Source organism: Paenibacillus nuruki (assembly GCF_001721045.1).
GTDB lineage: Bacteria > Bacillota > Bacilli > Paenibacillales > Paenibacillaceae > Saccharibacillus > Saccharibacillus nuruki.
In genome coordinates this window covers 1-57,671 of the sequence record NZ_MDER01000032.1, presented here as the reverse complement: position 1 = coordinate 57,671, position 57,671 = coordinate 1, and the positions used below count along the sequence as shown (strand labels likewise).

49 protein-coding genes, 1 pseudogene and 2 riboswitches (1 of these 52 running past the window's edge) are annotated in these 57,671 nt (G+C 39.7%); of the genes and pseudogenes, 12 read left to right on the top strand and 38 right to left on the bottom strand.

All coding sequences use genetic code 11. From position 1 onward, the window contains the following. The 3 genes in view from PTI45_RS07420 to PTI45_RS07410 are tightly spaced (at most 3 nt apart) and all read right to left on the bottom strand, a layout consistent with a single transcriptional unit that may run on beyond the window. On the bottom strand, positions 1-1,587 hold the 5' portion of the coding sequence (locus PTI45_RS07420; protein WP_069326927.1) for a response regulator. Its footprint begins 18 nt before the window's first position; the window shows 1,587 of its 1,605 coding nt (coding positions 1-1,587); it begins with the start codon at positions 1,585-1,587; its stop codon lies off the left edge, out of view. Continuing rightward, entirely contained in the window at positions 1,580-3,406 is a 1,827-nt protein-coding gene (locus PTI45_RS07415) for a cache domain-containing sensor histidine kinase (RefSeq protein WP_069326926.1), read from the bottom strand. The genes PTI45_RS07420 and PTI45_RS07415 overlap by 8 nt, the downstream gene beginning before the upstream one ends. Positions 3,407-3,409: 3 nt before the next feature. After that, the gene (locus PTI45_RS07410; protein ID WP_245703449.1) at positions 3,410-4,690 is read right to left on the bottom strand and encodes an extracellular solute-binding protein; all 1,281 of its coding nucleotides are present in this window, start codon (positions 4,688-4,690) and stop codon (positions 3,410-3,412) included. A gap of 327 nt (positions 4,691-5,017) precedes the next feature. Here PTI45_RS07410 and PTI45_RS07405 point away from each other — a divergent pair, with 327 nt between their 5' ends. Then, positions 5,018-6,424, top strand: coding sequence for a family 43 glycosylhydrolase (locus tag PTI45_RS07405; RefSeq protein WP_069326925.1), 1,407 nt, complete (start codon positions 5,018-5,020; stop codon positions 6,422-6,424). 187 nt (positions 6,425-6,611) lie between these two features. On the opposite strand, the gene PTI45_RS07400 is transcribed toward PTI45_RS07405, so the two are convergent. Then, the gene (locus PTI45_RS07400; RefSeq protein WP_069326924.1) at positions 6,612-7,592 is read right to left on the bottom strand and encodes a DMT family transporter; all 981 of its coding nucleotides are present in this window, start codon (positions 7,590-7,592) and stop codon (positions 6,612-6,614) included. Between the two features lie 136 nt (positions 7,593-7,728). After that, a riboswitch (FMN riboswitch) is annotated at positions 7,729-7,887 on the bottom strand. Positions 7,888-8,274: 387 nt separating this feature from the next. Between PTI45_RS07400 and PTI45_RS07395 the strand changes: the two genes are divergently transcribed. Next, entirely contained in the window at positions 8,275-8,571 is a 297-nt protein-coding gene (locus PTI45_RS07395; protein WP_217492691.1) for a hypothetical protein, read from the top strand. A gap of 65 nt (positions 8,572-8,636) precedes the next feature. On the opposite strand, the gene PTI45_RS07390 is transcribed toward PTI45_RS07395, so the two are convergent. Beyond that, on the bottom strand, positions 8,637-9,509 hold the full coding sequence (locus PTI45_RS07390; protein ID WP_069326923.1) for a hypothetical protein: 873 nt from the start codon (positions 9,507-9,509) through the stop codon (positions 8,637-8,639). A gap of 159 nt (positions 9,510-9,668) precedes the next feature. Further along, positions 9,669-10,544, bottom strand: a complete 876-nt coding sequence (locus PTI45_RS07385) for a LysR family transcriptional regulator (protein ID WP_069326922.1) — start codon at positions 10,542-10,544, stop codon at positions 9,669-9,671. 215 nt (positions 10,545-10,759) lie between these two features. On the opposite strand from PTI45_RS07385, the gene PTI45_RS07380 reads away from it, so the two are divergent. The 4 genes from PTI45_RS07380 to PTI45_RS07365 are packed head-to-tail and all read left to right on the top strand — an operon-like array spanning position 10,760 to position 15,842. Next, positions 10,760-11,743 carry an ABC transporter ATP-binding protein gene (locus PTI45_RS07380; RefSeq protein WP_069326921.1) on the top strand — a complete coding sequence of 328 codons (984 nt, stop codon included), beginning with the start codon at positions 10,760-10,762 and terminating at the stop codon, positions 11,741-11,743. A gap of 45 nt (positions 11,744-11,788) precedes the next feature. Then, complete coding sequence (locus tag PTI45_RS07375) at positions 11,789-12,823, top strand: ABC transporter substrate-binding protein (protein ID WP_069326920.1); 1,035 nt, start codon at positions 11,789-11,791, stop codon at positions 12,821-12,823. 14 nt (positions 12,824-12,837) lie between these two features. Further along, a complete protein-coding gene (locus PTI45_RS07370) occupies positions 12,838-14,523 on the top strand; it encodes an ABC transporter permease (protein ID WP_069327096.1) in 1,686 nt (561 codons plus the stop codon). Next, positions 14,520-15,842 carry an MBL fold metallo-hydrolase gene (locus PTI45_RS07365; protein WP_069326919.1) on the top strand — a complete coding sequence of 441 codons (1,323 nt, stop codon included), beginning with the start codon at positions 14,520-14,522 and terminating at the stop codon, positions 15,840-15,842. Before PTI45_RS07370 ends, PTI45_RS07365 begins: the two co-directional genes overlap by 4 nt. 201 nt (positions 15,843-16,043) lie before the next feature. Here the strand turns inward: PTI45_RS07365 and PTI45_RS07360 are convergent, their stop codons facing one another. Together PTI45_RS07360 and PTI45_RS07355 are read right to left on the bottom strand one after the other, a co-directional pair. Next, positions 16,044-16,292, bottom strand: coding sequence for a type B 50S ribosomal protein L31 (locus tag PTI45_RS07360; protein WP_069326918.1), 249 nt, complete (start codon positions 16,290-16,292; stop codon positions 16,044-16,046). Between the two features lie 107 nt (positions 16,293-16,399). After that, positions 16,400-17,461, bottom strand: coding sequence for a globin-coupled sensor protein (locus PTI45_RS07355; protein WP_069326917.1), 1,062 nt, complete (start codon positions 17,459-17,461; stop codon positions 16,400-16,402). A 272-nt stretch (positions 17,462-17,733) separates the two neighbouring features. Here PTI45_RS07355 and PTI45_RS07350 point away from each other — a divergent pair, with 272 nt between their 5' ends. Continuing rightward, positions 17,734-18,447 carry a DUF2161 domain-containing phosphodiesterase gene (locus tag PTI45_RS07350; protein WP_069326916.1) on the top strand — a complete coding sequence of 238 codons (714 nt, stop codon included), beginning with the start codon at positions 17,734-17,736 and terminating at the stop codon, positions 18,445-18,447. Here the strand turns inward: PTI45_RS07350 and PTI45_RS07345 are convergent. Both PTI45_RS07345 and PTI45_RS07340 read right to left on the bottom strand, forming a co-directional pair. Then, positions 18,438-19,667, bottom strand: coding sequence for an aminotransferase-like domain-containing protein (locus PTI45_RS07345; RefSeq protein ID WP_069326915.1), 1,230 nt, complete (start codon positions 19,665-19,667; stop codon positions 18,438-18,440). The genes PTI45_RS07350 and PTI45_RS07345 overlap by 10 nt on opposite strands. Positions 19,668-19,715: 48 nt before the next feature. Then, complete coding sequence (locus PTI45_RS07340; protein ID WP_069326914.1) at positions 19,716-20,435, bottom strand: response regulator transcription factor; 720 nt, start codon at positions 20,433-20,435, stop codon at positions 19,716-19,718. Between the two features lie 249 nt (positions 20,436-20,684). On the opposite strand from PTI45_RS07340, the gene PTI45_RS07335 reads away from it, so the two are divergent. Further along, positions 20,685-21,092, top strand: coding sequence for a hypothetical protein (locus tag PTI45_RS07335; protein ID WP_069326913.1), 408 nt, complete (start codon positions 20,685-20,687; stop codon positions 21,090-21,092). Next, positions 21,089-22,156 (top strand): phosphodiester glycosidase family protein, encoded by a 1,068-nt coding sequence (locus PTI45_RS07330; protein ID WP_069326912.1) that lies wholly within the window; start codon positions 21,089-21,091, stop codon positions 22,154-22,156. Before PTI45_RS07335 ends, PTI45_RS07330 begins: the two co-directional genes overlap by 4 nt. A 156-nt stretch (positions 22,157-22,312) precedes the next feature. Here PTI45_RS07330 and PTI45_RS07325 read toward each other — a convergent pair whose 3' ends face one another. The 15 genes from PTI45_RS07325 to PTI45_RS07255 all read right to left on the bottom strand — a co-directional run bounded on the left by PTI45_RS07325 (position 22,313) and on the right by PTI45_RS07255 (position 40,247). After that, positions 22,313-22,567, bottom strand: coding sequence for an AbrB/MazE/SpoVT family DNA-binding domain-containing protein (locus tag PTI45_RS07325; protein ID WP_069326911.1), 255 nt, complete (start codon positions 22,565-22,567; stop codon positions 22,313-22,315). Between the two features lie 195 nt (positions 22,568-22,762). Beyond that, complete coding sequence (gene trmL / locus PTI45_RS07320; RefSeq protein WP_069326910.1) at positions 22,763-23,227, bottom strand: tRNA (uridine(34)/cytosine(34)/5-carboxymethylaminomethyluridine(34)-2'-O)-methyltransferase TrmL; 465 nt, start codon at positions 23,225-23,227, stop codon at positions 22,763-22,765. A gap of 139 nt (positions 23,228-23,366) precedes the next feature. Then, positions 23,367-24,455: a 3-phosphoserine/phosphohydroxythreonine transaminase gene (serC, locus tag PTI45_RS07315; protein WP_069326909.1), complete on the bottom strand. Its 1,089-nt coding sequence runs from the start codon at positions 24,453-24,455 to the stop codon at positions 23,367-23,369. Between the two features lie 353 nt (positions 24,456-24,808). Continuing rightward, the gene (glnA, locus tag PTI45_RS07310) at positions 24,809-26,233 is read right to left on the bottom strand and encodes a type I glutamate--ammonia ligase (RefSeq protein WP_069326908.1); all 1,425 of its coding nucleotides are present in this window, start codon (positions 26,231-26,233) and stop codon (positions 24,809-24,811) included. A 385-nt stretch (positions 26,234-26,618) separates the two neighbouring features. Next, entirely contained in the window at positions 26,619-27,683 is a 1,065-nt protein-coding gene (gene aroF, locus PTI45_RS07305; RefSeq protein WP_069326907.1) for a 3-deoxy-7-phosphoheptulonate synthase, read from the bottom strand. Positions 27,684-27,973: 290 nt separating this feature from the next. Next, complete coding sequence (locus PTI45_RS07300) at positions 27,974-28,948, bottom strand: 4-hydroxy-3-methylbut-2-enyl diphosphate reductase (protein ID WP_069326906.1); 975 nt, start codon at positions 28,946-28,948, stop codon at positions 27,974-27,976. Between the two features lie 142 nt (positions 28,949-29,090). Then, the gene (locus PTI45_RS07295; RefSeq protein ID WP_175425143.1) at positions 29,091-30,602 is read right to left on the bottom strand and encodes a sensor histidine kinase; all 1,512 of its coding nucleotides are present in this window, start codon (positions 30,600-30,602) and stop codon (positions 29,091-29,093) included. 20 nt (positions 30,603-30,622) lie between these two features. Next, positions 30,623-31,312 carry a response regulator transcription factor gene (locus tag PTI45_RS07290; protein WP_069326905.1) on the bottom strand — a complete coding sequence of 230 codons (690 nt, stop codon included), beginning with the start codon at positions 31,310-31,312 and terminating at the stop codon, positions 30,623-30,625. A 204-nt stretch (positions 31,313-31,516) separates the two neighbouring features. Beyond that, positions 31,517-33,193, bottom strand: a complete 1,677-nt coding sequence (locus PTI45_RS07285) for a S1C family serine protease (protein ID WP_069326904.1) — start codon at positions 33,191-33,193, stop codon at positions 31,517-31,519. A gap of 185 nt (positions 33,194-33,378) precedes the next feature. Beyond that, positions 33,379-34,038, bottom strand: coding sequence for a response regulator (locus PTI45_RS07280; protein ID WP_069326903.1), 660 nt, complete (start codon positions 34,036-34,038; stop codon positions 33,379-33,381). Beyond that, on the bottom strand, positions 34,007-35,077 hold the full coding sequence (locus PTI45_RS07275; protein WP_069326902.1) for a sensor histidine kinase: 1,071 nt from the start codon (positions 35,075-35,077) through the stop codon (positions 34,007-34,009). Before PTI45_RS07275 ends, PTI45_RS07280 begins: the two co-directional genes overlap by 32 nt. 3 nt (positions 35,078-35,080) lie before the next feature. Continuing rightward, positions 35,081-36,160, bottom strand: coding sequence for a cell wall-active antibiotics response protein LiaF (liaF, locus tag PTI45_RS07270; RefSeq protein ID WP_175425142.1), 1,080 nt, complete (start codon positions 36,158-36,160; stop codon positions 35,081-35,083). 188 nt (positions 36,161-36,348) lie between these two features. Then, the gene (gene thrS / locus PTI45_RS07265; protein WP_069326900.1) at positions 36,349-38,289 is read right to left on the bottom strand and encodes a threonine--tRNA ligase; all 1,941 of its coding nucleotides are present in this window, start codon (positions 38,287-38,289) and stop codon (positions 36,349-36,351) included. Positions 38,290-38,723: 434 nt separating this feature from the next. Continuing rightward, positions 38,724-39,269: a phosphodiesterase gene (gene yfcE, locus PTI45_RS07260; protein WP_069326899.1), complete on the bottom strand. Its 546-nt coding sequence runs from the start codon at positions 39,267-39,269 to the stop codon at positions 38,724-38,726. Between the two features lie 93 nt (positions 39,270-39,362). Next, positions 39,363-40,247 (bottom strand): LysR family transcriptional regulator, encoded by an 885-nt coding sequence (locus PTI45_RS07255; RefSeq protein WP_069326898.1) that lies wholly within the window; start codon positions 40,245-40,247, stop codon positions 39,363-39,365. Positions 40,248-40,364: 117 nt separating this feature from the next. On the opposite strand from PTI45_RS07255, the gene PTI45_RS07250 reads away from it, so the two are divergent. Together PTI45_RS07250 and PTI45_RS07245 are read left to right on the top strand one after the other, a co-directional pair. Then, positions 40,365-40,706 carry an antibiotic biosynthesis monooxygenase family protein gene (locus tag PTI45_RS07250; RefSeq protein ID WP_069326897.1) on the top strand — a complete coding sequence of 114 codons (342 nt, stop codon included), beginning with the start codon at positions 40,365-40,367 and terminating at the stop codon, positions 40,704-40,706. A gap of 265 nt (positions 40,707-40,971) precedes the next feature. After that, on the top strand, positions 40,972-41,943 hold the full coding sequence (locus tag PTI45_RS07245; protein WP_069326896.1) for an NAD(P)H-dependent flavin oxidoreductase: 972 nt from the start codon (positions 40,972-40,974) through the stop codon (positions 41,941-41,943). A gap of 109 nt (positions 41,944-42,052) precedes the next feature. On the opposite strand, the gene mqnC is transcribed toward PTI45_RS07245, so the two are convergent. The 4 genes from mqnC to metA form a co-directional block, all read right to left on the bottom strand. Next, entirely contained in the window at positions 42,053-43,189 is a 1,137-nt protein-coding gene (mqnC, locus tag PTI45_RS07240; protein WP_069326895.1) for a cyclic dehypoxanthinyl futalosine synthase, read from the bottom strand. Positions 43,190-43,691: 502 nt separating this feature from the next. Then, a complete protein-coding gene (locus PTI45_RS07235) occupies positions 43,692-44,858 on the bottom strand; it encodes a trans-sulfuration enzyme family protein (RefSeq protein ID WP_069326894.1) in 1,167 nt (388 codons plus the stop codon). Between the two features lie 6 nt (positions 44,859-44,864). After that, positions 44,865-46,055 carry an aminotransferase class I/II-fold pyridoxal phosphate-dependent enzyme gene (locus PTI45_RS07230; protein ID WP_069326893.1) on the bottom strand — a complete coding sequence of 397 codons (1,191 nt, stop codon included), beginning with the start codon at positions 46,053-46,055 and terminating at the stop codon, positions 44,865-44,867. A 48-nt stretch (positions 46,056-46,103) separates the two neighbouring features. Next, complete coding sequence (gene metA / locus PTI45_RS07225; RefSeq protein WP_069326892.1) at positions 46,104-47,045, bottom strand: homoserine O-acetyltransferase MetA; 942 nt, start codon at positions 47,043-47,045, stop codon at positions 46,104-46,106. Between the two features lie 136 nt (positions 47,046-47,181). After that, a riboswitch (SAM riboswitch) is annotated at positions 47,182-47,317 on the bottom strand. A 466-nt stretch (positions 47,318-47,783) separates the two neighbouring features. On the opposite strand from metA, the gene corA reads away from it, so the two are divergent. Further along, positions 47,784-48,719, top strand: coding sequence for a magnesium/cobalt transporter CorA (gene corA / locus PTI45_RS07220; RefSeq protein WP_069326891.1), 936 nt, complete (start codon positions 47,784-47,786; stop codon positions 48,717-48,719). Positions 48,720-48,959: 240 nt separating this feature from the next. On the opposite strand, the gene PTI45_RS07215 is transcribed toward corA, so the two are convergent. From PTI45_RS07215 to PTI45_RS24095, 9 genes and pseudogenes are all read right to left on the bottom strand, one after another. Next, a complete protein-coding gene (locus tag PTI45_RS07215; RefSeq protein ID WP_069326890.1) occupies positions 48,960-51,743 on the bottom strand; it encodes an HAD-IA family hydrolase in 2,784 nt (927 codons plus the stop codon). Positions 51,744-51,923: 180 nt separating this feature from the next. Beyond that, positions 51,924-52,388 (bottom strand): disulfide oxidoreductase, encoded by a 465-nt coding sequence (locus PTI45_RS07210; protein WP_069326889.1) that lies wholly within the window; start codon positions 52,386-52,388, stop codon positions 51,924-51,926. A 4-nt stretch (positions 52,389-52,392) separates the two neighbouring features. Then, positions 52,393-53,136, bottom strand: a complete 744-nt coding sequence (locus PTI45_RS07205; protein WP_069326888.1) for a DsbA family protein — start codon at positions 53,134-53,136, stop codon at positions 52,393-52,395. Further along, positions 53,126-54,028, bottom strand: coding sequence for an ROK family protein (locus tag PTI45_RS07200; protein WP_069326887.1), 903 nt, complete (start codon positions 54,026-54,028; stop codon positions 53,126-53,128). Before PTI45_RS07200 ends, PTI45_RS07205 begins: the two co-directional genes overlap by 11 nt. A gap of 122 nt (positions 54,029-54,150) precedes the next feature. Beyond that, positions 54,151-55,236: a phosphodiester glycosidase family protein gene (locus PTI45_RS07195; protein ID WP_069326886.1), complete on the bottom strand. Its 1,086-nt coding sequence runs from the start codon at positions 55,234-55,236 to the stop codon at positions 54,151-54,153. Beyond that, positions 55,237-56,115: a 5'-3' exonuclease gene (locus PTI45_RS07190; protein ID WP_069326885.1), complete on the bottom strand. Its 879-nt coding sequence runs from the start codon at positions 56,113-56,115 to the stop codon at positions 55,237-55,239. It abuts the gene before it with no gap. Between the two features lie 148 nt (positions 56,116-56,263). Continuing rightward, positions 56,264-56,707: a GNAT family N-acetyltransferase gene (locus tag PTI45_RS07185; protein ID WP_069326884.1), complete on the bottom strand. Its 444-nt coding sequence runs from the start codon at positions 56,705-56,707 to the stop codon at positions 56,264-56,266. Between the two features lie 252 nt (positions 56,708-56,959). Next, entirely contained in the window at positions 56,960-57,322 is a 363-nt protein-coding gene (locus tag PTI45_RS07180) for an arsenate reductase family protein (protein WP_069326883.1), read from the bottom strand. 56 nt (positions 57,323-57,378) lie between these two features. Further along, positions 57,379-57,671: pseudogene (locus PTI45_RS24095) on the bottom strand (hypothetical protein); the annotation flags it as partial.

Sequence of the window (57,671 nt, the reverse complement as noted above, 5' to 3'; positions counted from 1 at the left end):
ATGACGACGACTGTCCCGATACTGTTTGGGTGTAGTACCTGTTTCTGTTTTGAATACTCTATTGAAATGCCGAATATTTACAAACCCTGTATCATAAGCAATCGTCGCAATCTTCTCATCACTATGGATTAATCGCTTGATCGCTTCTCGAATTCGAATATCAGTCAATACTTCGACAAATGAATGCCCTAATCTATTTTTGAACAGACTGCTGAGATAAGAAGCATTTAAATAGACTTTTTCTGCCATTAGACTGAGGGTGATCGGTTCAGCATAATGTTCTTCCAGATAACGTACTACCTGATCTACAGCGTGGATCACATGCCCTTCTTTACGCTGAATCAGCTCATAGAGCGAATACAATAAATCTCCACAATAACGGGCAAGTTGCTGGCGTTCATTGATCAGTAGTACATTTTGTAATATCCCACCCATATCCTGCTTATTTAGCCATTCATTGAGTACGTTATAATCCAAAGCAATCTCATAACACTCTAATAATATTTTGCAGATCTGTTGTTGGATCACTTCAGGATTACTAATCTGACGGCATAATCGTTCGATAAAAGCTTGGACTTGCTTTGTTAATTCTTGTCCATTTTCTTCTGCTAATAATTGTTCCAAAAAATGTCGGTCTGCTGCTTCTAATCTTGATAATGGCATTGTATTTGTTGTGGAAGATTCATAGACAAGTACTTGATCTCCACCCGAAATCAAACGATAGAGCAGAGCTGTCTCTGCTTCACGATAGGATTGGGGTACCGATTCGAGATCAGCCACACCACCACCGATACCTATCGTCACCGTCATCTGGGATATACGTTTAATGCTACGAATTAATTGTCCTGACAATGATCTAATCTGCCGGGCTGTCTGTTCACTGTGATCACTATTAATGAGTGCAACCACTTGATGATGATCGATAAATGTGTACCCTTGCAAAGGCTCCAATATGATCTCACGGACAAATTGTTGAATATACAAAAAGAACAGTTCAGGATCATTCTGTTGATACCGTTGTTCTGTGACAGAATCTCGATCCAATTGAACAATCAGACAATATATACCGGTATGGGGAAAAGAAATATTCGCTTGATCCAATAATTCGCCTTCATCATAAGCACTATTGCCATGAATCAGACTGCTTAATATTTGTTGTCGGATCACTTGCTGACTAGGAATATGCTCTGCTAACGATTGCGATTCATTTTCTTTGGTTAACTCTGCTTCTACTTTGCCCAAAGCGGTGTACAGTTCTTGTTTATTAACAGGCTTAAGTAAATAATCTCTGGCTCCACTGCGAATCGAATGACGTGCATATTCAAAATCATTATGTCCACTGAGCACAATACAGCGAATAGATGGATACTGTTCTGCTACTGTGGCTTGAAGCTGGATACCATCCATACGAGGCATCCGTATATCGGTGATTACTAAATGAGGGCGTTGATCCTGAATCATTTCCAGTGCTTCCAGTCCATCACGCGCTTCACCGATCACTGTCCATTCTAGATTAGATTCATGAATCAAATGGGTGATTCCTTTACGAAAAATCATTTCATCATCAACGACTAATACGTTATACATGATCAGTATCTCCTTTCTTCAACTCCTCTATATGCTCAACCTCAACGATAGGCATAGTCACGATCACTTGTAACCCTCCTTTATCCCGATTGTGCAACGTAATGCCATACTCATTACCATATTTGAGTGCGATTCTGCGATGAACATTAACCAATCCATGACCTCCCGGCCCTTCTGGCAATATCCCTGCTTCCATATGGTGATGTTGTTCTTCAATCCATTCGTTTTCCATACCTGGTCCATTGTCGATCACATCAATCTGAATCTGTTTATTCTGTCTATGCACTTCTATATGAATATAAATATCTCCACGACCTCGTTCTAAGCCGTGAATAATTGCATTTTCTACAAGCGGTTGTAACGTTAAACGAATTATCGGATGTTGTAGCAATAATGGTTCTGCATGAATGGTATACGATAATCGCTCATCATATCGGATACGCTGAATCGACAGATATCCTCGTACATGCTCTAGCTCCTGTTCAATCGTAACTTCACTATGATCGCTTCCGATACTATACCGAAGCAGAGCACTCAGATGATTGGTCATCTGCACCACTTCACGATTGCCTTCGAGTTCAGCGTACATACTGATAGAACCCAGTGTATTGTAGAGAAAATGAGGATTGATCTGACTTTGCAGTGAAGCAATCTGTGCATTTTTTTCTCGAATCTCTGTTTCGTATAACCGATAGGTTAATGACCCTAGACGAGACACCATAATATTAAACGTTCGACTTAAATGTCCGATCTCATCGGTCTGATGTACTGGCAAAGCAATATCGAATTCTCCCCGTTCTACAAGTTTCATTGAATCGCGTAATACACTAAGCGGTCTTGTGATTCGCATCGCATGAAAAATCGACACAATTACCGATATAATGAGACAGATACCGCCTAACCAGATCATTTGCCGATTTACCTGCCGGGCATCCTGTACCAAGACAGCGACAGGCACTGCTTGAAGAACCGTCCAATGCGTGACAGGCGATGTCTGATATGTAAGCAACACGGATTGTCGCCCACTATCTATCGTTAATGTGCCTTCTCCTCCATACTGTTGCAAAGTAGCATCTTCTACAGGAAAAGACGGGCTTTTATAAATCAATTTCTTATGCTGATCCATCATGGCAAATAATGAGGTCGGAGAACCGGCAAGATGAGTAATTCGATCTGTGAGTGCTTCAGCAGGAACATCGATCACCAGTGTACCTAATTCTTGACCATCATCCAGACTACGAATCTTACGCGCAATTGAAAACACTTGATATACAGTTCCATTATCAGACAATACCGCATGAGGAGCGACAAAATATCCTTTACCGGATAATGCTGTATTTACAGGTAATAATCGTTCTCGATCTCCTGACTCTGCAAATCGACCGGGACTATCAGGCAATTCTACATAAGACGAATGCGTATGATTGGTAAACAAAGCCACCCCTGCAATATCTACACGTCCATTGACCCGAATCCGTCGTACAAAACGTTCTAATAGTAGACGATCTTCATATCGATCGATCACTTGATCTTGCTTATCATGCTCAAGATACTCCATCATTTCTGGAGATTGATACGGCAAAATAGATAATAAAACCAACTCATTCATATAAGCATCTAGATTCGATGTAAATTCACGCACTACATCCGCTTGATATTGCCCGGCATTGTTTTGAATAGAATCGGAATAGCCAATACTCGATATCCATGAAGAGATGACTAACGGAATCGAAATCAGTGTGATATTCATAATAATCAGCCTTGTGACCAACCGCATATTTTTCCAGCGACGAATCCAATGTTTTATAGGTATCTGCATCCCTTACTCCTTCAAAATCTGGTTAATTAACGGCTCTAAATGATTTAACATTTGATCAACACTTTGCTTGCCGTACCAGATTTTCTCCAATTCATTAATCAGCGCATCACTCATCATAATTTGCTTCGGATGACTGGGGAAATATTCGACATGATTGGCTTCTGCAACATACTCTTTACGAAATGGAAGCGACAAATATGCAGGTGATAAAGCTTCGGCTTGAACAGCAGGTACATGCCCTGCTTCTCCCCATATGGCTCCATTCCGGGCTAACCAGTTGGCAAATTTAATCGCCGCAAGTACTTTTTGAGGATCTTGTTCATGATGGGTTGGAAAAGCAAGTGTATGCGCATCACCCCATGATCCAGCATGATCATAGATTTGTGGAAAAGGCATGACCCCAAAATCCAAATCAGGTACTTTTTCAAACGAACCGATAGACCATACGCCTAGAAAAAGTAAAGCTGCTTTCCCCTGTGCAAATTCATTAGAAGCATCATTGATATTCGGCGGAATCAATTGTTGATCATACAGTGAAGTGACTAATTCTAGCGATTTCTTAGCGGCAGGCATATTTACAGAAGCACGTGTGCCATCCGAAGTATATAATTGTCCTCCTCCATCGATCTGAGCATACAATGACCACCATAACCACAACGAATCAATACGTACATTGGGTACAGCTAGAGGAGCAACATCTTGTGGGATATGCTGTTGTAATTTCTGCAAAAAGTCTACAAATCCTTGTTCTCCGGGTTGCATCTGTACTTTACCATCTTGATATAAGCCTGCTTTGGCTAACCACTTTTTGTTGTAATACAATATGCTAAAATGAGTATCCAGTGGAATTGCATAATGTTGTTCATTGACCATCGTTCTTGCAAGAATTGATGGATTAAAGTCTGTAAAATGTACTTGCGCTTTTGCAGCGAATTTATCTATATTTTGTATAAATCCTGCGGGGATATACTGAGCGAACATAGATGCATGTACAATCGCTACATCTGGCGCTTCTTCGGTCACGATCGCTGTCGATAATTTGGTATAGTAATCATCTGATTTATTATTTTTCATCGTAACTACAATATGATCAGTATTCTCTCGATTGTACCGTTGTACCAATTCATTCATAAATGAAATATCGCCCCCACTAAAAGGAGTCCAAAATGATATTGAAATAGACTCGGGAGCAGATGAATCCGTAGAGGATATTGTACTCTGTCCATCACCCCATAACGATGATAATCCTCCACGATAAACTCCATAACTTATCAGTCCAATCATCAATATCATAAGGCTTAGCAACACACTATATAATCTAAGCTTTGTCATCGAAAATAAAGATTGTTTGATCCATTTCATCATCTAATTCAACCTCGCTTTGTAGATGTGCTTCATCCTTAAGTAAAACCAAACGTACGAATTATGCCTAATGTACCTGTTTGATCTCAAAGTGTAAACGGTTAAACTCTTCATTCAGACCCTCTCTTGAATATCTCCAATAGAATGTCTATCCATCCAAAATATCGTCCTGTTCCACAACTCTATTCTGCGTTACAGTTCCTATTGTAAGCGTTCTCTATTTTAAGAATATGCAAAGGGGTTGAATCAATGAACAGTCGTCGATTGATGATCAAAGGAGGATTTTTATTTTTGCTATTCACTTTGCTTATGAGTACCAGTATCAGTATGGCTTCAGCAGCATCTGTACAAAAACAGTTTTATAATGTCATTATGCAAGATGGTGCAGATCCGTGGATGTATAAGCATACCGATGGATTCTATTATTTCACAAAAACGACAGGGAACAATGTCACGATCTGGAAATCTTCAACATTAACCGGGATTGATGCTGCTGAAAAACGTGAAATTACCACAGGTGGACAAAATGTCTGGGCGCCTGAAATTCATTTTCTTAATGGAGCCTGGTATATTTACTATGCCAAAGACGATGGAGATAATGCTAATCATCGTATGTATGTGATGCAGAATACGAGCAGTAATCCCATGCAAGGCACTTGGGTAGATAAAGGTCAAATTACCGATACAACGAACCGCTGGGCGATCGATGGCACTCCACTATCAGTTAACGGACAATTGTACTTTATCTGGTCAGGTTGGGAAGGAACCGATAATGTTAGACAAAATCTTTATATTGCCCATATGAGTAATCCGTGGACGATTGATTCTGCACGTGTTGAAATTGCTCGTCCTACGTATGCATGGGAAACGAATCATCAACCTAACGTCAATGAAGGCCCTCAAGTGGTGATCAAAAACAACAACATTAATCTAATCTATTCTGCCAGTGGAAGTTGGACGAATGATTATGCGTTAGGCTTAATTACAGCACAGACGAACAGCAATTTATTAAGCCCTTCGGCTTGGAGCAAACGTGCTCAACCTGTATTCTCTTCTGCTAATGGAGTCTATGGCCCGGGTCATGCTTCATTTACCACTTCTCCTGATGGCAAAGAAGATTGGATTGTATATCATGCTGCCAAATTTAACAATTCAGGCTGGAACCGAGAAATTCGCACTCAGAAATTCAGCTGGAATACAGACAATACACCTCAATTTGGTCAACCACTGAATCCGAATGTACAGATAGCTATTCCATCAGGTGAACCAGAGCGCAACCGTTATGAAGGCGAGCAAGGCACTTTTGGCGGAGCAGCTTATGCTTCTTCAAGCCCTAATGGTTCAGGATCGTCCAAAGCAGGTCATATTGATACAACAGGCAGTTATGTACAATATTCTGTGAATGTTCCTACAACAGGAACCTATATGCTAGCTGCACGTACGGGTAATGGCACCGATGGACTGGATTGGTCTACTCTGCGCCTTTCTGTCGATAGCAATAATGCAACAGACTTTTTTATTACGAATAAAGGTTGGGAAAATTGGGGATTATCAACGCAACGTCTATCGTTGACAGCAGGTAATCATACGATTCGTTTTAGTAAAGGAAATGGTTATGGAGAGTTAGACTTCTTCGATCTAGTACGTATTCAATAAATATAGAATGCTTTCAGGCTTGAGATGACAAGCTACTGAATATTCGATATCTTATGACATCGCTGTCTTATACAAACTAAAAAAATCCTGTCTACTATAGCGGAATTTCGCTAGGTAGACAGGATTTTTGATATTAAAATTACTATATTATAGATAGATGAACATATTCTTTTTGATACAACAGAGCTTATGACGCAGAAGGTACTGCTGTTTTGGCATCAGATGGTTGTTGACGTCTGGAAATAAAGAATAATGCTACCCAGATTAACAAGAATCCGACCAATTGAGCCCATGTTAATAATTGTCCAAATACGATCCAGTTAATAATGACACCGACTAATGGAAAGCTCAATTCTGCTAATGTTGCTACCGAAGCTTTGGTAGTCGACAATCCTTTATAATACATCAATAGACTGAGCAAGCCCGGCAATAAGGCTTGACCTAGCAAATTTAATGATACCGCTGCGATACCACCAGAATCAGCAGATAGGCTCCAAGCTGCACCTTCATGCCACGTTAATACAAGCAATAATGGTAGTGCCATAATAAAGCGCAATGATGTGACGGTCTCATATTTCATCTGTCCCACCATTAAGCGTCCCATAACTGTAGATCCACCCCATAATGCAGCTGCACCTAGAGCAAATAAACTACCGACCTGTACAAATTCACTCATATGACCAATCGGAATCGCGAATCCGAAAGTTAAAATATACGTACCGACTAATGCTAAAGCAAATAACCAGCCAAATCCACGCGGTAATACTTCTTTCAAAATAATACGGGCTAATACGATGGCAAAGATGGGTTGTAATTTCTGTAATAATAAGACGGCATTGAGGTTACCATGAGCCAATCCCATCGTAAATAGAATCGTAGCAATTGCTGATCCACCCCATGATAAGAACAATAACGCTCCAATATGGCGCATTTTTAATCCTTTTAATTCAGCACGGTTCACCCATAATACCGGAGCCGCCGCTAGAAAAACAATCAAATGCTCCAACAATACCAACTGAGTTGAAGTCATTGTTTTCAGCAAAATAATTCGGAACAGTGGATCTACGCCCCATAAAGCGGCGCCTACAAAAACAAGCCAAAATCCACTTTTAATATGACGCTGTCTAGCTGATGATGCTGTTTTGATGTTATAACTTGCATTTTCCATGATTCAAACTCCCTACGTGATTAGAATTTGAATATGAGATCTCATACGGAAAGCCCCCGTTATCAACGTACAATAAACGGGGGCTTGATCAAATAAACCTGCAACTGTATTTTACAATACACTGGCATGCTTATCGGTTGATCTTCTCCCATCCGGACTTTACCGTCGGCTCTGGATTCTCACCAGATCAGTCATTCCTCTATAAAACGAAAAATGAGTCGCGGGCTACCATTTTTTCACTTGTAAAAAAATGTTCACCGCCGGTCGGGAATTGCACCCTACCCCGAAGATCTCTATTCGATTTTGGTTTGTTAGTATAATTTAGCTACTCTCATGTTTAACCATGAAAACAAGATTTGAAAACTTTCTTGCATCAAACATTCAATATATCTCATTATAAAGATACTTTTAGTAACTTGCAATAGTTTTGTACAAATAAATAGCTAACAATAGATTAAAACATTTAATCCCGATCAATTAACTATACTATACAACAAATATAATTTCTGTCTAGTCATGATCGAATGTTTCTATACATTTATAGATTTGTCGATAAAAATGGAAAATATAACTATTTTCTTTTGCATTACTCTATTGTCACATATCTGTAACAGTTGTATAATCATAGATGCTTTACATGTTTCCACAATATTCAGTACATAATTGAGAGGGGTAGAAAAATTTGGATTATAATTCGCAAAACAATGGTTACCCGCCTGCGCAACCGGATGCACCTGCTTCTATTATCAGTGTGAAAGAATGGATGCTTACACTTTTATTGTTAGCTATTCCAATTGTCAATCTAGTGATGTTATTTGTATGGGCTTTTGGTGGCGGTACTCATCCTACCAAAGCTAACTATGCTAAAGCAGGACTGTTATGGGCAGCAATCGTTATTGTTATTTACCTTGTTATCTTTCTTGTTTTCGGTGCAGCATTATTCGCAGGTATGGGCAATATGGAACGCAGCGGATACTAATAGAACAACCAAAAGAAGCACCTCGCAGGGTGCTTCTTTTTTTGTCTATTTTTAAATAGATGTTCTTAGTAACGATCTAATACCAATTGTGTTTTGAGTGAATCTTGTGGTACTAACCAACCTTCTTGATTCAAATAATTCATTAATTGTTGACGATCTGCTGCTGCTGTATTGTAATCATCGGTTTTGAACGAAATCTCTATCACTGGCTCTGTACCTGTTCCTGAAGCATTGCGAATTGGCCAAATTTCAACATCCACATCGATTCCGTTCCATGTTCCTTCATATTTACTAGCTACTACAGGTCCATAAGCACGAGACACTTTTAACTGCTTTTCACCCCAGCTTGATCCATCTTTCCACTTTTTCAATTTCCCTGGAAGATTATCTACAAGTAGAGACAATGCTTTGCTATCTGCTGGCAATGTGGCTCCTGATGTGGTTGCTTTAGACTTTTTATCATTAGAAAGACTTAACGTCTGCTTACCATAACCCCAATCGACTTCAGCTTCATAATTCGTATCTGATGCATCAAATCCTTGTTGATTCGCTAGAGTTAACGCCGCATCAATATTTCCGTTAGCAATGTTATAACGCTTTTTATACGTCATTTCAAAATTATCTTTATCTGCTTTTTTGCGAAAACGTACATTCCAACCTTCACTATCTAACTGCTTATCACTAGTATCGAAATACTCTACCGCAATTTTCTGCGCTGTTGCAGGTAGATCAAAAGCATCTTTCACTTCAGACTGAATCGTTAGGTCGCTGTTCAGAATATCATCATCCAGCATAAATTTAACCTCATACGTTGGTGTGAGATTGGCGGCTTTGGCATCGACAACAGATGTAGATTGTGGAATATACAATCCTGCGAACAACACACTGCTTAGCAATACCAATGGAGCTTTTTTACTGAGCTTCAATCCTAAATTCATTTGCAAATTCTCCCCTGTCTGTGGAATATCATTTGACTACTACTCCAATGTAACAGTGAAGAATGATAGCGGAATCAACAGATATAGATCATTTCGTAAAAGATATCTATAGTTTCTATATGCTATTCATCACTTTTTCGATGCTACTGATATCTGCACTTAACTAAAATATTTCACAAACTGATGAATAAGCCCTGAATAATGACGTTGACTGTTATACACATAATAAATGTAACGATGAAAAGGCGTATTCGGTAATGGTCGCATGTGGAGTAATCCTTGATGCACCTCTTCTTCGACAGCCATTTTGGATAAAAAAGAAACATACTCTCCCAGCATGACCGACTTCTTAATCGCTTCAGGTGAATCGAGCTCCATATATTGCTCGGATACCACACCTACACTACTCATCCAGCGATTGCTCAATTGACGTGTACTTGATTCGCTACCATGAAGAACAAATCGGCTTTGACGTAGCGTGTCCATATGCAACTCTTCATAGTCTGCCAGCTTGTGATCCGGCGCGAAAATAGCCACCATTTCATCTTCATCGACTAATCCTTTGACTAACGAAGGATGTTCGAATGGTTCAGTCAGCATAATACCTAGATCAATCTCATGATTAATCAACATTTCTCTGATCACAGGCGAAGGCTTTACAGCAATCGAAATACTCACTCCCGGATAAGCACGACTGAATGTATCTATAATAGAAGGTAATAAATAGGTCGCTGGTACATAACTTGCTCCTATTCGTAAATTTCCTCGTTCCAATGCTCCAAATTCTTGTACCACTCTTCTCGATTCTGCGGCTAATGCGTTGATCTTAACTGCATAATGAAGTAGCGCTTTACCCGGTTCTTTGAGCATTACTTTGCCACCTCTGGATTCGAACAACGCAACACCCATTTCTTTTTCCAAGCTTTTCATATGAAAAGTAACTGTCGGTTGCTTGAGCCCTAACTCATCTGCGACAGCGGTAATTTTGTGATGTCGGTCTAATAATTCTACTATTTGAAATTTGATCAAATTCATCGTATAACCCCCATCATTGCTTTTCTTCCACCGTACCATAGAAACATTCGATGATTGTCAAAAGGAACACACTATAAACTTAATGTTGCGTTTACATTCCCCACATACCCCGTGCAAATTGAGCAGATATACTACATATAGAAAGTAGTTCAGGGCAGTATTCGCACACAGTAATCATGCCGATGAACAAGCGTCAAAGATAGGTGGAATACAAAATGACAGCATTAACGATTCAAGGGATCAGCAAGTCTTTTGATGGTGTACAAGCATTACAAGCGACTGATCTAGTGATCGCTTCTGGCAAATTCACAACATTACTCGGACCTTCTGGTTGTGGCAAAACTACATTATTACGTATGATCGCTGGACTTGAAACGCCCGATCAAGGAGAGCTACGAATCGAGAATGATATTCTGTACTCTTCCAAGCAACGTAAAAATGTCCCTCCACACCGCCGTGGATTCGGCATGGTATTCCAAGAATTTGCCTTATGGCCTCATCTCACTGTTTTTGAAAATGTCGCTTTCAGTCTACGTGCTTCCGGTCAGAAAAAAGATATTCAAGCACGCGTCATGACTGCACTGGCACAAGTACGTCTGCAAGGAATGGAACAACGTTATCCACATCAACTATCAGGTGGACAACAACAACGGGTCGCTTTTGCAAGAGCGATTGTGATGCAACCACGTCTAATTCTATTTGATGAACCACTAAGTGCATTAGATGCCATTTTACGTGATGAAATGCGAACAGAGTTAATGAATTTGGTACAACAGTTAGGTGTAACAGCTCTCTATGTTACCCATGATCAGACTGAAGCCATGGCGATGTCTGATGAGATTATTGTGATGCAGTCTGGATCGATTTTACAACGTGGAACACCTGAACAAATTTATCGACAACCGACTCATTCATTTGTGGCTCGCTTTATTGGACATTCCAATTGGATTGATAATGGACATCAGATGGTTCGTCCCGAGCATATCCGCTGGCAGAGCAATCATTCGCCTGATGAACATATACATAATGGAATGATACGACAGGTCAGCTATATGGGTGATCGCTATGAAATTCTATTGGATATGGGTGAAGAACGACTCTGGACAGCTTATCAAGATGAACGAATGACTGTCGGTGAACAGGTCCATATTTATATTTCTGCACAACATGTTCATACGATCGATGCTGTCTCTGTGTAATCGGCTATTTAAATATGGATTTAACCACTCTAGGAGGAATAAATAATGAAATGGAATCAATTGTGGCAAAAAGGAAGTCTGCTTGCTTTAACAGCGATCTTGGGAACAACACTTGCAGGTTGTAGCACTTCGACAGGTGCATCAAGCGCGGGTTCCTCTACAGCAAAAGATGCAGGTACACTGGTTGTCTATAGCGCAGGACCTGAAGGATTAGCCAAAAAAATTCAAGCAGGTTTTGAAGCCAAAACAGGGATTAAAGTTGAAATGTTCCAGGGAACAACAGGTAAAATCCTTTCCCGTATGGAAGCTGAAAAAGCCAACCCTGTAGTCGATGTGGTTGTTCTCGCTTCTCTTCCATCTATGCAAGCATTAGCAAAAGAAGATATGACACTCGCTTATCCAGAAGCAGCTAATCACGATAAATTAGTCAAAGATTGGTCAGATACAGAAGGTAAATATGTGAGTTATAGCGCTTCTGCTCTTGGCATTGTCTACAATACCAAAGAAGTGACGACTCCACCTACATCATGGGCAGATCTTGCGAAGCCTGAATGGAAAGACAAAGTGAATATTCCTGATCCTTCGTTGTCTGGATCTGCGCTTGATTTTATTACAGGTTATTTAAGTGCTGAAGGTGATAAAGGTTGGTCATTATTTGAACAATACCAACAAAATGGAGTTGCTATTGCAGGTGCGAATCAAGAAGCACTTGATCCTGTCATTACTGGAGCCAAATCAGCTGTAGCTGCTGGTGTCGATTACATGGCATACAAAGCCAAAGCTGATGGTGAACCTGTCGATATCGTATATCCAAAAGAAGGTACAGTCATTAGCCCACGTCCTGCGGCGATTATCAAAACAAGTCAACATGCTGATCAAGCCAAGCAATTTATCGACTACCTATTGTCAGATGAAGCACAACAAATGGTAACCAGTGCTTATCTATTACCAGGAAGAACCGATATCACTGCTGACAATCGTGCCAACTTAAGTGAAATTCCAACATATCCTGTGAAATGGGATTGGATGGGCGAACACAGCGAAGAAACAACAACCAAATTTACGAACCTATATAAATAAGTGGTGATCCTATGATGAAAACAAATACTAATCGAACTCTATTCACTTATCAAAAAATCAGTACGGCTGCGGCATTTTTGCTGCTCGCCGTACTAATTGTATTTCCACTCCTGATGATTTTCCGAACAGCTATTGACCAGAATGGTGTAATTGATCTAATGGCTCCTTTGCGTCTGCTCGGTCAAAGTGATCTTACTTCGGTGATGTTCAGTACATTATGGCTGGGATGTTGTGTGATTGTCACGACGACAGTGCTGGCGCTACCTTTAGCGTGGATGATGGCGAAAACAGCGATTGGTAGACAACGTTGGTTAGATGTTGTTTTTCTGATCCCTTTTATGACACCCCCTTATATTGGTTCTATGGGTTGGATGTTATTTATGCAAAAGAACGGCTATATGGAGCAGATTCTTCCCGCTTCAGCCAAAATCACACCTGCTTTTTTCAGCTTTGGTGGCATGGTCATGATTATGAGCCTACATCTATTTCCTTTTCTTTATCTAATTCTGCGCAATACGTTAGAACAGATCGGCGGAAGTACAGAAGAAGCCGCTTCTGTTCACGGTGCTTCCTTTGGCTATCGTTTCCGTCGCATTATTTTACCGTTATTATTGTCTAGCTATGCGATGGGTGCTCTATTAATCTTTGTCAAAACGATTGCTGAATTTGGTACGCCGGCTACCTTTGGTCGCAAAATCGGATTTTATGTTATGACGTCTGAGATTCATAAATATATTTCCAGTTGGCCGATTGATTTTGGCAAAGCGACTTCACTTGCTTCTTTACTTTTAACAGCATGTCTATTGATGTGGTATATCCAAAGTATATTAAGTAGTCGTTACTCTTACCGCTTAACAGGAGGTAAAGGATCACGTAGTAAAAAGTATTCTCTGCGTGGTTGGAGTGGAATTGTCTGCTGGTTGTATATCAGTATATTACTGATTACCTCTATTGGTATTCCTTACTTTTCTGTGATTACTGCTTCATTATTGCGCTTGCGCGGAACAGGGCTAGCTGTCGGTAACTTTACGTTAGAGCATTATAAAGACTTATTAAGCTTTGGTTCTGAGAGTATGGAAGCACTCATCAATAGCTTTACCCTTTCCCTTATAGCTGCAACGATTGCTGTATTAATCGGTACATTTCTAGCACTCAAAGTTGGACAGGGCAAACGATGGTCACAAAAAGGAATCGACCTATTCAGTCTAATGCCGAATACCGTTCCCGGAATCGTGATTGTTGTAGGATTGATCTTATTCTGGAATTCACCGTGGATGCCTATTCCTCTTTACAATTCATATGGCATGGTGGTCTTAACGTATATTATTTTGTTCTTGCCGTATACGTTACAGTATGTCAAAGCGAACAATGGACAGATTGATCCTATTTTATTACAAGCCGGTGCAATCTCTGGCGGGCACCCTTTATATGTATTCCGTCGTATTTTACTGCCTCTACTGCTTCCCGGTATGATCGCAGGTTGGACAATGACGTTTACGATTGCTAATCGTGAATTGGTGGCTTCCCTGTTAATTTTGCCACCATCCATGCAGACTTCTGCAACGTATATTTTTGCTCAATTTGAACAAGGAGCTGTATCGATGGGAATGGCGATGGCTGTCGTTTCAGTAGGGATTACTACAATCTTACTGCTGATTTTACAAACGTTACCTGCTTATCGGAAGCAGCAAGTATCATGATGGAACTCACTATACTTGGCGGTGCAGGTGAACATGGTCGATCCAGTTATCTACTCCAACAGGGGGAGCAGAGTCTGTTACTTGATTATGGTGTCAAAAAAGAAGGCGATGGACAATATCCGATCACTCCTGATATGGATGAAATGGTCGCTAGTCTACAGACTGTCTTTTTATCGCATGCTCATGAGGATCATTGTATTGCATTACCTTTGTTATATAAGCATGGTTACACAGGCGATGTCTGGACAACTAGAGCTACGGTAGGTCAATTACCTGCTTATTTTGAAGCTTGGAAAAAGTATACCGATCATCGCTCAGCAACACGCCCTTACGATGATGAAGATCAACAGCGTATCCAATTTCGTTATTTGGAAGATATCGCCCCACCGGGGAGCTGGAGCCCTTTATTGCCTCATCTGAGTGTGTGCTGGGGTCGAGCAGGACATTTACCCGGTTCGATCTGGTTAGCGTTATGCTGGCATGATAAATATATTTTCTTTTCTGGAGATTATACATCAGAATCCCAGTTGTTAGCCGCCGACCGTCCACTGCACCAGACACGATTAATCTCAAAAACGCAAACGATTCCGGGTATTCTCCCTGATCTGGATATGGCAATTATTGATGCTGCGTATGGTGTTGACCCTGATCATCAAGATAATAAGTTAACCCAGTTGAAGCGACATATCGATGAGACTCTTCGGCAGCAGGGATCGGTGATGCTTCCTGTACCGGTCTATGGTCGGGGACAAGAACTCATGTTATGGGCAAGTGAAGAATATCCGAACACGCCTCTGCTTGTCGAAGCAGGGCTACTTAATAACTTGCGTTCATTTACAGCCGATACGTACTGGCTTCATTCACAAGCATGTGCACGGATTGAACGTTTGCTTCAGCACCCATTGCTGTATGTCATGGATGATGAACTATCTCGCACCACTTTGCCTGCACAATATCAGCAATTTATTTTATTTACCGATGATGGTATGATGCAATCGGTCAAAGCACAACAACATTATGAACGTATAGCAAACAATGAACATAATGCGGTGATTTTTACAGGGCATCTGGCGCATGGTTGCTTCGGACGTAGACTGTTGCTCGATACAGAACGTGAAGGTTGTAAAGTCTATTATGTCCGTTACAAAGTCCATCAAGGGCTTCCTGATGTACGGCGAATGTTACTGGATCTCAAAAGTCCACCTGCACTACTTGTTCATGCGACCAAATCACGTACCGATGGACTGGCGCTACGATTAGAACAAGAAGGGTTCCATCGTATTCATTCATTGCTTCCAGAAGACAAAATACAATTTTGAGTCCCTATAATTTTGAGTCACAACGATGATCATGGGAATGACGATACATGAACATGATCATCCCATATCATTCTTTACCTTTTATATAAAAAGGCAACAAAAAAAGCGTACCATATTCATATCCTAGGATACGAACAGGTACGCTTTTTATGACGGTTCAAAACAGTCGAAAACGTTTTGAAATGGTGTTCAACGTACGTCTTAGTTTTTCAAGCCGTATTTTTTGTTGAACTTGTCTACGCGGCCACCGATGTCTGCGTTTCTTTGTTTACCAGTGTAAAACGGGTGAGAAGCAGAACTAGTATCAACGCGAATCACTTGATAAGTGTTGCCATCTTCCCATTCCATAGTTTCGCCGGAAGTTTTAGTTGTTCCACTCAGGAACTTATATCCGCAACTTGGATCAAGAAAAATAGCTTGTTGGAATTTAGGATGTCCTTCTTTTTTCATGAGTATCACCTTCGTTCATAAAATTAATCGCACTTTTCTTATTATACACCGTTATATCCAAATGTCAAAGAACTTATGTTTTTAATTGCAATTAATTTTGAAATTTTTTAGGAAAGCTTGGGATTCATCTCTGTTCCTACAGTAACTGCCGAATCTGCTGACTCTGTATGTTGCAATTGTTCTAATTCAGAAGCTACTTGTTGAATCATATCTGCAAAAGCCGCTAGTTCTTGTGAACGTCCTGCTTGATGACGTGACCACTCTACATTTTTGCCAAATTCAGATTGTACTTGATCCAGCTTACTCATAATCACTTTTAGCGTCAGACTAATATCTTGTAACGCATTTTGTGATGATCCGGCTAGCTTGCGTACTTCTTGCGCTACAATACTGAATCCTCTACCATATTCACCAGCATGAGCCGCTTCTATTGAAGCATTAAGACCTAACAGATGCGTCTGTTCCGATATTTCACGCATCACTGTTCCTACTTTACTAATCTCTTTGACTTCATGCCCTAGCTCGTCCATCTGTTGCAATGAACTTTCTTGTGAATGTGCCATTTGATCTGCTGATTCTGAGATCACACGTGCATTATCATTTAATTTGACAATCATCTCACTGATCCGATTAACAGCTTCTGTGACAGCCGTCAGCATATGTTCTTTTTGATTGACCATATTTTGAATACGGTGTTGCTCTCGTTCACCATATGCTTCTAGCACCAATTGGGAATCCAGATTAAACATCTTAGTCAACGCATGCAGTACTTTGATCCATTGATCAGGAATTTCACGTTCTAATACAACCGTTGCAATATCGGTATACGTCATATACGTACCTAGATAATAATCCGAATTTAGTCCGATTCGTGAGTGAATACGACCAATCTTAAGTCTTTGCTCGATAAATTCTTCATCTACCGTGCCTGCCGCTAGTGAAATCCAGTAATCTCGTTGTGTCTGCTTCAGTCGATCAATCGTAGAACCTGCTTGCTTAATAATCTCATGCAAGGCTGGATATTGCTCAATATGATTATAAAAGTGATCAACAACCTCATCAACGACTTTGACAAATAAATCATAATGATGATGCAGTAATTGCAAATCAGCTTCTGTTAAGCCAATATATTGAAGTTGTTGTTGACGCTGCTTGGATACTTGGATCATGTGTAATACCTCCTTTTTGATTGATTATCAATCTCTATGATTTTATTCGTATCTTACCTTTTATTGTAAAATATAGCTAATACCTAACATAAAATTTCATTCAAAATAGAGTACGCAATCACTAACTATTTTTATAACCTATTTCATTCTTTTGTATTGTTTTTGTAGCGCTTCTATCTTGTGATCATCCTATGCTATACTGTCGAACATAAGACTCAACATCGTGCTATTTTATGGATAAAAGATGTACGTATTTAAAAGGAGAGAACATCGTGGCTGTACAACGAGAAACCGAACTTTATCTTCCAATCAAACAGTTCTTTACAGCTCAAGGATATGATATCAAAAGCGAAGTAAGGCATTGCGATCTGGTAGGTATACGAGAACAAGATCAAGAACCCCTGATTATCGAGATCAAAAAAACATTCAATATCGCTTTACTTCTACAAGGGATCGAACGACTTAAGCTCAGCTCCAATGTCTATCTGGCTGTTGAAAAAAATCGTGCCAAAAAAGGAGCACACAATCAGCGCTGGAGTGAAATCGCTGAATTGTGTCACCGATTGGGCTTAGGATTAATTGTCGTGACTTTGTACAAAACAAAAGCTCCCTTTGTCGAGATATTATGTAGTCCAGCGATATCTTCTAAGCCTGTTCGACCTGCTCGCCGTGGAAGTCGCAAACAAAGGTTGTTACAAGAAATTGCTGAACGAAGCGGAGATTACAATCTAGGTGGAAGTACAGGCACACCTCTGATAACCGCTTATCGTGAAAAAGCGCTGCGAATCGCTTCTGCTTTTGGTACCGACCTTTATCTATCACCACGGATATTGCGTGAGCGAAGCGGTGTCGGTACTACAGCAACGATAATGCAGCGCAATCATTATGGATGGTTTGAGCGGGTTGCTCGTGGTAGTTATCAATTAACTCTAGCCGGTAAGCTTGCTTTGGAACAATATGCGCATGTTGTCGAGAATCAGAAGTGACTTTGAGTTCTCATTTCAGCAATGCATTCAGAGATCAGATTCATGCCAAGTAATAACTCATCTCGTCCGGGATGGGTAAAGTTAAGACGAATCGCACTTTTACCTTCATCACTAGCATAACAACGGGCACCTGGTAAAAATGAAACGCCTTTGGTCATCGCTCTTGTTAACAGTTCTTCGCCATCTAACTGATCTGGCAATGCTGCCCACAAAAACATTCCGCCTGAAGGCACATCTACTTGGGTTCCATGCCAGTTAGGACGTTTGAGCAATTCAAGCATTAATTTGAGTCGAATCTCATACTCACGATTCAACATCGTAATATGATTATCCCAATTGAAGCGTGGCGATTGTAACAGACGTAACAAAATCGCCTGATTCATTGAGCTGGATTGCCAATCGGCGGTTTGCTTGGCAGCTGACATCACTTCGATCAATCGCGGATCTCCTGCTGCCCAACCTACCCGTAAAGCAGGTGCGATCGTTTTACTAAATGATCCGATATAAAGAACATGATTGCCTCCTTGCTCCCGATCCAATTGAAACAAGCTTGGATAACGACGGCGGAAAGAACGAACCGATTCCAATCCATAACGTAAGTCTCCGTATGAATCGTCTTCTGCGATCAACAATGTATATCGCTTACAAAGCTCTAGGATGGCTCGTCTACGCTCTAAGCTCCATACTCTTCCCGTAGGATTAGCGAAGCTTGGTGAAGCGCACAATAGCTTAGGACCATGTTCTACAATCAATCGTTCTAGATCTTCTGGAATCATACCTTCTTCATCACAATCCACATGAATCACATTTGCCCCTTGTAGACGAAGCACTTGCAGACAACCTGGTGAAGCCGGAGATTCAACCAATACTGTATCTTCCCGATCCACATAAATACGCACTAACAAATCTATCGTCTGCTGACTACCTGATGTTAACAAAATATCTTCAGGATCTACATTTAATTTCTGATCGATTTGCCAGCGGGTATTGAGCCAATTACGCAAAGCTAATGAACCAGCTGCTTCTCCATACTGAAGAACAAGCGGACCTGCTGAAAAAACAGCCCCTGCCGCCTCTCCTAATTGTGCCAATGGAAAAAGTTCTTCTGCTGGTAATTCTTCAGCGAGCGAAATCCATGATTCTCGGCGCTGTCTATTATCAATCGACCTGACTGAAAATGAAGGCATATTACTCACACTTGCTGCAAAAGAAAATTCCACCGCTCCAGCCTCCTGTACGATGCTTTTTCAAGATCATACACCTGAACTTTAATCGAGAGCAACCTCTTTTACTGGAACGATACTTTCAGGCGGTGTGATCATGTTGTTCATCGTTGCTGTATTGAACGAAGCAGTATGCGAATATAACGTGTATTTTTCAATCGCTTGAGCGCGGCTGTTCACACCAAGTTTGTTATATATTTTGCGTAAATAGTTATCAACAGAACGTCGGCTCACACGGATCATATAAGCGATCTTATCGTATGTAAACCCTTGTGTAATTTGGATCATAATCGTGTGTTCGATTTTGGAAAGATCAAAATAACCATCGGTAGGAATTTCAGCAGGAATAGGAACTACTCCTTGATGAAGCCATGACAGAGGAATAACGGTTGATCCTTGACGTAGACTACTGATTAAATGCAACAATTGTGCAGGCGAAGATTCTTTAGATAACATGCCACTAGCACCCATACTCATTAATCCTGCAAATAAGGATAAATTATTATCGCTGGTCAACACGATCACATGGCTATCTCGACTCGCTTGTTTTACTTGGCGCAAATATAATTGAACCGATCCTTCAGGTAATGCATCATCTAGTAAAACAAGGTTAGGTTGAACACTAGCTACCAAATCGACGCCATCTTTTACAGAACTTGCAGTTCCGATAACACTCAAATGGGCTGTCTCTTCTAGTATCATTTTTGTTCCAAGCATCAGCGCCGGATGATTATCAATGATGATAACCTTCCAAATGTCCTCCATTTTGATACTTCCCCCTTTATAAAACATTATTAGTTACTGATTATTAACTTATATCTTGATATCGGCATCTTTCGTTAGATTTTTAACGTTTTTTGGATATTTGTGGATGTTGTCTCATGCGAGAATTGGATAATAGAAGAATTAGATACGTAAAATTTAAAATTAGTTTTAGGAAGATAGACTAGCTATATTGGACATGTTAAAATGGATTTTGGTCAAAAATAAAAAGCTTTATAGAGGTGAATAAATATGCATTCTAAAGCAGAGTCTTCTTCCCGTACAACGATGCGACATCAGAACAACAAAGGGTCCTCTGCCAAATGGTTTCTGGTATTTTGGATATTGATTATAGCGCTGGGTGCAACGATCGCCTACTTATATAGCAATCATATGAAGCAACAGATGATCACATCGATCAAAGCTGATACAGAGCGACAGATTTCATTATTGCAAAGTGATTATGAAAGTCGATTAAATGAAATGTCTAAAGAAATGACCGCTTTGCAAAGTAAAGTGGATTCGTTTAACGAACTGCTTACTTTTACAAAAGATAATGCGAGCAGCAAAACCGATAACAGCAACAAATTGTACACTCAATTGAATGAAGTCCAAAAGCAACTCAATACTTTACAAAAGAAAATGGATTTATTGAAATGAGTATACGTGCCAAAAAAATCAATCGGTTATTGATGTTAGCGACAGCGCCTTTTGCCGGGTTATTAGTTATTATGTTGCTTCAATCCAATCAGGTAGCTGTTCCTTTGGATATCGAAAAGTATGCACCGGTCAATCATCTTAGCGATCAATCTCAACAAATTCTAACTCACCTGAAACAAGCTGAAAAAGTAGCTGTCCAGACTTCATCGTCTATTGAACGCACCACCAAGCTATACAATCAGACCACATCAACGATGTCTCATATTGTGCAGACTGCTTCTTCACAAGCCAGTAAGCCTGAACAAATTTACAATAAGCGGATCACTTCCAAATTAGGTGCAGCTTCTGAGAAAGTGAACAGTCAGCGCATCAATATTGAGCTGTATCGTCTAAATCCGGGCACATACAAAGCCTATGCTATGAAAATTAAGCTGAAAGAGCCTTCTGCGATGAATATGACCCTCGGTAAAGATTCATGGGGTGGCGCAGAAACGACCTTAACAGCAGTTCAGCGTTCAGGAGCTATTGCCGGTATTAATGCTGGCGGTTTTGCAGACGGTGGTGGCAAACGTTATCCTTTAAGTACAACAGTACTGAATGGCAAATATATCAATGGCTTTCAATCGACATTCAAAGACTTATTTTTTGTCGGTATGAATAAGACAGGGCAACTGATTGGCGGTAAATTTACAAGCAAAGCGAATCTGGATGCTTTAGATCCTTCGTTTGGTGCTTCTTTTGTTCCGGTATTGATTCAAAATGGCAAAAAGGTACCGATTCCTGCCAAATGGAAAGCTTCGCCTTTACGTGCACCCCGCACAGTTATTGGTAAATATAAAGACGATCAGATCATTGTAATCGTTGCAGATGGTTATAATGAAAATGGAAGTTCAGGCGCTACACTGGTTGAACTGCAAAATAAATTATACAAAATGGGTGTTGTGGATGCGTATAATCTGGATGGTGGCGGATCGACTTCACTGATTTTGAATGGACGGGTGATCAATCATCCTTCAGATGGGAATCTGCGTCCTGTACCTACACACTTTTTATTCTTCAAATAATGTGCTAACAAGTTAGTTCATCCACAAATACTATAAAGAACGACAAAAAAGAACCTTCCGGCACTATACAGTGCCGGAAGGTTCTTTTTGATTGCCCATTTTATAAAGAGACTACAAACAAGTTTCTTTTATCTAAAATGTCTTTTATTAATTAAATTAAGCATTTTTAGGAATTAAATTCATTTCTTCCATACATTGAGCACATACATAACGTTCTTTGAATTCGCCTACTTCTTCCATAGATCCACAGAAAACACATTTCGGGCGATATCTTTCCAAAATAATATGGTCGCCCTGTACCAAAATCTCTACAGGATCTCCTTCATTCATTTGGTATCTTTTACGCAACGACTTCGGTAATACAATTCTTCCAAGTTGATCGACTTTACGTACAACGCCTGCTGGTTTCATACTAATATACACCTCGCTAATATTTATACTTTGTGGATTAAAGTAGTGAAGACAATAAGTGATTATAAAATTTGGAATATCAGCTATATATTCACTATACTTTATTACTTTCATTTATTTCTCCACTTACTTCTTTAATCCTGCTAACTTTTATTAATTCTTACCAAAATTTTGATACAGAGTTATGAAATGCTATTAATCCAAATGCAAAAAGTTAAGCTGACGTAGCGCTTCATATACAACGATGGCTGCTGAATTCGAAAGATTCAACGAACGTACATCGTCTGACATCGGCAGACGCATAGCTGTATCTGCATTAGCTGCAATTAATTCAGGTGGTAATCCCTTTGTTTCTTTACCAAATACAAAAAAGTCACCGTCTTGAAATTGAAAATCAGTGTATCTATTTTTCACTTTAGTTGTTGCATAGAAGAAACGGTGATCCGAGTAGGTCTTTTGAACCTCTTCGAAAGAATCATGATATTCAACATTGACTGCATGCCAGTAATCGAGACCTGCTCTTTTCAGTGTAGAATCGTCCGTTTTGAAGCCTAAAGGACGTACAAGATGCAGATGCGTTCCTGTAGCTGCGCATGTTCTAGCAATATTGCCGGTGTTTGCCGGGATTTCAGGTTCAACGAGTACAATGTGTAGTGCCATAGGTTTATTTCCACCTTTTATATAGTTCTTTTTGATTATAACCGATTTCGGTAAAATGCGACAGCTTTTGACAAAAATAATTGGAAATTTTTTTTAAAAAAGCCTTCCCAGAGGGGAAGGCTGTCATTCCTTAGTACATTCAGCCATTTTTACTCTGAAATTCCTTCATAAATTCGACCAGAGCATTACAGCTTTCATAAGGAACAGCATTATAGATCGAAGCACGTAGACCACCTACACTACGGTGACCTTTCAAACCAATAAATCCTGCTTCTTCCGAAGCTTTAACAAATGCTTTTTCCAATTCTTCTGATGCTAGACGGAATGTAACGTTCATGATCGAACGACTTTCAAGTTCAGCCGCCCCTTTGTAAAAACCATTACTGTTATCAATCGCATCATAGATCAGTGTTGCTTTTGCTTCATTTTCGCGCTGAATACCTTCAAGTCCGCCTTTTTCTTGAATCCATTTTAAGACTTCATTTACCATATATATCGAAAAAGCAGGCGGTGTATTGTATAGCGAATTATTTTTGGTATGCGTGCTGTAACGGAATATCGATGGAATATGCTTAGGAGATTCTGTAATTAATTCTTCTTTCGCAATAATTACGGTTACTCCTGATGGCCCTAGATTCTTCTGTGCGCCTGCATAGATCATATCGAATTTGCTCATATCCAATGGACGACTTAGAATATCACTCGACATATCTACTACTAAAGGAATATCTCCTGTATCCGGGAACTCTGTAAATTGTACGCCTTCAATCGTCTCATTCGAAGTCACATGCACATAAGCGGTATTTGCTGGCAGATCCAATTGAGACAGATCAGGAAGCTTCATATACTTATCTGCTTCTGAAGAAGCCACAACGGTTGTATCACCGACCAACTTCGCTTCGCTTAATGCTTTGCTTGCCCAACTGCCTGTAGCTACAAAACTTGCTGTTTGGCCTTCAGCTAATAGATTCATCGGAATCATAGCAAATTGAGTGCTAGCGCCTCCTTGTAAAAATAGTACCTTATAACCTTCCGGGTTGCCTAGTAAGGACAACAGACGATCCTGAGCTTCGCTATGTACCTTTTCATATACTGCGCCACGATGTGACATCTCCATAATAGACATTCCTGTATTTTGATAATCCACAAATTCTTTTTGTGCACGCTCTAATACTTCTAAAGGCAATGCAGCCGGTCCAGCATTAAAATTGTACGCTCTTTTTGTCATGTTGTTCTCCACCCTTTCAATTTCAACATTTCACTTTGCGCTTATGGTGCCAAGCGCTGGTTGTCAGATATTTTGCTTTGCAAAAATCATTTTCTCATTTTACGGGTCGCGCTTATGGTGCCAAGCGCTGGTATGTTAGGTTTGTGCTAAATGATTATCGCTATGATATCAGCTATTCTAGGGGTGATCAAGTGTCTTTTGTCACTTGAAATTGTGAGTTGAACCCAATTCTGTGAACAAACAGGAATGTAATCGTTTTATTTTTGAACTCATATAAAAATCCTCCGGAAAAGATGTTCCGGAGGATTTTGATTACATTATCTCTACGATCTACCTTTAGAAATAAGTAATAATTAGCAATCGTAGTACAAGCTGAACTCGTGTGGATGTACACGAATTGCAACGTCTTTCGCTTCTGCACGTTTGAATGAAATATAGTTTTGGATAAAGTCTTTTGTAAATACATCGCCTTCAAGCAAGAAGTCAAAGTCTTTTTCCAACTCATCCAAAGCTTCTTCCAATGATGCTGGAACACTACGGATACCTTCTTTTTCTTCTTCTGGCAATTCATAAATATTTTTGTCAAAAGGACCATATCCTAATTCACGAGGATCCATTTTTTTCTTGATACCATCAAGACCAGCCATCAACATTGCAGAGAACGCAAGGTAAGGGTTAGCTGTAGAATCTGGTGTACGGAATTCGATACGACAACCTTTAGGTGTTACAGATGCAATAGGAATACGAACTGCTGCTGAACGGTTACCTTTCGAGAATACCAAGTTAACCGGTGCTTCATAACCAGGTACAAGACGTTTGAAAGAGTTAGTACTTGGGTTAGTCAATGCGATCAATGCTGGAGCGTGGTACAAGATACCGCCCAAATAATGCAATGCCATTTCACTCAAGTTTGCGTAAGCACCTTTTTCGTAGAACAAAGGAGTATCACCATCGAAAATAGATTGGTGAACGTGCATACCGCTACCGTTATCACCGAACAAAGGTTTAGGCATAAACGTTGCTGTTTTGCCATATTGTTGTGCTGTGTTATGCACGATATATTTGTATTTCATTAAGTTATCAGCTGTTAATTTCAATGTGTCAAAACGGAAGTTAATCTCTGCTTGTCCAGCCGTAGCTACTTCATGGTGATGACGTTCAATGCGAAGTCCTGCTTCTTCAAGCAAACGACACATTTCGCTACGAATATCTTGTTGAGAATCGACAGGAGCTACTGGAACATATCCGCCTTTTTTACGGATTTTGAAACCAAGGTTACCGCCATCTTCTTTGCGGTTCGTGTTCCAGAATGCTTCGTTAGAATCAACGGAGTAAGAGGATACATTCACATCGCTTTGGTAGCGTACATCGTCAAAGATAAAGAACTCAGATTCAGGAGCAAAAAATGCTGCTGTTCCTACACCGCTTGTTTGCAGATATTCTTCAGCTTTCTCTGCAATACCACGCGGATCGCGTTCATAACGCTCGCCGTCCGGGGTGAAGATATTGCACATAATGTTCAACGTTGGATGAGCAGTAAAAGCGTCGATAAATACGGACTCCGGATCTGGCATCATAACCATATCAGACTCCTCAATACCGCGGAACCCAGGAATTGAAGAACCATCAAACGCAACACCATTTACAAAAGTATCCTCATCCACTTCACTAGCTGGCAATGAGATATGGTGAGCACGACCAGACAAATCCACGAAACGAAAATCAAACCACTCAATGTTGTTTTCTTGTGCAAGCTTCAATACGTTTTCTACCGCCATTTGTACTTTCCTCCCCAAATTTCCGAACATTACACTCTTTTTCGATGTCGAATGTTCATTCTCTCGATTTTTTTTCTGTCGTCATTATAAATCGTAAAACCTTACATCGTCAATAGCCTTTTTACATATCTCTAAAATTTATGTAAGATATGCTTACACTCATAGCTTACCAAAAAAGAAAACAGCTCGTCAATCCGTCAATTAAAAATCGGAATGAGTGAGCTGTTTTTTAAACCTTACATCATTTTCTAAATTAGCAGTATATTCCAGCCATACCTAACATGAAAATCAGGTATTTTATTTAAAAGCCATTTTTACTTTTATGCAGACGTATCCTTATTCAAATCAACTCATTTTTAAATAATATTCGGTTAATTTAAATATACTATACTTGCACAGAGGATTCAAAAAACGCCGCTGGTGCTTTAGCTGTAGCAAATGTTTTCCCCAAAAGCGGAGATAACTGTTCTAGCTCTCGCAATAATTTGGCAAATTGATCCGGAAATAAAGATTGAACACCATCACCAGTCATCGAGTTATCTGGATCGGTATGCATTTCGATAATCAGACCATCTGCACCTGCTGCTACTGAAGCTTTGGTCATAGGCTCTACCAGTTCACGACGGCCTGTACCATGACTTGGATCTGAAATCACAGGTAAGTGGCTCAATTGTTGTAAAACAGGAATAGCCGATAGATCAAGCGTGTTACGAGTGTACGTCTCAAACGTACGAATACCACGTTCACAGAGCATTACATTAGGATTACCACCTGCTAGAATGTATTCAGCCGCATTCAAAAATTCATCGTACGTCGAACTGAATCCACGTTTGAGCAATACAGGCTTCCGGCTTTCTCCTAATTTGCGCAACAAATCAAAGTTCTGCATATTACGAGTACCTACTTGCAAAATATCAGCGTATTGTCCGCAGATATCAACATACTCTGGTGTCATGACTTCTGTAATCGTCAGCAGTCCATGTTTCTTCCCTGCTTCTGCCATCATAATCAATCCTTCAACACCTACACCTTGGAAGCTATATGGTCCTGTACGAGGCTTAAATGCTCCCCCGCGTAATACCTGTCCACCTGCCGCTTTGACTAGACGAGCAATCTCATCAATCTGTTCTGCGGATTCCACTGCACAAGGACCGCCCATAACGACGAGTTCTCCGCCACCAATCGATACATCTCCAATTTGGATAACTGTATTTTCAGGATGGAAGTCACGACTGGCTAATTTGTAGGATTTGGAAATTTTCATTACTTTGTCTACACCTTTCATCTGCTCTAAATGTTCCATTAATCGAGGCTCAGCTGTTCCAATAAGTCCGATTACAGTATGATCTGCTCCACGAGAAATGTGTGCTTGTAATCCTGCTTGTTCAATCACGTTGGTAATCTCTTTTACTTGCTCCTGCGGTGTTTGGTTCGATACGATAACGATCATATTTGATCTTCCTCTCATTGTGTGGTTGGTGATGATATACACCTAAATAGACAACTATATAAAATGACTGAAATATGAGATATTTATTTGTATTTTGCATCATCACTTAGACGCTTGTTCGCTTTTAAGCTTTTAATCACTAAAGTAAATATACAGCACTCTATAAGACATGTCAAGCAGTGTCATAGTACAAAATCTTGTACGCATAGTATAAAGAATAAAAAAATAAAAAGTGCCTTTCCCATCAAGGGTTAGGCACTTTTTGTATATCTATTCGTGGACAGTGTCCATCAGTGGCGGACAGGTTGGTTGGTTGTTCTGCCTTTTTTCTCACGTACAGGTGGTAACAAACGTTTAGGATCTACAGTTCTTACCATTTCCCATGTGGATTCGTCATCGTTATCATACTTCTCTAAATAGTTAATCACTTCTTTGGTGATCGGAGTTGGCGTCGATGCACCTGCTGTAACAGCCACTCTACTTTTACCAATTAACCATTCACGTTTGAGCTCTGTGATATCAGAGATACGATAAGCAGTAACGCCTGCGATTTCTTCAGATACCTGTGCTAGACGGTTAGAGTTATTACTACGTGGGTCACCTACAACGATTACAAGCTCTGCTTGGCCGGCTTGTTCAGCTACCGCTTCTTGGCGAACCTGAGTCGCTAAGCAAATCTCATTGTGCACTTCTGCTCCCGGGAATTTCTCCAGAAGATTTTTCATAATCAAACGAATATCCCATTGGCTCATTGTGGTCTGATTGGTAATCACAATTTTGCCTGCTGGAATCTCTAAATGATCAATCTCTTCTTCTTTTTCAATCAAATGAACTTGATCCGGTGCAACACCAATCGCACCTTCAGGTTCAGGATGACCTTTTTTACCGATATAGATAATCTGATAACCCTCGCTTGCTTTATCACGGATCAGATCATGCGTACGTGTAACGTCAGGGCATGTTGCATCTACAGTAGTTAATCCTTTTTCACGAGCCAGACGGCGAACTTCAGGAGAAACGCCATGAGCGGTGAAAATTACTGTTCCACTTTCAACTTGCTCTAGAATTTCTACACGATTCGGTCCATCTAAAGTAATAATACCTTGATCTTCAAACGATTGAGTGACATGACTGTTATGCACAATCATACCGAGTATATAAATAGGCCGTGGTAAGTCAAGGTTCTTGGCAGCTTGCTGAGCAAGTACCATAGCATCTACTACACCATAACAATACCCACGCGGCGCAATCTTTACAATTTCCATGAAGGGGTACACCTGCTTTCTAGGGTTGGCTTAACTTGCAAAAGAAGCAATAGCAACTTCATTATAACCCATTTGATAGGGCACGGGAAAGGAAAGTAGCAAACACAGTCACAAAAAGCTACTATTGTTTGCTACCTGTTGTCTATTCTGGTTTTGGGGGATCAGGAATCTCGGTCTCAGGCTCTGCATCAAATACAGGTTCAGCTTTATTTTGGGCTGGTACAGCTGCCAGTGGAAGCCAGATCACAAAGGTTGTTCCTTTGCCTTTGGCGGTGACCACTTCTACAGAACCCGCATGCTCATCAATAATCCATTTGGCTATAGATAAGCCCAAGCCTGTTCCTGGTGTTACTCCACGCGATTCATCTGCTCGATAGAATCGTTCAAAAATATGAGGCACTTCTTCTTGATCCATACCGATTCCGGTATCGCTGATTCGAATCCCGATCTGATTCTGATACAACACGGTATCTAGAGATACTGTACCCTCTTTGGTGTATTTAAAAGCATTCTCAATAAAAATAAACAACATTTGTTGCAAATAATCTTTGTTGCCATAAATATGATAGTCGTCTAAAGCCACAGTGTTCGCTGGTTGCCATGTTGCTTTGTGAGGAATAAACTGTGCACGTCTCATCACATCATCCAAAAGAGCGCCAGCAGGCAAGCTCTCCATCACGATCGTCTGCCCGGCATCAGCCCGAGCTAACGAAAGCATATCATTTACAAGGCGACTCATCCGTTTGGATTCATCTGCAATATCGTTAATCGACTCCATCGACAATTGCTTTAGACTTTCTTCATCTAAATGAGGAGCTTCATGAGGCTTTTTATTCCATGCTTTTTGCAACAAATCAACATTACCACGAATCGTAGTTAATGGAGTACGTAGCTCATGGGACGCATCAGATACAAACCGGCGCTGAGCAGCATAAGCTTCTGCCAAGTCTTTATAAAATACTTCGGTTCTGCCTAACATTCCATTTACCGTACTAATCAATTGACCAATCTCATCATGAGGTCCATCATAATCGATCCGTACACTTAAATCTTTTCCTTTTTGAATCTGACTCGCCGCATCAATAACCTTTTCAATCGGAGCCATCGATTTGCGCGCTAGAAATAGACCTAACGTAAACGCAATAAACAATGTCGCTAATGATCCTACAATCAACGTCACTCGCAGATCATCAAATAACTGACGAGCATCGGTCATATCTGCCGCAACCATTAAAACGCCCACCATTTTTGTTTGATTATCGATTTCATACGGTATACCACCATAAGCGACTAAGTAGGTACGATCATTATATTGAATTTGCTTTAATTCGTTAGGTATTTTATTAGAAGCAGGAGCTTGCAAAAAAGTACCGTTGATATTGTTGTTAATTCCATTGGTGTAATTTTTGAGCTTCACCCGAAAGCCAGCGTCTGCCAAACGGTCATGATCTTTCGGTGATAAAAACACATCAATCTGCTCATTATTTACTTCGCTCACTATAATCTGTGTTTTGCTAATTTGATCCACCAGACGATTCTGTAAATCTTGATACGTATTGAAATACACAAATCCATAAATCGCTATACTAAAAAGCATTAAAGTCACTGCCAGTATCCCCGAGTACCATACCGTCAGCCTTAAGCGTATTGACATACTGTCAGCTCCCTCATTCTCTAGCTGTTATTTCGTAAAATATAGCCGGCACCACGAATCGTCTGAATCAGACGTATGCCACCATGCTCTTCTGTTTTCTGACGAAGCATAGCAATATAAACTTCAAGCACGTTTGATTCTCCGCTATAGTCATAACCCCAAATTTTATCCATAATCAAATCTCTGGACAGCACACGTTTTGGATTTTGCATAAATAAATGAAGTAATTCAAATTCTTTAGCCGTTAATTCTAGACGTTTTCCATCTCGAGTCACTTCACGAGCATCTGGATCAATCGTTAAATCTTCAAAAGCAAGGCGTGTGCTCGTAGAAGCTTCTGATTCAGGTTTGCGTCGTAACAATGCTCTTACCCGTGCTAACATTTCTTCTAATGCAAATGGTTTAACCAAATAATCGTCTGCGCCAGCATCTAGCCCTTTGACACGATTTTCTACTTCGTCTTTCGCTGTCAACATCAAAATAGGCACAGAACTGCCTGCTTCTCGTACACGACGACATACTTCGAATCCATCGACTTGTGGCATCATGACATCCAATACCATCAAAGCCGGATCATTTTCTAACATTTGTTTTAAACCTTCTGCTCCATTAGAAGCGGTCAACACTTCATATCCTTCAAAAGCTAATCCGCGACGTAACATAGAAATAATTTTTTCATCGTCATCAATAATTAAAATAGTTGCTCTCATCGGTCTTACCCCTTTACTATGTCTTTTTGATCTAACATAATTATCGTTATTTCTTCTATTGTAACAATGAATACTTATTTGTCGATACAGTCATAAGAAAGGCGGAAAGGTATGCCCTTTCCGCCTTTCTGTATTAAATATGATCTTTTGAAATCCATCATAGTGCAAGATGAAGTTAATACCTATTTACAAAGTCATACCTGATTATTGACCTGTACCGCCGCCACCTGCACCAGGAGAAGTCGTATCAAAGTCATTACGATTACCGATCGTTACTTTAAGATCCATCGTTTTACCATTACGAATAACGTTTAGGGTTGCAGAATCGCCCACTTTTAGTTTTTGGATAGCTGCTACTAAGTCCTGACTATTCGTATATTTAGTTCCATTGATTCCTGTAATCACATCATATGAACGAAGATCCGCTTGATAAGCAGGAGATCTGTACAATACTTCAGTTACTACAGAACCTTCAGTCGTATCAATACCCAACTGTTTGGATACTTCAGATGTTAATGACATCAGAGAAGCACCGATAAATGGAACTGGAGTGGTAGGGATTTTTTCACCTTTTTTCAATTGATCCACTACATTTAAGATCACATTGGAAGGGATAGCAAATCCAATACCTTGAGCATCTTCACTTACTGCTGTATTCATACCAATTACTTGTCCATTCATATTCAGAAGCGGACCACCCGAGTTACCAGGGTTGATCGAAGCATCGGTTTGTAACAAATGAGTATAATCTGTAGATTGTCCATTCGAAGCATCAGATGCTGTAATTGTACGTTCTTTCGCACTCAGTACACCTGCTGTTACAGTATGGTCAAATCCTTGAGGGTTACCAATCGCAACTAACCAGCTTCCGACAGATACGTTGTCAGAGTTACCTAGCGTTACAGAAGGGAATGTTTCTCCAGATTTTGGTTCGATTTTGAGTACAGCAAGGTCAAGATCTGTACTTTTACCCATCAATTTAGCTTCATATGGTGTTTTGTTGTTTTCAAGCGTAACTTGAATCACGTCAGCTTCTCCAACCACATGAGCATTAGTTAGGATGTATCCAGACTTATCGAAAATAAAACCAGATCCAATACCTAGTGGAGTTAGAGAACCTGATGAACCGCCAGATCCACCACTACCTTCTCCACCGTTGCTACCGCCTTCACTTCCTCCTCCGCCTTGATCACCGAAGAAGAAACGATAGGCTGGATCATTATAAGGATTGGTTCCGCCGCTATTGGAGCCTGCTTTGGATAAAGTCTCGATTTTGACAACAGCTGGACTTGCGCTTTTCGCTACTTCAGCTACATCTGCTGATCCCGCAGGCAATGCTGCTTGAGTCACCGAATTATCGGTTGTCACTGCTGAAGCAGGAGCAACATTAGTTGTCGTTGTTGATTCCGATTCTGGAGTGAACAAATTAGCACGATCTGCTCCAAACATACCTGCTGTCATAATCAACATACCTGCTAATATAGAAGCAACTACTGTTTTGGCAGAAGTCTTAGGTTTGTTATATTGAAATTGATTAGGCTTGCGATTGCCATTATTATCATCTGAATGATTGCCATTCAAATAATCAATATGGTCTGTACGTGGTGGTTGAGCCGAGTTCGGTGGATAAACTGGACGAACAGGTTGCGGTGGAGTCATTTCCACTTTGCGTGCTTCCTGTACAGGTTCTTGACGAACATCTTCAGCGTCCTTATCTTTATTCAACGATTGAAAAGGACCATACGAATAATAATGTGATGATTGTTCAGATGAAGCATTATTTGTTTCATTTGAGTCATTGGTGTTGCCGTTTGCTGTATCGTTGTTTTGGCCATCAGGATTGAAGCCATTATTCAAATCATTTTTGTTCTTTTCGTCCATTGAAGTCAACCTCCCAAGGTTCCCATGATATTAAAATAACCGGATGTGTTATTTGCTACATCCTTATATTCGCTTATTAACCTTAATCTCACCTTAAAAACAATTAAAAAGAAAATAAATCCTAGATGAGTAAGTTAATATATCATGATCATAGGGAATTGGCTTCATATTGCATGTGTGTGAAGTTAATGCTGACTAACCCAACCTTTACGATGAGCATAGATAGCCAGTTGTGTACGATCGTCTAATTCGCATTTCATCAATAGATTACTGACATGCGTTTTGACGGTTTTGATACTTATATGTAATTCTTCAGCGATTTCTTTATTACTCATTCCTTCAGCAATCAACATTAACACTTCACGTTCACGAACAGTCAATTGAGAAGCTTCATTTTGTACAGTGCTGCGTTGACGGATTCCTCTAGTGAGGGCTTGAGAAATATCACCGGTCATCACAGGCATACCACGGCTTGCTCCTTGTAGCGCATAGATCAACTCTTCTGCCGATACAGTTTTCAAAATATAACTAACTGCACCTGCTTCAATCGCTTCTACAACTAACTCATCTTCTAAAAAGCTAGTTAAGATCACAATCTTCATCTGTGGATAATTCTGTAATACCAATCTGGTGGCTTCTACTCCATTCATAACAGGCATCATCATATCCATCAAAATCAGATCAGGCATCTCGCTAACTGTACTTTTTTCCAGCAGATCAAGTACCTCTCTACCATTAGCCGCCTCTGCAATAATATGAAATTGATCTTCTAACATCAGATATGTTTTGAGACCCATCCGTACCATATCATGATCATCCGCTAATAGAATTTTTATTTTCTCCATTATGATTCTCCTCTTCTTCATGGATATCAAATTTGGGAATATGGATACGTATTGTCGTACCTGCCCCTGGTCGACTGATCACTTCAGCTTGTCCACCTAATTTCTCAGCCCGTTCTGACATAATCGTTAATCCATAAGAACCTTGCTTATGCATAGAGCTGTTGAACCCTTTGCCATCATCACTAATATGTAGAGCAACATGATGACGATCTTCTTGTAACGATAGACTTACAATCGTAGCATCTGCATGTTTGATAATATTAGCAAGCGCTTCCTGTACAATAAGAAAAAGCTGACGTTCTTTTGCTTCCGTCAGTTGCCCTGTTAATTCAATATCTTGTATTCCTTTAAGCCCATTATGGCGACAATAATCGGGAAACCAGAATTCTAAGGCTTCTGCTAATGAGCGCCCTTCAAGTTCTAGCGGTCGAAGCTGTGTAATCAGTGCTCTCATCTGCTTCTGAGCAAGCTGTGACATTTGAATCACCTGATCCATTACAAGCTTGGCTTGTTGTTCATTCTTTTCTAACATCTTAGGTAAAGATGAAGCCGACATATGAATCGCAAATAATTGCTGACTCACCGAATCATGTAGATCACGAGCCATGCGTCGTCTTTCTTCCAATACGGCTCGCTCGGTTTCGATCGCCCGTTCCATCACTTCTTTTTCACCTAGTTGTTGCAAAATACGCATTTTCCGTTCTACCGTACTCATCATTGTATTGAATTGTTCATGCACTCGATTAAAGGATTCATCTTCTGTAGGGTCCATCCGTACACTGAAATTTCCTTTGCCGACTTGAGCCATTTTCAAATGTACATAATCGATTCGACGCTGAACACGTTGCCCGGCTACATAACCTGCTGCCATACAAATCAAAATAATCCCTGCAATATAATAATACCAGACGTAGGGCACACTAAGTACAATGTACCCTTGTCTGATGGCTAGAAAAATAATAATAACGGTCAGCAATCCACCTGTTGTAAAAAAGCCGATTAATTCCCATTTGATATTTTTAAACCACTTTGTCCTCATCCATTAACCCACCCGACTAATCTGAATATCACCGATAAAAGCATTAACGACAAGTTCTATTTGTTTGCCTGCTTCTTCATATTCTATCGTTGCACCATCCATATGACTCATCATACCTTCACGCTCACGTCCAAGAATATTCATATCGCCAATAAACGAATTGCCTTGTGCTTTGATGCCTACTTCGATTCCACTTGGAATGTAGACTTTAACATCACCGATAAAAGCAGAAATTTCGATACGAGTCACGCCATAAGCTATTTGTGCTTTGGTTAAGTCTAACATGGTATCACCAATAAAATGAGAAATATTCATCGGTTTAAGTTCAAAATAATCTTTACCAATATGCACATCACCGATAAATCCTGACTTGTTCTCTACCGAAGGATCAGAGCCATGATCGTAATCATAACCACATTTTCTACGATGATGTTTTTTCCATTCATGACGATGCTGTTTCCATTGTTCACGGTGTGCATCTTTATTTTTTCGACAAGAACGTATATCTTCTTTATTTAAATTTACTTTTGTCTGAAAAGGTTGTTGTGGCATCTCATAAGAAGAACGCTGTGATGGAGATTGAAAAGGGACATGTTCTACAAATTCTTTATGATCTGTTGTAGGAACTTTTTTGCCTTTACGTTCCATTTCTTGTTCAAACCAGTCATCTAAAGGAGACGCAGGTGGTGGTGGCGGTGGCACATCATATAGCTCATCAGGTGATGGCTGTTTAGACGATTTCTTCTTCGGTTGATGTCGATTAAAGATCAAATACAATCCGCCCAATACCAGAATCATAGGCATCATCATTTTGACCGCATCTATTAACGAGTAATCAATCCAACCGATATTTCTGCTCAAAAAGTAAATACCTAAGACGGTCATAATCCAGCCGCCGATATCACGTTTACATTTGAATAATAATTCGTTTAATCCTATTTCTAATAAGATCAACGGCCATAGTAATGAAATCACATCGCCGATGCCCCAATCGATCAAATTCATTCGATTTAACATAAATACGACGCCAATTCCGATTAAGCCTATACCCCAGAATGTTTTGCGGAATAAATGTCTATTCATTATCATTCCTCGCTTTCTCTACTTCTATATATGTAGTGTACTCATAATTGGAATAGAACAATAGTGGCATCAGAATGAACTTCATCTCCGTCTATAGGCGGAGAAAAACCCTAACCAGTGAATAATCACTGAATTAGGGCTAGTGTAACAGGTTATGAATGATAACAGAATAGCAATTGATAATTTATTTAAAAAATAGTACGATCTGCGATTTGATCACGTAACATCTTGATTGTTTCTTCTACGGACATCATACCGATATCGCCTTCGCCACGTTTACGAACAGAGACAGAATCTGCATTCATTTCGTTCTCGCCGACCACGAACATGTACGGAATTTTTTCAAGCTGTGCTTCACGAATCTTGTAACCTAATTTCTCGTTACGTAGATCGGATTCTACAGTTACGCCACTACGACGAAGATTCTCTTCCACTTTGCGTGCATATTCTTCAAATGCACCGGATACTGGGATCACTTTAGCTTGTACAGGAGCCAACCATAATGGCAATGCACCGACAAAGTTTTCTAACAAGAAAGCTGTGAAACGTTCCATTGTACCCAAAATACCACGGTGAATAACAACCGGACGATGTTTCAATCCATCTTCTCCGATATATTCAAGTTCAAAACGCTCTGGCAACAAGAAGTCTAATTGTACAGTCGACAATGTTTCTTCTTTACCCAATGCTGTACGAATCTGTACATCTAATTTGGGACCATAAAATGCAGCTTCGCCTTCTGCTTCATAGAAAGGCATATCTAGACCTTCTACAACTTCACGTAGCATACGTTGCGAATTTTCCCACATTTCATCGTTAGGGAAATATTTCTCTGTATCCGCAGGATCACGATAAGATAGACGGAAACGGTAATCAGTAATGCCAAAGTCTTTGTATACTTCCATAATCAATTCAATCACACGCGCAAATTCTTGCTTGATCTGATCAGGACGAACAAATAAGTGAGCATCATTTAGTGTCATCGCACGTACACGATGTAGACCTGTTAATGCGCCTGACATTTCATAGCGATGTTGCATACCCAATTCAGCAATACGAATCGGTAGATCACGGTAACTACGTAGATCACTCTTATACACCATCATATGATGCGGACAGTTCATCGGACGAAGAACCAATTCTTCATTATCCAATACCATTTTCGGGAACATATCTTCTTGATAATGCTCCCAGTGACCGGAAGTTTTGTACAAATCTACATTACCCAGTACTGGTGTGTACACATGGCTGTAACCCAATTTTTCTTCCAAATCAACGATATAACGCTCCAGTGTACGACGCAATTTCGCTCCATTAGGCAACCAGATCGGTAGACCTTGACCTACAAGCGGAGAAAATGTAAATACTTGCAGTTCTTTACCCAATTTGCGGTGATCCCGTTTTTTGGCTTCTTCTAAGAAATGAAGATGTTGTTCTAGTTCTGGCTTTTTGTTAAATGCTGTTCCGTAGATACGTTGTAACATTTTGTTTTTGCTATCTCCACGCCAGTAAGCACCTGCTACACTTAGCAATTTAAATACTTTTAATTTAGAAGTCGATGGTACGTGTGGTCCACGACATAGATCGAAGAATTCACCTTGATCATAAATCGTAATTACACTGTCTTCTGGCAATGCTTCGATCAACTCAATTTTGTACGGATCTTCAAGTTCACGGAAAATGTTAAGTGCTTCTTCACGACTGACTTCACGACGTGTAATTGGAAGATTTTCAGAAACGATACGTTCCATTTCTTTTTCAATTTTTTGTAGATCTTCTGGATTCAAAGGATGTTCTAAGTCCATATCATAATAGAACCCATCTTCAATCACAGGACCAATGCCTAATTTCACTTCATTTTGCCCAAATAAACGCTTCACCGCTTGTGCCAATAAATGCGCTGTACTGTGACGAATCACTTCTACGCCTTCTGCGCTATCTGGAGTCACGATCTCTACTAATGCTTTGTCATGTAACGGTGTATTTAAGTCAACAACGATACCGTCCAATTTACCTGCCACTGCACTTTTGAATAAACTTTTACTGATGGAATTGGCTACATCGCCAATAGTACTACCTGCCTCATACTCACGAACAGAACCGTCCGGTAAGCTAATTTGAATCGCCATGTTATTTCCTCCTTGAAAGTATAGATCTATTGATCAATCTGAATGCACATGTATTAACTGTCTTTATTCGTAATATTTACAATTAAAAACAGCAAAAAGCACCCATCCCGCAAGGGACGAGTGCTGTGTATATGTACCCGTGGTTCCACCCTGATTCGATCTGCTATCAGAATAATTTTCTTGATACAGACCCTTCATTCGACATCTGATAACGGAGATGATCCGATAAAATATAATACCGAACTGAATCATAGATTCGGATTCAACTTTATAGCTCTAAAGGGGTAAGATTATAGCTGTCACAGGAAGGAATTACAGCATACTACTTTCCTTCTCTCTGTACAGGACGATCACTATAACTCATATCTTTATCGATGCTTTTTGAATTTAGATCATACATTGCTTCATCATTATAAAAGTGTATCGGTCAAGCGTCAAGAGAATGAGATTGATTTGATCATATTGTCCTCAAAGTCTTTGACTGTAAATGTACCATGCTCAAGAATAGCATATGAATTAGGGTAGTCTTCTTTGGGCAAAGCAACCGAACCTGGATTGAGCACATAAATATGATTTTGCAGATCTGCTACAGGCACATGAGTATGCCCTTGAATAAATACATCCCCTGGTTGTAACAAAGGTAGATTATCAATACTGTATCCATGACCATGGGTCACATAGATCCGCATTCCTTCATGATACAACATAATATAGTCTGCCATCATCGGAAATTCAAGCAACATCTGATCCACTTCAGAATCACAATTCCCTCTGACACCGATAATTTTATTTTTATATAAATTCAATGTATTGGCAACTTCAGATGGATTATACTCTTCTGGCAATGGATTACGAGGGCCGTGATACATATAATCACCTAAAAAAATCAACTGATCCGGTTGTTCAACCTCAGCTTTTTCGAGTACGCGTCTTAACCAGTGTAACGATCCATGTATATCAGAAATAAACATTAATTTCATAACTTTAAGAGCTCCTTCACTGATGTTCTATTATATAGCTACTTCAAAACGTGCTTATATATTATAACACTAATTGCATGCCAACCCTATTATCTACCTAATAGCTTTGATCTGGAGCGCTGATTGAATACATTCGCTAAACTTCTGAGCCGCCGGAGACAAATTGGTAAAAGAAGTTGCCGCCATACCGATTGTTCGATAATGCTCTCCTGCTAGTGGTCTTAGACATAAGTCATGCGTATACATCGAATCCAACATCATTTTCGGTAAAATGCTAACACCCAGACCATGCTTGACCATCGCCATAATAGCATGATCATCTTCTAGACGGTATTTGATAGAAGGTTGTAAATGGGCTTGTTTCCAAATCGCCTGCACATCTGTATCGCATCCTGCAATCGGCATAATAAAAGGCTCTTGTACAAGTTGCTCAAGTTCAATATGATCATAAGCTTCTAAAGGATGATGAGCAGATAACACGCATAACATCTGATCTTGATACAATGTTATCGATTGAAGCGTTGAAGCAACAGGCAAATGGACAAATCCCAAATCAGCCTGTCCATCTATAATCCAATTCTCGATCTCATCATAATTACCATCCAATAATTGAATATCAATAGCAGGATATTGTTCTTGAAACTGTTGCATGATCTGAGGCAACCATTGAATAGATACACTTGAAAAGGTACCAAGGGTCACTGTGCCTGTCTCTAATCCTTTGATCGCATCGACTTCTACTAATAACTGATCATTAACTTGCAAAAGTTCTTTGATCTTTTTTAATATCCGTTCTCCACTATCCGTCAAACGAATTCCTGACCGATTACGGATCAACAACGTTAATCCCAGTTCACTTTCTAAGCTTGAGATGGCATGACTTACCGCAGACTGAGTAAGATTAAGCGTCAGCGCTGTTTTCGTTAAACTACCCAATGCTACAACAGTATTAAAAATCTGATATTTATGAAGATTCATGATTTAATCACCTTATACTTGAATTTTTTTCATACTTATTATTATAAACATTCATTATATTTATGTTAATACGCTATGTATAATCAATACAAGATCATGAGCGAAGGAGATTTGGATATGAGTGCATCATTAAGCAATGTGGAGTTACCTTATTATGCTGTGATTTTTACCAGTCAACGTACTATAGGAGATCAAGGATATGGGCAAATGGCTGATCAAATGGAGTCACTAGGTCAAGACCAAACTGGATTCTTAGGAATTGAAAGCTATCGTAAATCTTCAGGTGCAGGTGTGACTATTTCTTATTGGAAAACGCTAGAAGATATTCGTCAGTGGAAAAGTAACCCTGTTCATCAAATCGCTCAAGATCGAGGAAAAGCAAAATGGTATCAATCGTACTCGGTCAAAGTATGTAAAGTAGAACGTGCATATGATTTTGAACATGAAGATATAGAGTAGATTTTAAAGTCTATCTACCATACATCGTTGTTTCTTTTTAATATATGAAAGTTCTCTAAACATCCTGTATTTCTATTTTTCTCAAAACATCTCGCTAACGATCTAAAAGTACAAAAATATGTACTATGTTCATTAAAATTGCCTTCTTCTCAAACAAAACATTCAAATATATGATGATTTTACAGCTTCTTATTAGTCTACATACGACTAAATCATTAATAGGCTAACTATTATAGTGAATCACTTGAGTGGAAGGATGAATACAATGAGCAATCGTGTAGCCCATATTCTTGGAATTGAGAAACCTATTATACAAGGACCGATGAGCTGGATTACAAATGCTGAATTTGTAGCTGCTGTAAGTAATGCAGGCGGGTTGGGGATTCTGGGTCCTAATGCAGGTCAGACAACGATAACCACTTCTTCAAAAGAAACAGCAGAACGGATGCGCCGTGAGATTCGTAAAACCAAAGAACTAACCGATAAGCCATTTGGTTCCACAATTATTGTAGATGGAGATTTGAAGTACACCTGGCCTATTTTGGAAATTATTATTGAAGAAGATGTAAAAGTCGTTCTTCTCAATGGTGTTGAAGGAACATTATCTGAAAAGATTCTAAATCCATTAAAAGAAGCCAATATTAAAATTGTTTACCGCCCTTTAAACCCAACTTTTGAAGATGCCAAATCTGCTCAAGCTATGGGTGTAGATGTCTATGTAGTGACAGGATTTGATGAAGGTGGAACTTTACCAACCAGTGTTATTGGTACATTTGCTATGACTCCTATGATTGTCGATGTGCTGGATATTCCTGTAGTATCTGCGGGTGGAATTGGTGATGCTCGTGGCGTAGCCAGTGCTTTTGCTTTAGGTGCGGAAGGTGTCTTTTTGGGAAGTCGCTTTATTCCTACGATTGAAAATCCGGCAGCACAATCTGTAAAGCAAAAGATCGTCGATTCATCTGCATCTGATTTATTACTTTACCGTACTTTGCCAGCATATTATCGTTCATTATCTACCCCACTTGTTGAGAAATTAGTCGAAATGGACAAGCAAGGCGCCTCTCGTGAAGAAATTGCTAGTGCTTCTGGTGGTTCGAGTGCTATACGTATAGGGATGCTTGATGGTATTGGTGAAGGTGGTATTATTACCTTAGGGACTGGGATTACACCAATCAAGCAAATCCAAACGGTACAAGAAGTGGTTGATGAATTAGCAGTAGGTATTCCACAATAATATAACTTCAGTATTACAACAATATCTTTTGTATAGTTAAATGAACTACAAAAAAAGCTCAACGGTCCCTTTAAAAGGATCGTTGAGCTTTTTTATTTATATCTGTTGATTAGTTCTGCATAATAAAGTCATGAGCGACTTTTTGACTTTCATCATTAAACACTTTAAGGATATTGTACTTCGTATCACGTTGAGCCGGAATTTTGCCAGCTTCACGAATAATCTGCAATGTTTGCTCAATATTCACTTTATGCGTGGTACCCGCCGCAGAAACTACATTTTCTTCCATCATCGTACTACCGAAGTCGTCACATCCATAATGAAGTGACATTTTACCCACTTCAGGTCCCATCGTTACCCATGAAGATTGGAAATGCTTGATATTATCGAGCACAATACGACTAATCGCTACATTTTTAAGATATTGTTCTGGAGTTTGCTTTTCAGCTTTCATATTGGTGTTATCCGGTTGGAATGTCCACGAAATAAAAGCAAGGAAGCCTTCAGAATCATAACTATTACGGATACATTCATCTTGTGCTTCACGTACACGTAATAAATGAAGTGCACGTTCTTCCATCGATTCTCCGAATCCAATAACCATCGTAGCTGTTGTGTTCATCCCAATTTTGTGAGCTGTCTGCATAACGTCCATCCAATCACGCCATGAACCTTTCAAACGGCTGATTTTACGACGAGTACGATCATCCAGAATTTCTCCACCGCCACCTGGCAATGAATCAAGTCCAGCTTCATGAATTGCACGTACAGTCTCTTCGAGCGACATGCCTGAGATTTCTTTCATTTTCATAATCTCAGCAGGTGAGAAAGAGTGCATCGTAATGTTAGGGAAGTTCTTTTTAATCTTTTTCAATAGATCGATATAGTATTCGAAAGGAAGATTTGGATTCACTCCACCTTGCATCAAAATTTCAGTTCCGTTCACATCTTCGGTTTCCTGAATTTTCTGCAAAATCACTTCATCCGATAATACATAACCCTCTTTCGAATTCGGGCTACGATAGAAAGCACAGAAACGACAAAAAACGTCGCAGACATTCGTATAGTTAACATTACGCCCAATTACAAAAGTTGTAATCGGATCTGGATTTTTGCGTAACATTAATTGATTGGCTACATGCCCCATTTTCTCGATCTCATCGGACTCATATAGCATAATAGTTTCTTCTAAATCTAAGCGTTCGCCCCGTTCGGCTTTTTCCAAGATACGGTTTACCGCGCTCATATTGCAGCCTCCCTTATCCTATTCAGACATCTTACTGGTGTCTGAAGGTGAATTTGAGCATTGTCCTATATATAACCCATTTAGGCACAAAATGCATATCTAAAAATTGAAATAATGACAACACATTTATCGTACCATATTTCACAAATGAAAAATAGTCGTGTCGTGTGACAGGAAGGTGATATTTTTTAAGAATAATTATACATATGATATACAATAAATGCTGATTAAATAAAGGGATTTAGCGATTTTAGAGTTTGAAAATAATTTATTTTCATTTTAGAGTATGATATAGAATGACTATATACAACATGATATTATACATCAGATCTTTGTTGATTCTAAAATGTAGGCTATAAAAAAAGCAGAAAAGATGCGCTAACATCTTTCCTGCTTGGTAACAGTCTGCTTTAAGAGCAGTCGGCAGTTCAGGTAGATCTAATTTGTTGAAATAGACCGGTTCCTTGTTACAGGCGGTCTATTTCTTTTTGGTTTGTATTTGTTACTCTTGCAAAGCTTGCTCCAGATCAGCAATCAGATCGTCAATATCTTCCAAGCCTACAGAGAAGCGCAGTAGCCCATCCGTTATTCCACGTTCTTTGCGTACTCCTTCACCCATAGCAGCATGAGACATTGTTGCTGGATAAGATAAAATACTTTCAACAGCTCCTAAACTCACAGCGACTAAAGGGATCTGAACGTTATCAAGTACTTTTTTGGCACGCTCGCCTGAACCTACATCAAAAGAAAGCACAGAACCTGCTCCTGAAGATTGAGAAGCATGAATAGTTGCTCCTGGATGACTTTCTAATCCCGGATAATAGACAGCTTCAATATCATCACGTTCATTCAACCATTGTGCTAGCTTGGCTGTACTTTTTTCAGAATGATTCATTCTTGCGGCAAGTGTCTTCATGCCACGAATCAATAACCAACAATCTTGAGGACCAAGTACTGTTCCTAGTCCATTTTGTAAATGCTTCAGTTGAGCTCCAATCTCAGGTGTGCGAGCAACCGCAAGTCCTGCAAGCACATCACTATGTCCACCCAAGAACTTGGTAGCACTATGCAGAACAATATCGACACCCATTTCAATCGGACGCTGATAATAAGGGGTCATAAACGTATTGTCTACCATGGTCAGCAGATGATGTTCTTTCGCCCAAGCCGTTACAGCGCCGATATCTGTAATTTTCAATGTAGGGTTCGAAGGAGTCTCCATATAGACCGCTCTTGTATTCGGACGAAGTGCATGTTTCACTTGATCCAGATCGGTCATATCTACAAAGCTAATCTCAATATTCATTCGATTCAATACTGTAGTCAAAAAGCGATACGTTCCACCATATACATCTTCAGTCACAATCACATGATCACCAGCAGATAGAATCAGAAATGCAGTCGAGATCGCTGCCATTCCTGAAGCAAAAGCATATCCTTTGGCTCCTCCTTCTAGCAAAGCAATATAATCTTCCAATGCTTGACGAGTTGGGTTACCTGAACGACTATAATCATGAAGTGGCGGATTAGAGATATCTTCTTGGTGGAAAGTAGACGCCTGATAGATCGGTACACTCGATGCGCCTGTTGCTTTATCAAAAGCAGCCCCAAAATGAATTAGTTTAGTATCGATTTTGCGAGAAGATGAATGATCTGAAGAATATGCCATACTCGATCACACTCCTTCTACTTCAATACGCGCAACTTCCAGTGCTTGATCTAGATCGGCGATCAGATCATCAATATGCTCAATCCCTACAGAAAAGCGTAAAAGACGATCATCAACACCTATCGCTTCGCGAATCTCCGTTGGAATATCAGCATGTGTTTGTACTGTTGGATATGTCATTAACGATTCAACTCCGCCTAAACTTTCAGCAAAAGCAATCAATTGAATACTACGCAAAATCGGTTCAATATAACGTGCATCTTTCACTTTAAACGAAAAGATACCTGTATTTCCGCTAGATTGGCGGTTCTGGACATCATAGCCCGGATGATCAGGTAATGCTGGATAAAACACTTCGGCAATTTGTGGATGATCTACTAAATGCTTAGCCATGGCTGTTGCATTGTATTCATGACGCTCCATCCGCAATGCTAATGTTTTCATTCCACGCATTAATTGATACGAATCGGTTGGGGACAACACAGCTCCGATCGAGTTGTGTAGAAAAGCCATTTCAGCAGATAACTCTTCCCCTTTGGTCATAATCAATCCTGCTAACACATCATTATGTCCACCTAGATATTTGGTAGCACTATGAATCACAATATCTGCTCCCAGTTCAATCGGACGCTGGAAAAAAGGAGTCAACAGCGTGTTATCAACGATCGTCAGCAATTGATGACTTTTCGCCCATGTAGCAACGGCTTGAATATCAGTTACCATCATTAAAGGATTGGTTGGCGTCTCGATAAATACAGCTTTGGTATTGGGTTGGACTATTTTTTCTAATGCTTCTAGATCATTGGTATCTACATAAGAAGCAGTTACTCCAAATTTGGATAAAATACGTTCCAAAAGACGATATGTGCCGCCATACAGATCAAGCGATACGACCAGATGATCTCCCTGACCGAACAGCGCAAAGATCGTTTGCAAAGCAGCCATACCGGAACTACAGGCAAATCCTGCATCTGCTGATTCTAATGCTGCTGCGGCTTGTTCAAGTACAGCACGAGTTGGATTGGTTGTACGAATATAATCAAAGCCTGTACTTTTACCAAGAGCGGGATGACGGAATGCGGTCGATTGATAAATAGGAAAATTAATCGCTCCGGTTGTCGGTTCATTGATAGAACCGATCTGTGCCAATCTGCTTTCAATGTTAAGAGTTCGTTCGCTTGAATGATGATCCGTCATACTATAATTCCTCCTCTGGAATAACAATCGATTGGGTTTATCACAAATTTAGATACAGTAATTACCAGCTTCAGCTTTAGCACTTTCCAAATCATACGGTGTTTCTTGGTATACATAATAATTGAGCCAGTTGGAAAATAATAAGTTCGCATGCGCACGCCATGTGGATGGTGGTGTACGCGATGGATCATTATTTGGAAAATAATTTTTTGGTGGTGCGACATCCATTCCTTTTGCGATATCACGTTCATATTCCCATTTCAGTGACAATGGATCATATTCCGAATGCCCTGTTACAAAAATTTGACTGCCGTCTTTGGTTGCCGCTAGATATACGCCAGCTTCTTCTGATTCTGATAGGATTTCTAATTCAGGAATCTTGGCAATATCTTCATGACGTACTTCGGTATGACGAGAATGAGGCGCAAAGTATAACTCATCAAATCCTCGTAGTAATTTTACATTTTCTTTATTTAAAGTATGTGGAAATACACCAAAACATTTTTCTTCCAAATCTACTTTGGGTACGCCGAAATGATGATAAAGACCTGCTTGTGAAGCCCAACAGATATGCATGGTTGAAGTGACGTTCTTTTTACTCCAATCAAAAATATCTTGAATCTCTTCCCAATAATTCACATCTTCAAAATCCATCGTTTCTACAGGAGCACCGGTCACGACCAGACCATCAAAACGAAGATGTTTGACTTCTTCAAACGTTTTATAAAATAAGTTCAAATATTCAGTAGATGTATTCTTCGATGTATGCGATTGCGCATGTAATAAATAAATATCGATTTGAAGCGGACTATTTCCTAGCAAGCGCAATAATTGGGTTTCGGTTGTTTCTTTCGTAGGCATTAGATTTAAAATAGCAATCCGTAATGGACGAATATCCTGTTGAAAAGCTTGACTGTCGTCCATGACGAAAATATTTTCACCTGTTAATACTTCTTTGGCGGGTAAGCTATCCGGAATCTTAATTGGCATCTTCATTCACTCCTTGGATGTGTGTATTTCTTATCATTCAGGAGAAAGCTTCATTATGCGTATATACAAAAATGACCTTTCTCCTGATACTTGAGAAAGGTCATTTGCGATATCGTCGCGTATATAATAGACGCCTCTCTCATCTGTCAGCAGATATTAAGTCTAAAATAATGCTCTCAAACTTATATCTCTGCAAGAATTAGCACCGTGCGGTCATACCGCCGGTTGCCGGGTTTCATCGGGCTAGTCCCTCCACCTGCTCTTGATAAGATTTGCTTATTCAATTTGTAATTACATTAATTCAATACTTTTCTTATACCATAATTTATACTATTCTACCGTCTGTCGTCAAGTGCTGTCAAAAATGTCTTGTTTTGAACCGATAAATAGGTTGTTGGTAACTGTATTGGTTGATTTCCAAGCAGGATTCTTATTTAAGCTTGAAAGGCTTCCATGACCACGGTATACTTAACAAGTATTTGACGTTTTTTCATAGTTTTCATAAATATATAGATAACAAAGAGGTGAATTTCAAAATGGAAGGCGACCCGAGGCCCAGTTGGCAGCAGGACGGATGGACAAATTGCAGGAAACAAACGACAACCATAGGGCACTTGAGTAACGCGCCATTATTGAAAAATCTTCTCCGTTTTTCATAAATTATAGCGAAGCTTTGTAAATAAGTGTGCGGTTGCCGCTTCTTTCCCTGCTCATTTCATAATAAAGGGGTAGAACACAATGAAAGTTCGGCACGTCAATGCTGGAGCATTCACTCCAGTAGAAAATATTACCGACACACTGATTGCACCTGAAGAAGGATTTTATTGGATCGATGCAGATTTAGAAGATTTGATTGAACTACAACCGCTCTTTATGCTCCATGATCTGGCTGTAGAAGATTGTCTAAGTGAAGAAGAACAACGCCCGAAGATCGAGATTTATGAAAGTCATTACTTTATTGTTGTGAACAGTATTCGTTTTGATAACGAAGAGATTTTTTTGCGCGCCTTGAATATTTTTCTAGGACGGCATTATATCATTACAGTCACCAAGCAGAAAATTAATGAGTTACGTGTACTCAAGCCCATTTTATGGGAAGAAGAAGTGAGTCGCGCCGATAAATTTATGTATTTATTAGTCGATCTGGTGGTTGATAATTACTTCGCTGTTGGTGATCGGATTGAAGATCAGATCGAACTGTTGGAAGAAAATATATTGATGCATACCAAAAAGTCGCATTTGAATGAAATTATTGGTCTACGTGGAGAAATTCTATGGCTCAAGCGTGTATTGGGACCACAGCGTGAAGTGATCAATACATTGAACAAAAAAGACTTACGCTTAATTGACGATCAATTGCAAAAATATTTCAGTGACGTATACGAAAATGCTGTCAAAGTCTCTGAGATGTTCGATACGTTCCGCGATCTGATGGGTAACTTACGAGAAGCTTATCAGTCCAGTATTTCGAATCGAGCGAATGAAATTATGCGTGTCTTTACAGCTATTACAACAATATTTATGCCATTGACTGTGATTACCGGTATTTATGGGATGAACTTTGAAGATATGCCTGAATTACATTGGCGCTTCGGTTATCCGCTCGTTATCGGGATTATGATCACGTTAGGTCTAACGATGTTTTTCACCTTCCGCAAAAAAGATTGGATCTGAAAAGATTAAAGCTGCCCTTATTCATCGTCATATGATGAACAAGGACAGCTTTTTTTGATTGTACTTGGTCGCGCTTATGGTGCCAAGCGCTGGTCGTAAGATATTTTGCTGGCGCAAAAATCACTTTTTGATTGTACTGGGTCGCGCTTATGGTGCCAAGCGCGGGTTGTAAGATATTTTGCTGGCGCAAAAATCACTTTTTGATTGTACTTGGTCGCGCTTATGGTACCAAGCGCTGGGCTAAGGAAGTTGCATCCAGCGGATCATTGTTTCTAGGTTGAGTCCGTCCAGTCCTGGCACTGTAAAGTGTGCGCTATCGATTCGAGATTGGGAACTCACAGCGATAGTTTTCATTCCTATTTGGCGAGCAGATTGGATAGATTCAGTAGAATCTTCAATCACCATCGTATGGTACGGATGAATATTGACAGCATTTGCCGCTTTGATAAAAATCTCAGGATCAGGCTTACCATAAGCTACATCATTTGCTGTAATGATTCTGTTAAAGTGTTGGCGAATTCCTAGTTGTTCTACTACTTCTTCTGCATCATGACGATCAGATGCAAGCACAACAGCGATATTATGATCAGCAAAATGTTGTAATAAGTCTTCGACTCCCGGTAACAACTCTGCTTTTTGCTCGGCATCTGCTTCTTCATCAATGACAGAAGTAACCACACCTTCTAATCCGAATACAATCGCACACAGATCACGATTGTTTGCTTCAAGCGGTTGGGTCATCGCAATAATATATTCTTGACCGTAATGTTCTATTGTCAATGGTTCTCCACGTACAATACTATATGTTGTTTTGTTACCTTCGACATTTACATTGACAAGGCGATCCTGAAATTGAACACGGAATGAATATTCTGTCCAGCTTGGAGGTAATTTCGGTTCAAAATGCAAACGACCATCATACTGACGCATCCCTGCGAATCCGCCGATAATTGTCAGCCAGCTACCTGCCATCGAAGCCGCATGAATACCGTCTTTGACATTTCCATGAATATCATCCAGATCCATACGTGCTGATTCGATAAAGAAGTTATATGCATGATCCATATTACCAAGTTCGGCTGCAATAATCGCATGGATCGCCGCAGACAATGAAGAATCATGTGTAGTTAAAGGCTCATAATAGGCATAGTTTTTTACTTTTTCCAATTTAGTAAATTTCTCGCCAAGCAAATAGAATGCAAGAATAAGATCGGCTTGCTTAATCACTTGCTGACGATAGATCACTAATGGATGATAATGTAGCAACAACGGATAATTTTCAGCAGGTGTATTATCAAAGTCCCATACGCCTTTATCAAGGAAAGAATCATCTTGACCGATCAATCCATTTTGACGATGGATATAGATTTCATCTGCTGCACGAGACCAATCTGCTAACTCTTCTTCTGTTAATCCCATAAGACTGTGCATCGCTAAATAAGAATCTGGTGTTAATTCTTCCCATTGTTTTAGTTCATGTACAGTGAATTCCAGTGCATCTTTGACCATAATGTTGGTATACGTGTTGTTATTCACAATCGCCGTATATTCATCAGGGCCTGTCACTCCATTAATACAGAATCCTTTGCCTGTAATCCAATTCCCAACAGATAAGAAAAATCTTGAAATCTCGATCAACATCTCTAACCCTTTGGTCTGCAAAAAGTCTTGATCGCCTGTCGCTTCAACATACTGAATAATCGCATGAGCTACATCGGCATTGATATGAAATTGAGCTGTTCCCCCCGGATAATAAGCCGAAGCTTCTTCTCCATTAATTGTACGCCACGGGAACAATGCGCCTTCTGCTGCCATTTCAACTGCACGTTCTCTTGCTTTGGGCAATGTATAATAGCGATATTCTAACAGGCGTAAAGCTAACTCAGGCTTGGTATATAAGAAGAATGGTAACATATACGTTTCCGTATCCCAGAAGTAATGTCCTTCATACCCTTCTCCTGTGATCCCTTTAGCACTGATATTGGTTTTGCCATCCCGACCTACAGATTGGAATAATTGATATGCATTGTATCGTAATCCCTGTTGTAACAGTTCATCGCCTTCTACATTCACATCTGCAATTTCCCAGAATTCATCCAAATATTCTTTTTGTTTTATCGTTAAAGCGTCCCAGCCTTTGGCTTTGACTTCTTTTAATGTAGATTGAGCCAAAATCAGCAAGTGATCGACTTCGTAATCTTTAGACGAATAATAAACGATCGATTTATCGAGTGTAACCGATTGTCCTTCGTCCACTTGCATGGTAAATGCTTTCGCTATACGCTCATCTTCTTGGATCGTAGATAACGTATATTCGTAATCTAACGTATGCTCTGCGCCACACAATAAATGAAACTCAGTTTCTGTCGTACGTTGCTCTAGAGCCATAAACGTATTTTCTTCATACGACTGAACCGTATGTAATACTTGCCCTCCAAAAGCCGATCCTGCTCGCGGATCATCTGCTGATATTTCATTGGTTACTTTACCATTCAATGCAGATACCAGTTTAATTTCACCTGTAAAATTAACAGGCTTCACCGTATAACGAACCATCGCTACATGTTTATTATCAAAAGAAATTAAACGCTGAGTATTCACTTCTACTTGCTTCCCTGTACCACTTTCCCATACAACATGACGGGATAATATTCCTTTTTGCATATCCAAAATGCGTTCATATTCAATCACACGTCCACTCAATAAATTAAATTGTTCCCCATCAATAAATAATTCAATAATTTTGCTATCCGTGACATTGAGCATTGTCTGACGTTTGCGTGCATAACCAAAAGCTTCTTCTCCATACGTAATATCTGCTGAATCATAAAATCCATTCAAATACGTACCATTGAGTGCATTAATACCTGCACCTTCCAGTCCTTCTTCAAAATGGCCACGCATCCCTAGATACCCGTTAGCGACTGTAAAAATAGTTTCTCCTCTACGGTTGTGAGCAGGGTCAAAAGAAGATTCACGTATCGACCACGGCTCAACTTCATATATTGAATTTCCTTCTCTCATGAGACATTCCTCCACTTTTTTCTAGTTATTGAACAGTATTCTCTTACTATAGTTAACCTTTAAACGTACTGACTACATCAAATCCATCAAAATTGATTAAAATCATGTTTATAAAAAAAGCCTTCTTTTCAACAATAGATGCTAAAAAGAAGACTTTGTACTGCTTTCAAAATGTAATGATTATTCGATTTCTTCATCTTCATAAACGATAGCGTCTGTTGCACGACTACCTCTCCACAGCAATAACGCAATCAAAATAAAAGCGATCAGTGCCATAAAAGGAATCGTAATAAAACCAAACCACTCAAAATAAGGCTTATTACAAGGAACCCCTGTTGTACATGGTAAAATTCGACTTAATGCTGGAATATGTTGCTCTGCATAATGGTAAATCGCTACACAAGCACCCAGAATAACAAGTGGCATTGAATATCTGACAATACGACGATCATTATGATACGCTGCAATTCCAAGTAAAATTACCTGTGGGTACATAAAAATACGCTGATACCAGCATAATTTACAAGGCTCCAGTAACATCACATCACTCAAATACAGACTTCCACCAGTGGCTACAATAGCTACTATCCATGCTAGAAATAAATAGTACCGTGCTAAAAAAGATGGAGGCGTTTCTGTATTCATAGGATTAGCCCTCCGATCCAGCTTCAGTTTTGGCTTTCTCGATAGCTGCTTTGAGTGCTGTATAATCTCCCAAATCACCTGTATATTCTACTCCGTTGATATAGATTGATGGTGTACCCGGCAGATTTAACTCTTTTCCTTTATCATATTGAGCTTGTATCTCTTTAGCATACGTTTTGTTCTCAATATCTTGACGAAGCTTAGTGGTATCAATAGAGGCATCTGCTTTTTTAGCTAAATTTACAAGGAAATCGGTAGTTGCCCATTCTGTATTTTCATCTCCTTGATTGGTATAAACCGCATCAAAAAATTTCCAGAATGCATCATTATTTTGATGATAAACAGACTCTACAGCTAGTGCAGCTGTGGTTGAATCAGGTCCCAAAAATGGGAAGTTCATAAAGTACATAGCTGCTGTTCCATTAGCGATAAAATCTTTTTGAATTTGAGGAACAATGATTTCGTTAAATTGCTTACAAATTGGACATTTGAAATCGCCAAATTCTACAATTTTGACAGGAGCTGTTTTTTCACCTTTCACCGGAAGCTGACTGTAATCAAAAGTAGTCGCTTCCGCTGTTTTGTTATTCGGTATAAAAACAATCAATAACACAATGACTGCTATAACAGCTACTGTTCCAATAATCAGATTACGCATTAACTTCTTTTGGCGTAACGCTTCTTTTTGTTTGTATTCTTGCTGTTGCTGTCTTTTGATTGCCGGATTTACTTTTTTCTTATTCGCCATGGGTTGCACCCGTTTCTCCTGATAATGCTAGATCAGCCAACGCAAGAGCTCCACACAATCCAGCGTTGTCTCCCAATTGTGGAGGAACAATAAACTGATCAATCTGTTCATTCAAGCTAGGATGTTGTACATAACCTGCTAATAGTTTTTGTAATTTTTCACGAATGAGTGGGAATAATTGATCTTGCTTCATCACGCCGCCACCCATTACAATTTTTTGCGGGGATAAGATCAATACATAGTTCATCAAGGCTTGCGCAAGGTAGTAAGCTTCCATTTCCCATGCAGGATGATCCGTTGTTAATTCAGAACCTTTAACATTCCAACGTCTTTCAATCGCAGGGCCAGCAGCTACACCTTCTAAGCAATCGCCATGATAAGGGCAGAAGCCTTCAAAATGATCGTCTGGATGACGACGAACTAGAATATGTCCCATTTCTGGATGTGATAGACCATGTAGCATTTTACCATCGACAACAGCACCTGCACCAATGCCTGTTCCTACAGTGATATAGATACAGCTATCTAACCCTTGCGCTGCACCCCATTTATGTTCTCCTAATGCCGCTCCGTTCACATCGGTGTCAAAGCCGATTGGTACATCAAAATGTTCTTTCATATGTCCAACAATATTGTATTGTCCCCAGTGTGGCTTCGGTGTAGTTGTTATGTATCCATACGTCGGGCTTCCTTTGATCGGATCAATCGGTCCAAAAGAACCGATACCAATCGCTTCGACTCCTTTGCCTTCAAAAAAGGAAATTACATTTTTCATCGTAATCTCAGGTGTCTCGGTTGGGAAACTGACTCTTTCTAGAATCTCCCCATTTTCTGTACCGATTCCACATACAAATTTAGTACCGCCTGCTTCAATAGCCCCTAATTTTTTCATAAATGACATATCTCCTTTTAGTTATCCGATAAGGATAGATTAGTATTCAAATAGATTAGTACAGAGATGCTCTATGTGGATCATATATGATATTGAAGTCGAGCTTATGTCGACGCTGTTACTTATGAACCGCTAGCACCAAAAATTAGCGTATTACTTAGTAATCGCCCGGGTGCAGTCTTGATACTTCCATTGGCATACATGCCCGATGAAGCGCCTCCATCTAAATTCATCGCTTGTCTGGCTCCAAGCTTTTGCATAATAGCTGCCCATTGCTTCATCGTTGCTCCGGGAACTGTCACTAGCATAATTGATCCATCTGCCATAATAGCAATACCACTACGAGCACCTGAATCTGTCAAAATTTTGGGATCTTGAAATCCTTCTGCCGCCGCATTTAAAGCGATTCGACTATCTTTTACTAAGCGAGGACCTGCACCGACCGCAGTGACTACCTTTTGCCATGGAATATCTTTACCATTGATATCTTGATAAGCAATATTCTGTTGCACTGTAGCACCAACTGTAAATCGATCAGCCGCATATTTCTGATCACCTGTGTACACCAGCACATATCCATTAGCTGGAATAGATGCTTTGTTATTATTGCCTTTACGAATCACTTTGCCATTCGCTACTGTTACTGCAATGCCTCCTGTAAATCCTGTGTTTTTACCACGATCAGGTGTATAGATAATCGAAGTACTGGACGTTCCCGGTAGACGATTCACCCAGATGGCATACCAGCTAGAAGATTTGCCATTGGTAGATTGCACGGTTCCTGTTATAGAAAGCCGTAACGAATCCATAAGAGCTGTACCATTCGCCAAAAAGCCAATAGTGGTTCCATATCTGCCTAGATGAGCAATACGTCCGCCTGTAATTAACGTTCCATAAGGATCAGGTGCGCCACCATAAGCTTCGAAAAAAGCACCGTTGATCGCCGCTTGAGCGTTATAGCTTTTAACGATAGAAGATAATGAAGACGTTTGCCCGACTTGTCGATCAGCTAGACCTACTCCTGTTGAAGTTCCTTTAGGAATATGCACCGTCTGTACTGTAAATGTACGTCCAGCAGCAGATACGTTTTGAGCCGAAGCTTTGATTCCAGATCCTGCTGCTACCGCTGAAGAACCAGCAGTAGGAAGCAAGCACAGAATCATCATTAGAGTGAGAACACCAATACCTAGACGAGACTGTATTTTCATTTAAAATACACCTACGCCTAACATCGAACAAAGACTTTTGATCTCTAATTCTTCAAATTTAGTCAGGATAATCTCATCTTCCAAAAGCAACAGACTCGCATCCAAAGAACAAACCACAGGCACTTCACGATGAATCGCTGCTAGACGATGCGATAGATGAAGCATCTCTAGATCATTTTCGATCTTTTTGCGAATCGATGGGGTTAATTGATCCAGATTTTCTAAGATACCTGCGATTGTACCGTATTCTTTGACCAGCTTAGTTGCTGTTTTTTCACCGATTCCTTTGACTCCTGGATAGTTGTCGCTAGCATCGCCCATCAATGCTTTCATATCAATAATCTGAGAAGGTGTTAATTCTTTTTCTTCCATTAACGATTCAGGAGTATAGACTTTGTAATTACCATAGCCTTTTTTCATAATAATGACGCTAGTTCGTTCATCCACTAGCTGTAATAGATCATGGTCTCCTGTCAAAATAAGAACTTCCATATCTGCTTCCAGTTCACGGGAAATCGTACCGATACAATCATCGGCTTCATATCCGGGTGCACTCAGATTAGGAATGCCCATACTTTCAGTCACTTCCAAAATCAAATCAAACTGTGGAATCAGATCATCCGGTGCAGCCGAACGATTGCCTTTATAAGCGGCAAATTCTTCGGTACGGAATGTTTTACTACTGACATCCCAACAACAAGCAATATGCGTAGGATTGTACAGTTGCACAGCGTCCCATAGATAGCGCACAAATCCATAAATAGCATTAGTAGGAATACCCGATTTTGTACGACGAATATAACCGGATTGTGCTGTTGCATAATAAGCTCGGAATAACAGCGCCATTCCATCGACTAGCATTATTTTTTGATCTTTCATTAGCTTCACTTCTACCTTCTCTCTTCAATACAGATGAATCCAATCTGAGTATATCATACCGAATTTCTGCGATACTGTACAAGTATTCACATACCTTTAAATTTTACCACTATTCTGGATGATGTTCTTTATTATGATACTATTTTTTTCAAATCGTACGACTCATAAATATATCTACTTCATCTTCACGATCCAGTGTAAATCCAAAGCGTTCATATAGCCTTCTAGCCGGGCTACCTTGTAACACATTAAGATGAACTACTTTATTTTGCAGATGCGATTGTGCTAGCAATTGTTCAAGAGTCTGACTTCCTATCCCTTGACCTTGATAGACAGGATCAATATAAAAATGCTCTAACGTATAATCATTCGTATCCGGCTTTAAAGCCACGCAACCGGCTATCTTTCCTTCTACTTCGATCAACCATGTATCATTAGGTTCAAAAGCATCACGAAAGCGCTGACGAACTTTATACTCATCAAACCGACCCAGACGGGTAAGATCGTCACGAAGAACAACCGCTCTCAATTCTGCTAGCGATTCCATATGTATCGGTAATGCCTGACTCCAATCGATTTCTAATTTGCTCATAATCGCCATCCTTTATTGATCAACATGTATAACAATCGCTTTAGACCTAATTGATTATGCTATAGGTTCAGATCTAAAGCGACTCCAATATATTATATATTATTGTTTTTTAATTTTGTATATGTGTACCAAAATCGAAAACAAAAAAGCCTTTGAACCGGCAGATGACTGCTCAGTAAAAGGCTTTTGCTTAAAGGATAGTTTTATTATTATCTAGATCATTGTGTTTACTACGAAATAGAAGTTCCGATTTTACGCTTTCCATGTTTCTTCGTAGGTTGCTTCTTTGAAGCCTACAGTCACTCGATCGCCATCCGTCACAATCGGACGTTTGATCAATTTACCATTTTCAGATAATAATTGTAGTTGTTCTTGAGCACCCATGGATGGTAATTTTTCTTTGAGATTCTGGCTTTTATACACTTCACCACTGGTATTGAAAAATTTCTTCAGTTCCAGTTCACTGTGTTCAACCAATTCCCGCAGTTGTTCTGCTGTTGGTGGAGACTCTACAATATGAATCAAGTTCAATTCATGCCCTTCTGCACGTAGCCATTTGATCGCATTACGGCATGTACTGCATTGTGGATATTGATATACGGTTAATTTACTCATTCGAATTACACTCCTCATGCATAAAAATATTAAAAAAATTTATCACAAATATTATTTCATTCAATAGAAGATCTAAGAATATCCAATTCATCAGAAGTCAATTTGTCTACATTTATAACTGTGTTTATTTTAACACCAAAATCTGTTAATTTTATTCCTAGTTGTTTAGAATAGTCAAAATTTTTATGCTCGATTCTTTTTTCATAGTAACTAATAAATGGATCATTTTCCATAAAATTGATAAATTGTTTAGAACTAAATGATCCACTGTAATGAGCATCAAATAATGATTTAGATAAAATAGTATTTTTATATATATCATGTATTTTAGGTGGTCTTCTTAAAAAAT

Bases quoted from the DNA above. Each gene is read 5' to 3' on its own strand.
- PTI45_RS07415 (WP_069326926.1), bottom strand. From the start codon at position 3,406: ATGCAGATACCTATAAAACATTGGATTCGTCGCTGGAAAAATATGCGG.
- PTI45_RS07410 (WP_245703449.1), bottom strand. From the start codon at position 4,690: ATGATTGGACTGATAAGTTATGGAGTTTATCGTGGAGGATTATCATCG.
- PTI45_RS07405 (WP_069326925.1), top strand. From the start codon at position 5,018: ATGAACAGTCGTCGATTGATGATCAAAGGAGGATTTTTATTTTTGCTA.
- PTI45_RS07400 (WP_069326924.1), bottom strand. From the start codon at position 7,592: ATGGAAAATGCAAGTTATAACATCAAAACAGCATCATCAGCTAGACAG.
- PTI45_RS07390 (WP_069326923.1), bottom strand. From the start codon at position 9,509: ATGAATTTAGGATTGAAGCTCAGTAAAAAAGCTCCATTGGTATTGCTA.
- PTI45_RS07385 (WP_069326922.1), bottom strand. From the start codon at position 10,544: ATGAATTTGATCAAATTTCAAATAGTAGAATTATTAGACCGACATCAC.
- PTI45_RS07380 (WP_069326921.1), top strand. From the start codon at position 10,760: ATGACAGCATTAACGATTCAAGGGATCAGCAAGTCTTTTGATGGTGTA.
- PTI45_RS07375 (WP_069326920.1), top strand. From the start codon at position 11,789: ATGAAATGGAATCAATTGTGGCAAAAAGGAAGTCTGCTTGCTTTAACA.
- PTI45_RS07370 (WP_069327096.1), top strand. From the start codon at position 12,838: ATGAAAACAAATACTAATCGAACTCTATTCACTTATCAAAAAATCAGT.
- PTI45_RS07365 (WP_069326919.1), top strand. From the start codon at position 14,520: ATGATGGAACTCACTATACTTGGCGGTGCAGGTGAACATGGTCGATCC.
- PTI45_RS07360 (WP_069326918.1), bottom strand. From the start codon at position 16,292: ATGAAAAAAGAAGGACATCCTAAATTCCAACAAGCTATTTTTCTTGAT.
- PTI45_RS07355 (WP_069326917.1), bottom strand. From the start codon at position 17,461: ATGATCCAAGTATCCAAGCAGCGTCAACAACAACTTCAATATATTGGC.
- PTI45_RS07340 (WP_069326914.1), bottom strand. From the start codon at position 20,435: ATGGAGGACATTTGGAAGGTTATCATCATTGATAATCATCCGGCGCTG.
- PTI45_RS07335 (WP_069326913.1), top strand. From the start codon at position 20,685: ATGCATTCTAAAGCAGAGTCTTCTTCCCGTACAACGATGCGACATCAG.
- PTI45_RS07330 (WP_069326912.1), top strand. From the start codon at position 21,089: ATGAGTATACGTGCCAAAAAAATCAATCGGTTATTGATGTTAGCGACA.
- PTI45_RS07325 (WP_069326911.1), bottom strand. From the start codon at position 22,567: ATGAAACCAGCAGGCGTTGTACGTAAAGTCGATCAACTTGGAAGAATT.
- trmL (WP_069326910.1), bottom strand. From the start codon at position 23,227: ATGGCACTACACATTGTACTCGTTGAACCTGAAATCCCGGCAAACACC.
- serC (WP_069326909.1), bottom strand. From the start codon at position 24,455: ATGACAAAAAGAGCGTACAATTTTAATGCTGGACCGGCTGCATTGCCT.
- glnA (WP_069326908.1), bottom strand. From the start codon at position 26,233: ATGGCGGTAGAAAACGTATTGAAGCTTGCACAAGAAAACAACATTGAG.
- aroF (WP_069326907.1), bottom strand. From the start codon at position 27,683: ATGATCGTTATCGTATCGAACCAAACACCGCAGGAGCAAGTAAAAGAG.
- PTI45_RS07300 (WP_069326906.1), bottom strand. From the start codon at position 28,948: ATGGAAATTGTAAAGATTGCGCCGCGTGGGTATTGTTATGGTGTAGTA.
- PTI45_RS07295 (WP_175425143.1), bottom strand. From the start codon at position 30,602: ATGTCAATACGCTTAAGGCTGACGGTATGGTACTCGGGGATACTGGCA.
- PTI45_RS07290 (WP_069326905.1), bottom strand. From the start codon at position 31,312: ATGAGAGCAACTATTTTAATTATTGATGACGATGAAAAAATTATTTCT.
- PTI45_RS07285 (WP_069326904.1), bottom strand. From the start codon at position 33,193: ATGGACGAAAAGAACAAAAATGATTTGAATAATGGCTTCAATCCTGAT.
- PTI45_RS07280 (WP_069326903.1), bottom strand. From the start codon at position 34,038: ATGGAGAAAATAAAAATTCTATTAGCGGATGATCATGATATGGTACGG.
- PTI45_RS07275 (WP_069326902.1), bottom strand. From the start codon at position 35,077: ATGAGGACAAAGTGGTTTAAAAATATCAAATGGGAATTAATCGGCTTT.
- liaF (WP_175425142.1), bottom strand. From the start codon at position 36,160: ATGAATAGACATTTATTCCGCAAAACATTCTGGGGTATAGGCTTAATC.
- thrS (WP_069326900.1), bottom strand. From the start codon at position 38,289: ATGGCGATTCAAATTAGCTTACCGGACGGTTCTGTTCGTGAGTATGAG.
- yfcE (WP_069326899.1), bottom strand. From the start codon at position 39,269: ATGAAATTAATGTTTATTTCTGATATACATGGATCGTTACACTGGTTA.
- PTI45_RS07255 (WP_069326898.1), bottom strand. From the start codon at position 40,247: ATGAATCTTCATAAATATCAGATTTTTAATACTGTTGTAGCATTGGGT.
- PTI45_RS07250 (WP_069326897.1), top strand. From the start codon at position 40,365: ATGAGTGCATCATTAAGCAATGTGGAGTTACCTTATTATGCTGTGATT.
- PTI45_RS07245 (WP_069326896.1), top strand. From the start codon at position 40,972: ATGAGCAATCGTGTAGCCCATATTCTTGGAATTGAGAAACCTATTATA.
- mqnC (WP_069326895.1), bottom strand. From the start codon at position 43,189: ATGAGCGCGGTAAACCGTATCTTGGAAAAAGCCGAACGGGGCGAACGC.
- PTI45_RS07235 (WP_069326894.1), bottom strand. From the start codon at position 44,858: ATGGCATATTCTTCAGATCATTCATCTTCTCGCAAAATCGATACTAAA.
- PTI45_RS07230 (WP_069326893.1), bottom strand. From the start codon at position 46,055: ATGACGGATCATCATTCAAGCGAACGAACTCTTAACATTGAAAGCAGA.
- metA (WP_069326892.1), bottom strand. From the start codon at position 47,045: ATGCCAATTAAGATTCCGGATAGCTTACCCGCCAAAGAAGTATTAACA.
- corA (WP_069326891.1), top strand. From the start codon at position 47,784: ATGAAAGTTCGGCACGTCAATGCTGGAGCATTCACTCCAGTAGAAAAT.
- PTI45_RS07215 (WP_069326890.1), bottom strand. From the start codon at position 51,743: ATGAGAGAAGGAAATTCAATATATGAAGTTGAGCCGTGGTCGATACGT.
- PTI45_RS07210 (WP_069326889.1), bottom strand. From the start codon at position 52,388: ATGAATACAGAAACGCCTCCATCTTTTTTAGCACGGTACTATTTATTT.
- PTI45_RS07205 (WP_069326888.1), bottom strand. From the start codon at position 53,136: ATGGCGAATAAGAAAAAAGTAAATCCGGCAATCAAAAGACAGCAACAG.
- PTI45_RS07200 (WP_069326887.1), bottom strand. From the start codon at position 54,028: ATGAAAAAATTAGGGGCTATTGAAGCAGGCGGTACTAAATTTGTATGT.
- PTI45_RS07195 (WP_069326886.1), bottom strand. From the start codon at position 55,236: ATGAAAATACAGTCTCGTCTAGGTATTGGTGTTCTCACTCTAATGATG.
- PTI45_RS07190 (WP_069326885.1), bottom strand. From the start codon at position 56,115: ATGAAAGATCAAAAAATAATGCTAGTCGATGGAATGGCGCTGTTATTC.
- PTI45_RS07185 (WP_069326884.1), bottom strand. From the start codon at position 56,707: ATGAGCAAATTAGAAATCGATTGGAGTCAGGCATTACCGATACATATG.
- PTI45_RS07180 (WP_069326883.1), bottom strand. From the start codon at position 57,322: ATGAGTAAATTAACCGTATATCAATATCCACAATGCAGTACATGCCGT.